General features: G+C 65.1%; 50 protein-coding genes (2 of these 50 running past the window's edge). 31 read left to right on the top strand and 19 right to left on the bottom strand.

The features are described from left to right. Nucleotides 1-252, bottom strand: the 5' portion of a protein-coding gene (locus tag BGI01S_RS22500; protein WP_042328242.1) for a LysR family transcriptional regulator. Its footprint begins 660 nt before the window's first position; only the first 252 of its 912 coding nucleotides appear in the window; it begins with the start codon at nt 250-252; its stop codon lies off the left edge, out of view. A 104-nt stretch (nt 253-356) separates the two neighbouring features. On the opposite strand from BGI01S_RS22500, the gene BGI01S_RS22495 reads away from it, so the two are divergent. Continuing rightward, nucleotides 357-1232: an aldo/keto reductase family oxidoreductase gene (locus BGI01S_RS22495; protein WP_042328241.1), complete on the top strand. Its 876-nt coding sequence runs from the start codon at nt 357-359 to the stop codon at nt 1230-1232. A 74-nt stretch (nt 1233-1306) separates the two neighbouring features. Here BGI01S_RS22495 and BGI01S_RS22490 read toward each other — a convergent pair whose 3' ends face one another. After that, the gene (locus BGI01S_RS22490) at nt 1307-2215 is read right to left on the bottom strand and encodes a LysR family transcriptional regulator (RefSeq protein ID WP_042328239.1); all 909 of its coding nucleotides are present in this window, start codon (nt 2213-2215) and stop codon (nt 1307-1309) included. A gap of 74 nt (nt 2216-2289) precedes the next feature. On the opposite strand from BGI01S_RS22490, the gene BGI01S_RS22485 reads away from it, so the two are divergent. Together BGI01S_RS22485 and BGI01S_RS22480 are read left to right on the top strand one after the other, a co-directional pair. Further along, nucleotides 2290-3066 carry an NAD(P)H-dependent oxidoreductase gene (locus BGI01S_RS22485; protein WP_042328312.1) on the top strand — a complete coding sequence of 259 codons (777 nt, stop codon included), beginning with the start codon at nt 2290-2292 and terminating at the stop codon, nt 3064-3066. Between the two features lie 204 nt (nt 3067-3270). Next, nucleotides 3271-4140 (top strand): alpha/beta hydrolase, encoded by an 870-nt coding sequence (locus BGI01S_RS22480; protein ID WP_042328238.1) that lies wholly within the window; start codon nt 3271-3273, stop codon nt 4138-4140. Nucleotides 4141-4186: 46 nt separating this feature from the next. On the opposite strand, the gene BGI01S_RS22475 is transcribed toward BGI01S_RS22480, so the two are convergent. Further along, entirely contained in the window at nt 4187-5479 is a 1293-nt protein-coding gene (locus BGI01S_RS22475) for an aspartate carbamoyltransferase (RefSeq protein ID WP_042328237.1), read from the bottom strand. A 440-nt stretch (nt 5480-5919) separates the two neighbouring features. On the opposite strand from BGI01S_RS22475, the gene dapA reads away from it, so the two are divergent. From dapA to BGI01S_RS22450, 4 genes are all read left to right on the top strand, one after another. Beyond that, entirely contained in the window at nt 5920-6837 is a 918-nt protein-coding gene (gene dapA / locus BGI01S_RS22465) for a 4-hydroxy-tetrahydrodipicolinate synthase (RefSeq protein ID WP_042328234.1), read from the top strand. Nucleotides 6838-7127: 290 nt separating this feature from the next. Continuing rightward, a complete protein-coding gene (locus BGI01S_RS22460; RefSeq protein WP_042328233.1) occupies nt 7128-8096 on the top strand; it encodes a M23 family metallopeptidase in 969 nt (322 codons plus the stop codon). Next, the gene (locus BGI01S_RS22455; protein ID WP_042328232.1) at nt 8089-8484 is read left to right on the top strand and encodes a hypothetical protein; all 396 of its coding nucleotides are present in this window, start codon (nt 8089-8091) and stop codon (nt 8482-8484) included. Before BGI01S_RS22460 ends, BGI01S_RS22455 begins: the two co-directional genes overlap by 8 nt. Nucleotides 8485-8541: 57 nt before the next feature. Beyond that, nucleotides 8542-8994 (top strand): bactofilin family protein, encoded by a 453-nt coding sequence (locus BGI01S_RS22450; RefSeq protein WP_042328231.1) that lies wholly within the window; start codon nt 8542-8544, stop codon nt 8992-8994. 40 nt (nt 8995-9034) lie between these two features. On the opposite strand, the gene BGI01S_RS22445 is transcribed toward BGI01S_RS22450, so the two are convergent. The 5 genes from BGI01S_RS22445 to BGI01S_RS22425 all read right to left on the bottom strand — a co-directional run bounded on the left by BGI01S_RS22445 (nt 9035) and on the right by BGI01S_RS22425 (nt 15857). Beyond that, a complete protein-coding gene (locus BGI01S_RS22445; RefSeq protein ID WP_232624445.1) occupies nt 9035-9844 on the bottom strand; it encodes a hypothetical protein in 810 nt (269 codons plus the stop codon). 113 nt (nt 9845-9957) lie between these two features. Further along, entirely contained in the window at nt 9958-12027 is a 2070-nt protein-coding gene (locus BGI01S_RS22440) for a putative bifunctional diguanylate cyclase/phosphodiesterase (protein ID WP_042328230.1), read from the bottom strand. A gap of 146 nt (nt 12028-12173) precedes the next feature. Next, complete coding sequence (locus BGI01S_RS22435) at nt 12174-13181, bottom strand: lipase family protein (protein ID WP_232624446.1); 1008 nt, start codon at nt 13179-13181, stop codon at nt 12174-12176. Nucleotides 13182-13314: 133 nt separating this feature from the next. After that, nucleotides 13315-14568 carry an LssY C-terminal domain-containing protein gene (locus tag BGI01S_RS22430; RefSeq protein ID WP_042328229.1) on the bottom strand — a complete coding sequence of 418 codons (1254 nt, stop codon included), beginning with the start codon at nt 14566-14568 and terminating at the stop codon, nt 13315-13317. Then, entirely contained in the window at nt 14568-15857 is a 1290-nt protein-coding gene (locus tag BGI01S_RS22425) for an LssY C-terminal domain-containing protein (protein WP_042328228.1), read from the bottom strand. The genes BGI01S_RS22430 and BGI01S_RS22425 overlap by 1 nt, the downstream gene beginning before the upstream one ends. Nucleotides 15858-16388: 531 nt before the next feature. On the opposite strand from BGI01S_RS22425, the gene BGI01S_RS22420 reads away from it, so the two are divergent. Both BGI01S_RS22420 and BGI01S_RS22415 read left to right on the top strand, forming a co-directional pair. Continuing rightward, nucleotides 16389-16748 (top strand): hypothetical protein, encoded by a 360-nt coding sequence (locus BGI01S_RS22420; RefSeq protein WP_042328227.1) that lies wholly within the window; start codon nt 16389-16391, stop codon nt 16746-16748. Nucleotides 16749-17034: 286 nt separating this feature from the next. Next, nucleotides 17035-17445: a rhodanese-like domain-containing protein gene (locus tag BGI01S_RS22415; RefSeq protein WP_042328226.1), complete on the top strand. Its 411-nt coding sequence runs from the start codon at nt 17035-17037 to the stop codon at nt 17443-17445. A gap of 70 nt (nt 17446-17515) precedes the next feature. On the opposite strand, the gene BGI01S_RS22410 is transcribed toward BGI01S_RS22415, so the two are convergent. After that, complete coding sequence (locus BGI01S_RS22410; protein ID WP_042328308.1) at nt 17516-18250, bottom strand: ABC transporter substrate-binding protein; 735 nt, start codon at nt 18248-18250, stop codon at nt 17516-17518. 472 nt (nt 18251-18722) lie between these two features. Between BGI01S_RS22410 and BGI01S_RS22405 the strand changes: the two genes are divergently transcribed. From BGI01S_RS22405 to BGI01S_RS22380, 6 genes are all read left to right on the top strand, one after another. Next, a complete protein-coding gene (locus BGI01S_RS22405) occupies nt 18723-19829 on the top strand; it encodes an ABC transporter ATP-binding protein (RefSeq protein ID WP_042328225.1) in 1107 nt (368 codons plus the stop codon). Next, entirely contained in the window at nt 19816-20904 is a 1089-nt protein-coding gene (locus BGI01S_RS22400; protein WP_042328224.1) for an ABC transporter ATP-binding protein, read from the top strand. The genes BGI01S_RS22405 and BGI01S_RS22400 overlap by 14 nt, the downstream gene beginning before the upstream one ends. Next, nucleotides 20901-21797, top strand: coding sequence for a carbohydrate ABC transporter permease (locus BGI01S_RS22395; RefSeq protein ID WP_042328223.1), 897 nt, complete (start codon nt 20901-20903; stop codon nt 21795-21797). Before BGI01S_RS22400 ends, BGI01S_RS22395 begins: the two co-directional genes overlap by 4 nt. Then, nucleotides 21787-22596, top strand: a complete 810-nt coding sequence (locus BGI01S_RS22390; protein WP_042328222.1) for a carbohydrate ABC transporter permease — start codon at nt 21787-21789, stop codon at nt 22594-22596. The genes BGI01S_RS22395 and BGI01S_RS22390 overlap by 11 nt, the downstream gene beginning before the upstream one ends. Then, nucleotides 22596-22877, top strand: coding sequence for a DUF2160 domain-containing protein (locus tag BGI01S_RS22385; RefSeq protein WP_042328220.1), 282 nt, complete (start codon nt 22596-22598; stop codon nt 22875-22877). Before BGI01S_RS22390 ends, BGI01S_RS22385 begins: the two co-directional genes overlap by 1 nt. A 109-nt stretch (nt 22878-22986) precedes the next feature. Continuing rightward, on the top strand, nt 22987-24729 hold the full coding sequence (locus tag BGI01S_RS22380; protein WP_042328219.1) for an ABC transporter substrate-binding protein: 1743 nt from the start codon (nt 22987-22989) through the stop codon (nt 24727-24729). A gap of 79 nt (nt 24730-24808) precedes the next feature. Here BGI01S_RS22380 and BGI01S_RS22375 read toward each other — a convergent pair whose 3' ends face one another. Beyond that, nucleotides 24809-25804: a porin gene (locus BGI01S_RS22375; protein WP_042328306.1), complete on the bottom strand. Its 996-nt coding sequence runs from the start codon at nt 25802-25804 to the stop codon at nt 24809-24811. Nucleotides 25805-26091: 287 nt separating this feature from the next. Continuing rightward, nucleotides 26092-28512 (bottom strand): membrane-bound PQQ-dependent dehydrogenase, glucose/quinate/shikimate family, encoded by a 2421-nt coding sequence (locus tag BGI01S_RS22370; RefSeq protein WP_042328218.1) that lies wholly within the window; start codon nt 28510-28512, stop codon nt 26092-26094. Between the two features lie 649 nt (nt 28513-29161). Between BGI01S_RS22370 and ftrA the strand changes: the two genes are divergently transcribed. The 9 genes from ftrA to BGI01S_RS22325 all read left to right on the top strand — a co-directional run bounded on the left by ftrA (nt 29162) and on the right by BGI01S_RS22325 (nt 39702). Beyond that, nucleotides 29162-30127, top strand: coding sequence for a transcriptional regulator FtrA (ftrA, locus tag BGI01S_RS22365; RefSeq protein ID WP_042328217.1), 966 nt, complete (start codon nt 29162-29164; stop codon nt 30125-30127). 240 nt (nt 30128-30367) lie between these two features. After that, a complete protein-coding gene (locus BGI01S_RS22360) occupies nt 30368-31300 on the top strand; it encodes a tetratricopeptide repeat protein (protein ID WP_042328216.1) in 933 nt (310 codons plus the stop codon). A gap of 86 nt (nt 31301-31386) precedes the next feature. After that, a complete protein-coding gene (locus BGI01S_RS22355; protein WP_042328215.1) occupies nt 31387-32607 on the top strand; it encodes a DUF2252 domain-containing protein in 1221 nt (406 codons plus the stop codon). Between the two features lie 220 nt (nt 32608-32827). After that, a complete protein-coding gene (locus tag BGI01S_RS22350; RefSeq protein ID WP_042328214.1) occupies nt 32828-34231 on the top strand; it encodes a GH1 family beta-glucosidase in 1404 nt (467 codons plus the stop codon). An 89-nt stretch (nt 34232-34320) separates the two neighbouring features. After that, nucleotides 34321-35559: an ABC transporter substrate-binding protein gene (locus tag BGI01S_RS22345; RefSeq protein ID WP_042328213.1), complete on the top strand. Its 1239-nt coding sequence runs from the start codon at nt 34321-34323 to the stop codon at nt 35557-35559. 9 nt (nt 35560-35568) lie between these two features. Further along, on the top strand, nt 35569-36504 hold the full coding sequence (locus BGI01S_RS22340) for a carbohydrate ABC transporter permease (protein WP_042328212.1): 936 nt from the start codon (nt 35569-35571) through the stop codon (nt 36502-36504). Then, the gene (locus tag BGI01S_RS22335) at nt 36504-37418 is read left to right on the top strand and encodes a carbohydrate ABC transporter permease (RefSeq protein WP_042328211.1); all 915 of its coding nucleotides are present in this window, start codon (nt 36504-36506) and stop codon (nt 37416-37418) included. Before BGI01S_RS22340 ends, BGI01S_RS22335 begins: the two co-directional genes overlap by 1 nt. Before the next feature lie 9 nt (nt 37419-37427). Continuing rightward, nucleotides 37428-38600, top strand: a complete 1173-nt coding sequence (locus BGI01S_RS22330) for an ABC transporter ATP-binding protein (RefSeq protein ID WP_255219765.1) — start codon at nt 37428-37430, stop codon at nt 38598-38600. Between the two features lie 58 nt (nt 38601-38658). Next, a complete protein-coding gene (locus BGI01S_RS22325) occupies nt 38659-39702 on the top strand; it encodes a LacI family DNA-binding transcriptional regulator (protein ID WP_084585465.1) in 1044 nt (347 codons plus the stop codon). A gap of 60 nt (nt 39703-39762) precedes the next feature. Here BGI01S_RS22325 and BGI01S_RS22320 read toward each other — a convergent pair whose 3' ends face one another. Beyond that, on the bottom strand, nt 39763-40620 hold the full coding sequence (locus BGI01S_RS22320; RefSeq protein WP_042328210.1) for a PA4780 family RIO1-like protein kinase: 858 nt from the start codon (nt 40618-40620) through the stop codon (nt 39763-39765). Between the two features lie 793 nt (nt 40621-41413). Between BGI01S_RS22320 and BGI01S_RS22315 the strand changes: the two genes are divergently transcribed. Continuing rightward, the gene (locus tag BGI01S_RS22315; protein WP_042328208.1) at nt 41414-43126 is read left to right on the top strand and encodes a SulP family inorganic anion transporter; all 1713 of its coding nucleotides are present in this window, start codon (nt 41414-41416) and stop codon (nt 43124-43126) included. 15 nt (nt 43127-43141) lie between these two features. Here BGI01S_RS22315 and BGI01S_RS22310 read toward each other — a convergent pair whose 3' ends face one another. The 3 genes from BGI01S_RS22310 to BGI01S_RS22300 form a co-directional block, all read right to left on the bottom strand. Continuing rightward, a complete protein-coding gene (locus BGI01S_RS22310; RefSeq protein ID WP_042328207.1) occupies nt 43142-43489 on the bottom strand; it encodes a hypothetical protein in 348 nt (115 codons plus the stop codon). Nucleotides 43490-43558: 69 nt separating this feature from the next. Next, complete coding sequence (locus BGI01S_RS22305) at nt 43559-44197, bottom strand: LysE family translocator (protein WP_042328206.1); 639 nt, start codon at nt 44195-44197, stop codon at nt 43559-43561. Nucleotides 44198-44375: 178 nt separating this feature from the next. Further along, nucleotides 44376-45254, bottom strand: coding sequence for a LysR family transcriptional regulator (locus tag BGI01S_RS22300; RefSeq protein ID WP_042328205.1), 879 nt, complete (start codon nt 45252-45254; stop codon nt 44376-44378). Between the two features lie 170 nt (nt 45255-45424). Between BGI01S_RS22300 and BGI01S_RS22295 the strand changes: the two genes are divergently transcribed. The 6 genes from BGI01S_RS22295 to BGI01S_RS22270 all read left to right on the top strand — a co-directional run bounded on the left by BGI01S_RS22295 (nt 45425) and on the right by BGI01S_RS22270 (nt 54494). Continuing rightward, complete coding sequence (locus tag BGI01S_RS22295; protein ID WP_042328204.1) at nt 45425-45859, top strand: VOC family protein; 435 nt, start codon at nt 45425-45427, stop codon at nt 45857-45859. Nucleotides 45860-46229: 370 nt separating this feature from the next. After that, nucleotides 46230-49475, top strand: coding sequence for an efflux RND transporter permease subunit (locus tag BGI01S_RS22290; RefSeq protein ID WP_042328202.1), 3246 nt, complete (start codon nt 46230-46232; stop codon nt 49473-49475). Between the two features lie 35 nt (nt 49476-49510). Continuing rightward, on the top strand, nt 49511-50734 hold the full coding sequence (locus BGI01S_RS22285; protein ID WP_042328201.1) for an efflux RND transporter periplasmic adaptor subunit: 1224 nt from the start codon (nt 49511-49513) through the stop codon (nt 50732-50734). Further along, nucleotides 50731-52257, top strand: a complete 1527-nt coding sequence (locus BGI01S_RS22280) for an efflux transporter outer membrane subunit (RefSeq protein WP_042328200.1) — start codon at nt 50731-50733, stop codon at nt 52255-52257. The genes BGI01S_RS22285 and BGI01S_RS22280 overlap by 4 nt, the downstream gene beginning before the upstream one ends. Nucleotides 52258-52344: 87 nt before the next feature. Then, nucleotides 52345-53031, top strand: a complete 687-nt coding sequence (locus BGI01S_RS22275; RefSeq protein WP_042328199.1) for a heavy metal response regulator transcription factor — start codon at nt 52345-52347, stop codon at nt 53029-53031. After that, nucleotides 53028-54494 (top strand): heavy metal sensor histidine kinase, encoded by a 1467-nt coding sequence (locus BGI01S_RS22270; protein ID WP_042328198.1) that lies wholly within the window; start codon nt 53028-53030, stop codon nt 54492-54494. Before BGI01S_RS22275 ends, BGI01S_RS22270 begins: the two co-directional genes overlap by 4 nt. On the opposite strand, the gene dinB is transcribed toward BGI01S_RS22270, so the two are convergent. The 4 genes from dinB to BGI01S_RS22250 all read right to left on the bottom strand — a co-directional run. After that, a complete protein-coding gene (dinB, locus tag BGI01S_RS22265; protein WP_042328302.1) occupies nt 54461-55627 on the bottom strand; it encodes a DNA polymerase IV in 1167 nt (388 codons plus the stop codon). The genes BGI01S_RS22270 and dinB overlap by 34 nt on opposite strands. Before the next feature lie 553 nt (nt 55628-56180). Continuing rightward, a complete protein-coding gene (locus tag BGI01S_RS22260; protein WP_042328197.1) occupies nt 56181-56759 on the bottom strand; it encodes a YceI family protein in 579 nt (192 codons plus the stop codon). Nucleotides 56760-56808: 49 nt separating this feature from the next. Further along, nucleotides 56809-57375, bottom strand: coding sequence for a YceI family protein (locus BGI01S_RS22255; protein WP_042328196.1), 567 nt, complete (start codon nt 57373-57375; stop codon nt 56809-56811). 177 nt (nt 57376-57552) lie between these two features. Beyond that, nucleotides 57553-57671, bottom strand: partial view of a cytochrome b gene (locus BGI01S_RS22250; RefSeq protein ID WP_042328195.1) — the 3' portion only. Its footprint extends 436 nt past the window's final position; 119 of the gene's 555 nt are visible here — the last part of the coding sequence; its start codon lies beyond the right edge, outside the window — the gene reads right to left on this strand; the stop codon is at nt 57553-57555.

The raw sequence follows: 57671 nt of genomic DNA, 5'->3' as shown, positions 1-57671 counted from the left end.
GCCGTTGAGCACGTCGAGCGCCGCTTCCATTTCGCCGAATAGCGGCGTCAGCTTTTCGATCAGGCGCTGCCCGGCCTCGGTCGGCGCGACGCTGCGCGTGGTGCGGTTCAGAAGACGCAAACCGAGTCTGGTTTCCAGCCGTCGCACGGCGATGCTCAGGCTCGAGGCGGACACGCCGCCGCTGCGCGCCGCGTCGCGAAAGCCGCCGGCGCGGGCGACGGAAACGAAGGCGGCCAGGTCGTTCAATTCCATGGCGACTGTTCACATTTTTAAACAACCCGTACACGTTAGACCCGTTTATTCAACAACGCAATCCCGGCGATACTGCCGCTTATCCACTCATCAAGGAGCGCGTCATGTCGAAGGTCACTGTTACCGGCACCTTTTCGCTTGCCGGCCGCCCGGTTCGGCGCATGGGCTACGGGGCGATGCAGCTTGCCGGGCCCGGCGTGTTCGGGCCGCCGAAGGACCGCGCCGCGGCGCTCGCGGTGCTGCGCGAGGCGGTAGCCTCGGGCGTCAATCACATCGATACGAGCGACTTTTACGGGCCGCACGTCACCAACCAGTTGATCCGCGAGGCGCTGCATCCGTATCCGGACGATCTCGTGATCGTCACGAAAGTCGGCGCGACGCGCGGCAGCGACGGCGCATGGCTGCCGGCGCTCGAACCCGCGGATATCGAACGCGGCGTGCACGACAACCTGCGCAATCTCGGCCTCGACGCGCTGGACGTCGTCAACATGCGGTTCATGGGCAGCATTCATGAGCCCGCCGAAGGCTCGGTCGAAAAGCAGGTGACGGCGCTCGCGGAACTTCAGCAGCGCGGACTCGTGCGCCACATCGGCCTGAGCAACGCGACCGCCGCGCAGATCGACGAGGCGCGCGGCATCGCGGAGGTGGTCTGCGTGCAGAATCACTACAACCTCGTGCATCGTGACGACGACGCGTTGCTCGACGACCTCGCGAGCAAGGGTATTGCCTACGTGCCGTTCTTTCCGCTCGGCGGATTCACGCCGATCCAATCGTCGGCGCTGTCGGACATTGCGCGGACGCTCGGCGCGACGCCGATGCAGGTGGCGCTCGCGTGGCTATTACATCGGTCACCTAACATTTTGCTGATTCCGGGGACGTCGTCGACGGTGCATCTGCACGAAAACCTGCAGGCGGCGCAATTGAATTTGACCGCCGACGTGCTCGATGAACTGGACGCGATCGGCAAGGCCCAAGGCTAAGCACGATGGCGCGGGTCGACTGACGTGTGGAAGTGCGGCGGCGCGCGCGTAGTCCGCAACGCGCCCCGATCGCATCACACCGCGCCCGCGATCTGCTCCCGCAACCACTGGTGCGCCGGATCGCGATGCGAGCGCTCGTGCCACAGCATCGCCATCTCGTAGCCCGGCACCTCGACGGGCGGCTCGACCATTCGCACCGCGCCGACGCCGCGCACCAACCGTTCGGGCAGCATGCCGACGAGGTCGGTGCTGGCGAGCACCGACAGCATGAAGAGGAAATGCGGCACCGACAGCGCCACCTTGCGCGTGAGTCCCCTTTGCGCGAGCACCTCGTCGGTGACGCCGACAAAACCGCCGCCCACCGGCGACACGATCACGTGTTCGAGCTTGCAGAATTGCGCGAGCGTGGGCCGGCGCCTGAGTCGCGGATGATTCGTGCGACCCGCCAGAACATAGCGCTCCGCGAATAGCACGCGGCGGCGCAAACCTTCGGGCGAGCCTTCGCTGGTGTGGAACGCGAGATCGATCTCGCCGCGTTCCGCTTGCCTCGCAATGCGCGGCGGCGCCGCTTCGACGAGGGCGAGCCGCGTGCCCGGCGCCGTCGCGCGCAGGCCGGCCAGCGCGGGCAGGATGATGGTCGACTCAGCGTAATCGCTCGCGGCGACCCGCCACGTGTGAGTCGCCATGGCCGGATCGAACGGGCTCGACGGGGCCACCGCGCGTTCGAGCGCGGCGAGCGCGTCGCGCAACGGTTCGCGCAACGCCTCGGCGCGCGCGGTGGGCCGCATGCCGCGCGGCCCGGGCAGCAACAGCGGGTCGCCGAACACGTCGCGCAGTTTGGCGAGATGCACGCTGACCGACGGCTGCGAGAAGTTCAGCCGTTCGGCAGCGCGCGTCACGTTGTGCTCGGAGAGCACCACGTCGAGCGTGACCAGCAGGTTGAGGTCGAGCGTCCTGAGATTAACCATCGCAATACCTGACATATCGGGAATTCATTTCCAATATACCGGAGCGGCGCCTATCGTGATGTCATCCAATGACGAAGAAAGGCATGGTCATGAATGTTCTGATTGTTTATGCGCACCCCGAACCGAAATCGCTGAACGGCTCGCTCAAGGACTTCGCGCTCAAGCGTCTCCAGGACGCGGGACACGCCGTGCAGGTTTCCGACCTGTACGCGATGCAATGGAAGGCGTCGCTCGATGCGAACGACAGCATCGAGCGTCAGGCCAACGAGCGTTTTTTTCCGTCGCGCGAGTCGAAGCATGCGTTCGAGAACGGCTTGCAGAGCGCGGATATCGCCCGTGAGCAGGGGAAGCTCATGTGGGCCGACGCGGTGATTTTGCAGTTCCCGCTCTGGTGGTTCTCGATGCCGGCGATTCTGAAGGGCTGGGTGGAGCGCGTTTATGCGTATGGTCTCGCGTATGGCGTCGGCGAGCATTCGGACGCGCGTTGGGGCGAGCGCTACGGAGAGGGCAAGTTCGCCGGCAAGCGCGCGATGCTGATGGTGACGACCGGCGGCTGGGAGTCGCACTACAGTCCGCGAGGCATCAATGGCCCGATGGACGACGTGTTGTTTCCGATCCAGCACGGCATTCTGTATTACCCCGGCTTCGACGTGTTGCCGCCGTTCGTGGTGTACCGGACGAGCAGGATCGATGAAGAAAATTACGGCGCGGTGCGCGACGCCCTCGGGCAACGGCTCGACGACCTGTGGACGACAAAGCCGATACCGTTCCGGCAGCAGAACGGCGGCGCGTATGCGATTCCGGCGCTGACGTTGCGGGACGATCTCGTGCCGGACCGGGTCGGCTTCGCTGCGCATGTCGAATAGGCGATTGCTGGGGCGTGGCGCTTGAATCCGAGGCCACGCGCAGCGCGCGGATAGACGCGCGACCGTTCGCACGTCTATCCGCCTGACCAGATCGTATGTTTCGCTGAAATTTGGTTGTAAGTCGCCATTGCTAGAGTCATCGACGGAAGTTGGCCGCCGCATGACGGAAGTGTTCTTTGGACACCTACAGGAGAGCGACACACCATGAATTCAGTTCGTGCGTTCTGGCTCATTCTGACGTTGCTCGTCGCGGCGCCCGCGTGGGCGTTCCAGTCGCGCGTCGTCACCATTCCCAGCGCGGCGATGCACGAATCGTTCGACGCGACCGTCGTGCTGCCCGACCAATATGCGCAAGGCAATAGCGCCGAGCGCTTTCCCGTCATCTATCTGCTGCATGGCTCCGGTGGTGACTACACCGACTGGACCGCGAATTCGCACATCGGCAAACTGGCCGACCGCTATCACGTGATTCTCGTGATGCCGGACGGTGGTCACGAAAGCTGGTACATCGACAGTCCGGTCAATCCGCGCAGCCGCTACGAGACCTACGTGGGCACGGAAGTGGTGGCCTACGTCGACGCGCATTTCCGCACGCTCGCGACCAAAGAGGCACGCGCGATTACCGGCCTGAGCATGGGCGGATTCGGCGCGCTGCATATCGCGCTCGACCGGCCGGACGAATTCGGCGCGGCGGGCAGCATCAGCGGCGCGGTGGATCCGCGCGGCAGCGAGGACGAGCCCGGCATCGAGCAGGTGTTCGGCGATCCGGGCCGCGATGCCGGCTTCTGGAACAGCGAGGCGATCGTCGAGAACGCGCGCGGCTTTGGCAACGCGCATATCGCGCTGACGATCGATTGCGGCGTGAACGACTCGCTGGTCGAATCGAACCGCACACTGCACGAACGGCTCGTCGAACTCGGCGTGCCGCATGCCTACACCGAGCGGCCAGGCGGCCACACGTGGAAGTACTGGGCCAACGCGGTGCAGTATCAGGTGCTGTTCTTTGCCGGCGCGTTCAGGCGCGCGCACGTGGCGAGCCACCTGGCAGACAACCCCACCAGCGCCGCGAGCTGAACGCCGCGCGCCAGTTGCCGCGTGTTGAAACCGCGCTCCGCGCCGTTCAGTCGATGCCGTGAAACACCGCGTCGTCCGGGCCGAGATAGGCGGGCGGGCGCCACGCGGCATCGCGCATCGAATGCTGAACCAGTTTTTCGACACCCAGCAGTACCGCGAAAATCGCCATCCGCACCGGAATGCCGTTGTCGGTCTGACGGAAAATCGCGAGCCGCGCATCGTGGTTCAGGTCCACGCTCAGGTCGTTCGCGCCCGGCCGGCTGTCACGCGGCAGCGGGTGCATGATCAGCGTGTCGGCGCCGCACACGCTGTCCACTAGCGCCTGATTGATCTGGAAATCGGGCGTGTAGCCCTCGAACGATTCGTCCGTGAAGCGCTCTTTCTGGATGCGCGTCGCGTACACCACGTCGGCGCCGCGCAAGCCGTTGGGCAGATCGTGCGTCTGCTCGATCACGTGGCCGTTGCGCGAAATCTGCTCGATGATGTAGCCGGGCATTTCGAGCATCGGCGGCGAGATCAGCGTGAATTTGATGCCGCGATACAGCGCCAGCAGCTTCACGAGCGAATGCACGGTGCGCCCGTACTTCAGGTCGCCGACCAAGGCGATGTGCGCGCCGTCGACGATCTTGCCGAGCCGCGAGAACTCGCGCTGGATCGTGTACAGGTCGAGCAGCGCCTGGCTCGGATGCTCGCCGGGGCCGTCGCCGCCGTTGATCACCGGCACGTTGGTGGCGCGCGCGAATTCGGCCACCGAGCCTTGCTCCGGATGGCGGATCACCAGCGCGTCGACGTAGCCGCTCATCACGCGGCTGGTGTCGTAGATCGACTCGCCCTTGGCCATCGACGAAAACGTGAAGCCGGTGGTGTCGCACACCGAGCCGCCCAGCCGGCAGAACGCCGCGCCGAAACTCACGCGGGTGCGCGTGCTGGCCTCGAAGAACAGATTGCCGAGGACCGCGCCTTCGAGCACGCGGGAGATTTTCCGGCGCCGGGCGATCGGCTGCATGATGTCCGCCACCCGGAACAGCGCCTCCACCGAGTCGCGCGAAAACTGATCGACCGACAGCAACTGCGGCCGGCCTTCGAACAGCACCTGGCTCGCGAGCGATTGTGAATCTACGCTCTGCGTATATTTTTCGGCGGGGTCGCCGTTCACGACAATCTCCGACACGAACCGCTCGACGATTTCCGGCATGGCCCGCGATTCCTGCGAGTCGTCCGGCAGCAGCCACGTGTCGAGCGCCCGGCGCGACACGCCGATGCGGCTCGCGAACGTATCGCGCGTCATGTTCATGCGACGCATCGCATCGCGTAGGAAGGCTTGTTGCGGAACGCTCATGGCGGCACCTGTCGGGAAGGGGTGGGCGGTTAATGTACGCGGTGCGTATATTAGTTCGCTGGCGGGAGAAGTCAAGCGCTTTTCGGGACGCGCTTTGCCAGACGGCGTCGCAGCCGGTTACACTGCGGCTCATGCACTCCGGCCCCACGTTCCGACTCCGCCCGTCGACCCTCGCCGATGACGCTTCGTCAAGCGTCGCGGTGGCGCGCGCGGACGAGTCGCGCGTTCGCAGCAGCACGAACGACAGTTCGAGCCACCGCTCGAACCGCCCGAACGTCGGCGCCAAAGCCAAAAAACAGCCGCTCATCTGACCGGAGCACGCTGTTCCGTCGTCAGATGTGCGACGGAATAGCCGGTCAACCGCCCGCCTGCGGCCTGTCCTGAGTTTTCCCTCGTACCGCTGAACGGAATCGATACGGTCGCGTCATCGAGGTAGAAACATGTCTGATTTTTCGGGTATCTGGATTCCGCTCATTACGCCGTTCGCCGACGGCGCGGTCGATCACGCCGCGCTGCGCTCGCTGGTGCGCCGTTATGCCGATGCGGGCGCCGCCGGGCTGGTCGCGCTGGGAACGACCGGCGAGCCCGCTGCGCTCGATGCCGCCGAACAGGATGCGGTGCTGGCGACGATCCTCGACGCTGCTCGCGGCGAACCGGGGGCAACCGGCGCGCGGCCGCTGCCCGTGCTCGTCGGCGTATCGGGCAATCACACCGCGAGCATGCTGGAGCGCATCGAGCAATTGAACGCGCTGCCGATCGCCGGCGTGCTGATCGCCGCGCCGTACTACATCCGGCCCTCGCAAGCAGGCATCATCGGCCACTTCACCGCACTGGCCGATGCCAGCGACAAGCCGGTCGTGCTCTACGACATCCCGTACCGAACCGGCGTGCGACTCGAACTGGACACGCTGCTCACGCTCGCCGCGCATCCGCGAATCCAGGCCGTGAAGGATTGCGCGGGGTCGCTCGATACCACGCTCGCGCTGATCCGCGACGGGCGCTTGCAAGTGCTCGCCGGCGAGGACGTGGCGATCTTCACCACCTTGTGTCTGGGCGGCAGTGGGGCGATCGCGGCGTCCGCGCATCTGCGGCCCGAGCGCTTCGTTGCGCTGTATCGCGCGTTGACCCATGGCCGGCTCGACGACGGGCGGCGTCTTTTTCATGCGCTCGCGCCGCTGATCCAGGCGGCGTTCGCCGAACCGAACCCCGCGCCGGTGAAGGCGCTGCTCGCCGCGCAAGGGCTGATCCGCAACGAACTGCGCATGCCGATGACGCGCGCCAGCGACGCGCTCGTGGCGAGGCTCAAGGCGCTGGATGAGCCCAATGAAATCGCGAAGGATGCCGAAATGTCGGCCTGATCGTGACGTGACGCGGTGCATGCAAAACACGGCCGACGGCCTGTGTTTTGCATGTCTAAGCATCGTCCAGTATTTGAGATGAGGCTTAGCGCAGCCGGGCGATAATCGACGCCCCCTGGTTCCGATCGACGCCGGTCCGTCTCCGGCCGATGCCCTATGCAGTCAGTCCTGTCCCGTTTCTCCACGCGTCGCATGCCGGGCGCGTCGAACGCTCCGATGTTCGTCGACCTGTGCCGCAGCGCGTACCCCCGGCTTCGAGGAGCGGGTCGAGCGCGCGCGAGGAGTCGCTGATGGCTTCCGTGTTTAGCGTCGGCAGCCGGATTTCCAGCGGCTCGGTCAGTTTCGTCACGCGCCGCACCGCGCTGTCGATCGCGCTGGGCGCGGCATGCGGTGCGGCCGTATTGGCGCTCGCCGGGGGCGTTGCGATCGGCAGGCACTGGCCCGCGCACGACGCGGGCGGCGCGCAAACCGCGAACCGCGTCGAGCACGATTACGCGATCGATCAACTGGGCAAGCTGAGCGCGTCGGTCGCGCAGATCGAGCCGCGCATCGCGCGGCTAACAGCGCAGGTCGGCGCGCTGCGCGATTTCGAAGCGCGTCTGAATACGCCACGGCCGGCGCCGCGCGCGGCGGCCGCGCCGGCCATGCCGGCGGCGTCGACTGCCGAGCTGTCCGCCACCGACGGCGCGGGCGGTCCCGCGCTGCCGCCCCGGCATTGCAGCGAGCTCGTGCCGCAAGCGCGCGGCCAGGCCGATACCGAACGCACACGCCGGCAACTCGATTGCCTCGCCGCGACGCTGTCGGCGCTCGAACAGCAAACCGCCGATCACGCGCTCGCCTATGCCGCCTTTCCCGGCCGCATGCCCGCCGACGGCGCGCGCTTCGGCTCGCCGTTCGGCAACCGCACCGATCCGTTCACGCATCGCTTGAGCTTCCACCCGGGCATCGACCTGGTCGCGAGAACCGGCACGCCGATTCTGGCGGCGGCGGGCGGCCGCGTGGTGTTCGCCGGCGAAAAAGGGGGCTATGGCAACGCGGTCGAAATCGATCATGGCAACGGGCTGATGACCCGTTACGGGCACGCGTCGCGGATCGTCGCCCACGTCGGCGATCTGGTGCTGCCGCGCCAGTATCTGGCCGACGTCGGCTCGACCGGCCGGTCCACCGGTCCGCATCTGCATTTCGAAGTGCTGGTCAACGGCGCGCCGGTCAATCCGGTCGACTATCTCGCGCTATTCGCGCCCGCGCCTCATGGCTAACCGATGGCTCGGCCGGCGGATCACCCGCGCCGGGGACGCGCTGAGCCGGCGCGCCTACACGCTGCAGCCCGCGCGGCCGCTGGCCGTGCGCGCACTCATGTGGGCCGGGGCGTGCGTGCTCGGCGCGCTGGTCGGCGCGGCGTCGCTGGCCGCGTGGCATGCACAGCGCGGCGGCGCGGCGGCGGGGCAGTGCGCGTCTGAACCCGTCGACGAAAGCCAGCAGCAGACCGAACTCGCCCGCACGCGGCTCGCGCTGGAGCAGGAGTCGGCCGCGCGCGCCGCCGTGCAGAAGACGGCCGACAGCGCGGCCGCCGATGTCGCCCGGCTCGACGCCGAGGTGCGGTTTCTGCGCGGGCAGAGCAAGGCGCAACCGGCGTCGCGCCGTTGAGCCGAAGCCCAACCATCACGCGACGACTCTTTCATTTTCGAGGATAGATAAACCGTTATGTTCAGCAAGAGAAAACGCGCGGGCATCGAACAGACCAAGCTCGCCACCCTGATCGCCCACGACGTGCGGATCACCGGCGACCTTCAGTTCAGCGAAGGTCTGCGCATGGACGGCCACGTGCAGGGCAACGTCAGCGGCGCGCCCGGCACCCAGACACTGCTGGTGCTGAGCGAGCGCGGCTCGATCGAAGGCAACGTGCACGGTTACGACGTGGTGGTCAACGGCAGGATCGTCGGCGATCTGATCGCCGATCACTTCGTCGAGTTGCAGGCCAACGCGCATGTGACCGGCAACATCTACTACCAGCAACTGAGGATGGATTGCGGCGCGTCTGTCGACGGCAAGCTCACGAGGCGCGAAGCGGCGCAGGCCATGCAGGCCGCGCCGCCGTTGCTGGTCGCGGTGGATGAGTCGTCGCGCGACGAGCGCAAGGAACGCAAGGCCGGCTAGGCGGCCGCGTGGTGCGTCGAACGGTGCTTCGCGTTGTGCGTCAGACGGCGTGCGGCAGCGAGGTGGCGTGCGGCGCGATGTCCTGGTGGCCGCCCAGGTCGCCCCATGTCGTGCGCGCGGTATGCCGCGTGCGGATTGCGCGGCTCGTCGCGAGGTGCACGGATGTGCGGCGATCGAGCGTCGCGAGCATGTCGCGCTCGACAGTCACCAGTTTGAACGCCAGCACGATCAATCCGCTCGCCAGCAGCAGGTCGCCCGCGAACACCACCGCGTAAAGCGCCGAGGTGGTCTGCGGATTGCCGAGCAGCAGCGACAGATTGGTGCGGTCGAGCAGCACGAGACTCAGCGGCACGATCGCGTTGAGCGACGTGATCGTCCCGCCGATCACCACCATCACGCGCGCCGCGCCGAGATGCGGACGGCGCCGGCGGCACACTTCATAGAGCGTGGCGACCCGGACCGGCAGGAAGAACAGCGCGAGCAGCGACGCGCGCAGCGCGACCGGCGCCTTGAGCATCAGCGCGGCGCCGTACAGCACGCAGAACACCACGGTCACGCCGAGCCCGGCGCGCCATGGCGCACTCGCGCCGAACAGTTCGCGCGTGCCGGCCCACAGCAGAATGCGACTTTGCAGCGCGAGCGTCGCGGTGACGAGCAACAGCAGATCGAAGCGCCACGTGCGGTGCAGTGCGAAACACACCGACGACGTCGCGAGCAGAAAGAAGCCGGCTGCCCAGAAGCGCAGCGCGGCGGTCTGCTTGAACATCCGCGACAACGCGGCCGTGATCAGCGCGCAGCATACGAATGTAATCAGGCACAACGAGGTGAACGTCGCTACGTCGAATTGCATGAATTCTCCACCACCGGATGTGTTTGTTCTGGATTGTTCGTCGTCAACGGGGTCGTGCGGTGGGTCGCTACTCGGCTGACCACGGCGCTGCGTGGTTCACAGGACAGGCATGCTCACGCAGCCATCATTCTTCCCCTGAGCAGTTCGCCGAAGTCGTCGGCGCTGACGGGTTTGCCGAGCAGGAAGCCTTGCATCTCGTCGCACATCATCGACCTGAGCTTGTCGAGTTGCGATTCGGTTTCGACGCCTTCGGCCACCACGTCCATTTCCAGCGAGTGCGCGAGCGCGATGATCGCCGAGACGATCGCGCTGCCTTCCGCGCCGTGCTCGTCGAGTCCGTTGGTGAAGAAGCGGTCGATCTTCAACTGCTTCACGCGAAAACGCTGCAGATAGGCGAGGCTCGAATAGCCGGTGCCGAAATCGTCGATCGCGATCTCGAAGCCGCTCGCCTGGAACGCGCGGATCATTTCGATGGTGCGCGGAGCGTCCTGCATCGCCACGGTCTCGGTGATCTCGAACATGATCTGCTCGCACGCGACGCCTTCGGCCTTGACGATATCGAGCATGGTCGCGACGAGATTCGGCTGCAGCAACTGGCGCGGCGACAGGTTGACCGCGATTTTCATCGGCGGCAGACCCTGGTCGATCCAGCCGCGAATTTGGCGGCAGGTCTCGCGCACGACCCAGTAGCCGATCTGCACGATCTGCCCCGAGCGCTCGGCGACCGGAATGAATTCGAGCGGCGTCAATGCGCCGAGCTGCGGGTCATGCAAACGGATCAACGCCTCGGCGCCCGCCAGCGAGTCGCCGCCGCCGTGAAACTTGGGCTGGAAATGCAGCGAGAAATGGCCGGCGACGAGTCCGTCGTGCAGCGCGTTCTGAATCTGCAGCGTGCGCGTGGCCGCCTCGTTCATGCTGCGCTCGAAGAAGCGATAGGTGCTGCGGCCCGCGCGCTTGGCTTCGTACATCGCCGCGTCCGCGTGTTTCAGCAGCGTTTCGACCGAATCGCCGTCGTGCGGATAGAGCGCGATGCCGATGCTCGGCATCACCTGCAGCGGCTGCGAGTCGGTCCACGTGCCGCGGCGCATCCGTTCGAGCACGCCTTCGGCCAGCGCGCCCGCGTCCTCGCGCGAGCCGAGGTGTTCGGCCAGCACGACGAACTCGTCGCCGCCCAGTCGCGCGACGGTGTCGTGCGCGCGCACGCATTGCTGCAGGCGTTGCGCGAACGCGGTCAGCACGGCGTCGCCCGCCGAGTGGCCGAGCGAATCGTTGATGGTCTTGAAGCCGTCCAGATCCATGAAGAGGATCGCGAACGTCGAGCGCTGCCGGCGCGCGCCGCTCAGCGCGCGTTCGATGCGTTCGGTCAGCGTGCTGCGGTTCGGCAGGCCGGTGAGGGTATCGAATCTGGCGAGCCGTACGATCTGTCCGTTCAGCCTCGCGATCGCGCTCGCAAGGAACGTGGCGCGCGCGCCGAAACGCGACAGCATCAGCGTGACGATCAGGATGGCGAACGTCAGCAGGATCACCGAGGTAGCGAGCCACGAGGCGTCCACGCCTTTGGCCGCGCCGCACACGGCGCCGGGCGCAAAGCCGGCGGCGGCCATGCCCGTGTAGTGCATGCCGCTGATCGCGACGCCCATCACCAGCGCCGCACCGAAACGTTTGCGGACGACGTGGCGCTGCGCGTCGTTACTCAGTGCGCGCGCCATATACAGCGCGGCGCTCGACGCGCCGATCGCGATCGCCAGCGATCCCGCGAACCAGCCCGGCTGATAGCGGATGCCCGGCGCCATCTGCAACGCTGCCATGCCGGTGTAGTGCATGCCGGCGATGCCCAGTCCCATCAGCACGCCGCCGGCCAGCAGGCGGCGCGGCGTGAGGCGCGAGCGTGTCGTCGCGAACAGCGCGAGATACGACGCGCCGATCGCCAGCCCGAGCGAACAGGCGGTGGTCGCGGCATCGTAGCCGAGCGGGATCGGCAGCGAAAACGCGAGCATCGCGATGAAGTGCATCGACCAGATGCCGACCCCGAGCGCCGCCGCGCCGCCCAGCCGCCACGCGTGCCGCTGCCGCGCCGACGCCAGCAGGAAGATGCGGCCGGTCAGATCGAGCGCCGTGTACGACGCCAGTGTCGCAACGACGAACGAAATGGCCACGAGCCAAAGGTTATAAGAACTCTGCATGTTAGGTCCAACCGCTGGGAGGGAAGCGGCTGGACATGTTATCGACAGTTCGCGGCTTTTATTTAGCTCATTTCCAGTCGGCCGAGGGGCGCCCGCACCGCTGCCCGGCGATGAGGTTCGATATGCGGCGTGAGACACGCCGGGCTTCACTTTCCGGATGCCGGCAGATCTTCCTCCAGAAAATGCAGAATCGCCTCCGTCAGCGCCTCACGGGGGTAAGCGTTCTGCGTGACGAACAGCGCGCCGATAGTCGCGTGAGAGCGGGCGATCGGCACCGCCAGGGCCCAATGGTCCGCGTTGACGTAGCCGAGCAACGAACTTCCGGGCACGACCTGATCGTAGAAGATCACCTGGCTGTCGTTACGCGTATCGATGCGCGAGAGCTTGTCGTAACTCGACTCGAGTATCGACGATATACGCTGCGGCTCAGGGAACGTCACGAGCGAGTAGTAACGCAGCTCGCCCGGCAGCGGATGCTGCGCGAGCCACGCCTTGCGGGTGGCGGGGCGCAGGCTCTGCACCGCGCCGCCGTCTCCCGAGGTGCAGGTCGCCCCAGGAAAGTGCCGCAGCCAATCGGCCTGATACTGCTCCGCGTCGTTCGCTAGCGGCGAGCCGCCGACGGCACCGGCCGCACTGACGACGGCCGCCACGCGGCTACGGATCTCCGGATAGGCGACGACAGCCTCGAGGATGTCGGGCGCCCCCTTCGAGTAACCGATCAGCACGATTCGCGCGGGTCCGTCCGGCAGCGGCATCGCCATGACGGCATCGCGTATCTGGCGGGCATTGTGGGCGGAACTCGACAAGCCGTCGACGTCGAGCATGAACCCGTCGTAGCCCGCTTGCCGTAACTGGGTCGTGACGGTGCCCGGTGCGTTGAGCCACGGTTTGAAGCAGTCGTATCCGATGCCGGCAACCACCGCCGCCACGAGGTGCCGTGTGGATTGTCCCAGCACGACCGGCGCGCCGGTGCCGGGCGGTTCGGTGCCGACGCGTGTGAGTGCGCTTTCGCAAGGCCGGTAATCGGGGAGCGCCGCGCCGTGCGCTTCGAGTACCGCGCAGTAGATTTCACGGAATCGCGCCCGCTTGTCCTGGACGCCGGCCTGGGATGCGGGAACGAGTATCAGCGGCGGTGTGTCCGTTGCGTAGGGCACGAGCGGCTTCGCGGCGCACGCTGCGAGCGCTACGCAGACGGCCAGGACGGCGAGAGCCGCTCGGCCCTCGCTCCATGCATGCGCCTGCGTGAGCGTTCGCAGCGCAACGCGGCCACGCCGCGCGCAGACCGGGTTATTTGCCGGCATCGCCGCTCTCCTCGTGCGTGGTGGGCTCGCGCTGTTCCAGATACGGGACCCAGTCGAGAATGGTCACGTTCGTGAAACTTAGGGGGCGCGTTGCGAAGAACATCACGGCGCGCAGCCCGTCGGTGTGATAACGCGCGCCGTTCAGCGTCGTGCGCGAGTGTTCCTGGGGTGATGGGCCGACGCCGTACACGAAGCCGAGCTTATCCAGACCGCCCGAATACATCATGTCCTGAATCAGATAATTTCTTGCCTCGTCGACGTCTTCATGGAGCGCGCCGCCGTCCGCGTCGCGGTGTGCGAAGCGGCCGCCGACAGGCCGTCCGACCTGCACCAGATACACCGGCGTGCCGTTGAAGCGCATGGGCGTGAGCCACGCGCGCAATGACGTGGAGGGCGCGCCCGTTTGCGCTTCCTTGCGCAGGACGATGTCGGGCGGGCGACCGAACACCCGTTGCGCGAGGTCGTTTTTCCGCATGTCGCGACGGTAGCTGCGACGCACCAAAGCCGCCCCCATGTCGCTTAGCGTACCGATGGCAACCGCGTTCAACGGATCGGCCGCCGTTGCCGCGTGCTCGTCGGTCGCGCAGCACGGCAGCCGTTCTAGCGCGGCGCGCAATGAAGCCAGGTCGTGATAGTCGGTGACGTCGGCGTCGGGGTACAGGAACGGCGTTAGAACGAGATGCGCGTCGGCGACATCGTCGGGCACGGGCAGGAACAGCGAGAAGGGGATCAGCGTCCTGTTGCCGAGCAGATCGATATTGACGAGTTTGATCTGCCGGTCCGGGTTGGTGAACAGAATCCCCGTGCGGGTTTCGCCGGCGGGAACAGGATTTCTGAAGCCGAGCCTGTTCAGATGACTGTCGATGTCCGCATTCGTCGCGCCGCCCAGCAGCGTGTGCATGGACCACGCGACTTCGAGCGGCGAGAAGTAGTTGGGATCGGTGCCGGAATGCAGCAACCATAAGGTCTGCGAAGTATGGTTCTCCACTTCGATCCACAGCGGCTGGACGTTGTGTCTGTTGAGATCGGCGCCGAAGATGCGCTTGCTGTCATCCGATCCCAACACCGCGACGCTCACGCGCGTGTTCTGCTTCGACTCGCTCACCGCGCGCTCGCGCAGCGGCGCATCGTCGATAGCGGCCGGCGCGGTCCACGTCGTGCAGCCCGCGAGAACGAGCACGAGGACAACGCTGCCCGCCGCCTGCTTCCATATCCGACGCGGCGATCGCGAGTCACTCATCATTTTGCTCCCGCGGGCAGCGTGTTGAGTTTCGCGGCCGCCTCCCACGGCAGGAATTCGATCCCCGAGAGCGAGGTCGGTTGACGGTCGAATACGAGCACCTGGCGATAGCCGTCGGTGAAATACGGATCGGTAGTGAGGTTCTCGCCCGGAGCGCTTTGCGACGCGACGCCCACGCCCTTGACGAAGCCGATCTTCTGAAGGTTCTGCGAATAGGCCATGTCTTCCGTCAGCGCGGTGCGCGCTTCGTCGACGTCAGGGTCGATCTTGTGCGTGGTGAACGTCGGCGAATGAAACGTGAGACGCACGCCGATATCCCGGCTGATCTGGCCGACCCAGACGGGCTTGTCGTGGTAGCGCATCGGGCTTAGCCAGAGTCGCAGGTGATTGCGCTGGTGAATGGTGTCGCGCGCTTTCTGCAAGGCCAGGTCCTGGGCGCGGCCGAACAGGTAGAGATCGCTGACAGGCGCATTGACGTAGCGGTCGCCGGAGAGCGCGGACGTGACCGTCTTCATGATCGCGCCGGACCATTTCTGTTCGGTTGGACTCCAGCCGCGACGGACCAACGCAGGAAACGCATCGTCCAGCCCGCCCACGATGACGAGATTGATAGGATCGCCGTTCTTCGAACCGCTTTGGTTAGTTGTGCAACAGGGGAGCGCTTCGAGTGCGGCGCGAAAAGCGTCGTCGTCCGTGTAGTTGACGATTTTGTCCGGCGGATAGATATCGCGCCGAAACACCTCGCTGACGTGGTAGTCGGCGTAGAAGCCGGGCACGACTATCAGGAACGAAAAGGTGCGCGCCTGTTCGCTTGCCACCAGGTCCAGTTGCACGAGCTTCGCGCCCTCGCTGAGGTTGGTCAGCACATAGCCCGATACGGTTTGCCCCGGCCGGACCGGGTTGCGAAAGGCGAGCGCGCGAAAGCGCTGCTCGAGTTCGGCGCCGCCGCCACGCAGGGTGCTGTCGCCGAATGCCTCGGCGGCCTCGGAAGCGGGAAAGAAATCTGGATCGAGACCCGGCGACATCAGGAAGTAGCTGGCGGTGTCGTCGTCCTGCACTTCGACCCATACGGGCTGAATGCCTTTTTCGGCGAGCGGCACGCCATACACGGCGGCGCTTTCCCGCGCGGAAAGGACTGCCGCGGAAACGCGGACGCCGCCTTCGAAACGACTCACGGCGCGGCTCTTATAGCCGCTTTCATCCGCGCTTTGCAGCGTGGCGGCCGTGCAACCGCACAATGCGAAGGCGATGACCCATGCAGCCAGCCGTCGATTCACGATGCAGTCCATCGCGTAACCTTTTGCCCCGAGCCAGGACGGCATTCCTGTCGATGGGGCCGATATCAAGCGAGCTTGACGGCAAATGCAGGCCGTTCCCTGTCGTACCTTCCACGCCATGCGAGTGGAATTATAGTGTGCGGCTTCGAGCGTGCCATCGTCAAAAATCGACAAGATCGAGGCCTCGCACAGTGTCGAACGGCCGACGTTTGCCGCGTAGGACCAAAGGCCGATTTTCACATCGGCCGATAACCGTCATTGTGATGAGATCGGCAGGCCGAGCATCCGGTTGGAGACGGGCTCAGCGGCGCACGTTGCTTTCATCGACGGCATGCTCGAACAGCGACAGCCGTCCACCTTGCCGCGGGTCTCGCTCCGTGCGGCTCGTTCAGGTTCGATCACCGCCAGTCGTTACCGAAAAGTGCTTTAAGCAACGCATGTCATGAAAGGTTCGAGTGATGCGAATCGTTCGAGGCCGGAGCACATGCTCCCCGGACGTAGCATCCACCGATAGAAACGAGGATCCAAGTGAGGGATGAAAAAATGAAATCGTTACCACTTCTCGTCGTGACTGCCGCTACCTTGACCGCCTGTGCGAACGCACCGATGCCGCCGAACGCGCAAACGGTCGGCGAAAGTCAGCAGCCGGTCTCCGCGGTCTGGCAATGTATCGCCCAGAGATGGGCGGACCGCTCGCAACAGCAAGTCATATCGCAGGTAATCGTGGCGAACAATCAGGCGATGGACGTCTATGTTCCGGGGCAGCAGCCTCCGAATGGCGCGGCCGCGCTCGTGCGGCCTTCGTGGTCGGGCAACAGCAAGACGTGGGTTGGCTTTCGTCCAGGGGCCGGCGGCGGTGGCGATGCCAGCGCGGGCGCGGCTGACATTAACGCCTGCCTGTAAGGCGGCCACCCTCAGCGTTTCTGACCACGCGGGCTTTCGTTCGCAGCGAAGCCGGCGGGCCATCGGCATGTCCGCGCGCGGCGGCGATGGCGAAACGAATGCCGCCGTCGCGAGAAACGCACCGGCATTTCGGTTCCAGGGAGGCCATTTGAGGCGCGGACGCGAATCGCCCGGGCTGCGCTGCGCTATGGCGTGATGTTGCCGGAAACTGTCGATTGCGCCAGTGGTCGATCTCGCATGAGAACGGGACAATCCTTCGCGACACCCCACGCACAAGGAGCTTCATATGTCCCCGGTCTCAGCCGTTCCGGCCGCCGATAGCGCTGCCGCGCTCGAGCATTTCAGTACGCTACTGTCCTTTGAAACAGATTGCGCCGACGTCCACGCGGCACTGGCGAGCGACGATCCGCTGTCGGTCGATTTCGTCCTGCTCGACGTGCGTGGCCCGGCGCTTTTCGGCGGCGGCCATGTGCCCGGCGCCGTGAACCTTCCGCACGGCAAGATCGTGGCGTCGAAGCTCGCCGACTACCCGCCCGATACGCTGTTCGTCACCTATTGCGCGGGCCCTCACTGCAACGGCGCAACGCGTGCCGCGATAAGACTCGCTCGACTCGGCCGCCCGGTCAAGATCATGACCGGCGGTGTGACAGGCTGGCTCGATGAGGGTTTTCCGCTAACCACGGCCTTTGGCGAGTGAGCGACGGCGCGAGTCTCGACCCCGTCCATGAAGCATTGCGGTCGCAGTCGTCCCGCCGAATCGCTCCGCGCTACGCCCCCGGTGCGACCGACGCGCCAACGATCCCATGCCGGGTCAGCGCGTCGGCCACGAATCCCGACGCCTTCATCGCTTCGACAAACTGGCTCAGCACATTCGCCGCAGCGGCCCCGCGACTCTTTGGGGTGCCCATCGCCTGCTGGATCACCATGAATCGCTCGTCGAGCAACCGCAGCCCGGTGGTTTGTCGCGCATCGGCTTCGAGCTGTTGCTTGACGCCCGCAGCCACTTCCAGCGTCTGGTCGAGGAACGTTTGCACGACAGCCGGCGACGTCGGTGCGCGGACGATTTGCGCCGCCTTCAGCTCGCGCGTGAGGAACAGGTCGTAAGCGCTGCCCTTGCCGACGGCGACGCGGTTATGCGCCTGATCGACATGCTGGTTCGCTCTGACGGGCGAATCGTCGCGTACGAGATAGAAGCCTTCGATCAACACGTACGGCGCCGTGAAAGCGATGGCCTCCGCGCGCAACGGATCGACGGCGAAGAAGCCGATATCGGCGCGCTCCTCGCTCACAGCCTGGACCGATTTGCCTGCCGCATCGAAGACCACCAGCTCCAGGTCGACGCCGAGCTTCGCGGCGAACGCCCGCGCCAGGTCGACCGACACGCCGAACGGCTCGCCGGAGTCGGGACGCCGGTTGGCCAGGATCGGATTGCCGAGATTGATCGACGCGCGCAGCCTGCCGCTCGGCGTGAAGGCGGCGACAACGGACGCTGGGATGTTCATGACTGCTCCGGTCGCGACCGCCATTCTCGATGCGGTCTGAGGGTTCAGGAAGCTCGCTAATGCGGGACAGCATAACGGCTCCGCCGCCCACGGTGGCGGGCCGCGCTCGTCTCGTCGGCCCACTCCCTTTCTGTTACGCTGACGCGATTCTTACGAAAGCAATGAAATGCCGGCTCCAGTGAAAGAAGTCAGGTGGCATAAAGTAAGGAGTCAGGAACACCATCGTTTCCAGATTGTATGGTTAACACCAATTTATCCGTAAACGAACAAAAAGGAACATCGATTCTGTTGTTTTGATTTCCTTTCAGAAAAAACCGGCCGCGCTCGCTGCGCGCCCGAACGCCAGGGAATCACGCAGGACCAGGCAACGAAACCACGGCGCCAGGAACCCGCAACACGATCACGCACCACGCCTGTTTGCCGCGACAGGCATCCGCAGCACCGGAGACGCACTTAGAACAAGGAGAGCGATTTGGTCTTGGAACTGGAGCGGGTGACAGTCGTTTCGGGCGCCCAGACGCATCTGTACGGCGTCGATCTGCGGCTCGTCCCCGGCGCGATCAACGTGCTGCTCGGGCCGACGCAAGCCGGCAAGACCACCCTGATGCGCGTGATGGCCGGACTCGACCGCCCGGCGTCGGGACGCGTGCTGGCCGACGGCCACGACGTGACCGGCGTCAGCGTGAGGCAGCGCAACCTCGCGATGGTCTATCAGCAGTTCATCAACTATCCGGCGATGACGGTGTTCGACAACATCGCGTCCCCGCTGCAACTGCAAAAGCTGCCCGCCGACGAAGTCAAACGGCGCGTGCACGAAGTCGCCGCCAAACTCCATATCGATCACCTGCTGCAACGGCGCCCAAGCGAACTGTCCGGCGGCCAGCAGCAGCGTTGCGCGCTGGCGCGGGCGCTGGTCAAGCGCTCGTCGCTGGTGCTGCTCGATGAGCCGCTCGTCAATCTCGACTACAAGCTGCGCGAGGAACTGCGCGTCGAACTGGCGACGCTGTTCGCGGACGGCAAGACCACCGTGGTCTACGCGACCACCGAGCCGCTCGAAGCGCTACTGCTCGGCGGCTATACGGCGATCGTCGACAAGGGCCGCGTGTTGCAGCACGGCCCGACGCTCGACGTGTACAACGCGCCCGCCAACGTCGACGTCGCGGCAGTGTTTAACGATCCGCCGATGAACATGCTGGTGAGCGACCTCACCGGCGACGGCACCGCGCGCCTGCCGATCGGCATCGACGTGCCGCTCGAACGGGCCAGCATGCACGCGGTGCGCGGCGACGACACGTTCCGCATCGGCATCCGGCCCGGCCATCTGCGGCTCGCGCCGCGCACCGAGCGCTCGGTGGCGGTGCCGTGCCGGCTCGAACTGGCCGAACTGAGCGGCTCCGAAACTTACCTGCATCTGCACACGCAACAGGGCGGCGTCGATCTGGTCGCGCAACTGCAAGGCGTGCATCAGATCGATCTCGGCACGCAACTGAACGTGTACATCGACCCCGACGAGCTGTTCGTGTTCGGCGCGGACACGAAGCTGCTGTCCGGCCCGGAGGCAGCTCATGGCGCGCATTGAGTTCCAGAATCTCGCGCACGCGTACGCCCCCCACCCCGCGACGCTCGACGACTACGCATTGCAGCCGATGAGCATGGTCTGGGAAGACGGCGGCGCGTATGCGCTGCTCGGGCCGTCCGGTTGCGGCAAGTCCACGCTGTTGAACATCGTGTCGGGCCTCGTCAAGCCGTCGGAGGGCAAGGTGCTGTTCGACGGACGCGACATCACCGCGCTGAGTCCGCGGGAGCGCAACATCGCCCAGGTGTTCCAGTTCCCGGTGATCTACGACACGATGAGCGTGTTCGACAACCTCGCGTTTCCGCTGCGCAACCGCAAGATGGCGGCGCGCGACGTCGAGCGGCGCGTGCATGAAGTGGCGGAGATTCTCGACATGACGCGCGAATTGCCGCGCAAGGCGAACAATCTGTCGGCGGACGCGAAGCAGAAGATCTCGCTCGGGCGCGGCCTCGTGCGCAAGGACGTCGCCGCGATCCTGTTCGACGAACCGTTGACGGTGATCGATCCGCACATGAAGTGGATTTTGCGTCGTCAGTTGAAGAAGATCCATCAGCAACTGAAGCTCACGCTGATCTACGTGACGCACGATCAGGTCGAGGCGCTGACCTTCGCCGATGAAGTCGTCGTGATGACGAACGGCCGCGTCGTGCAGAAGGGCGGGCCGGACGCGCTGTTCCTGCGGCCCGACCATACCTTCGTCGGCTATTTCATCGGCAGTCCGGGGATGAACCTCTGTCCGGTCGATCTCGACGCGGACGGCATCCGGGTCGGCGCGCAGCATCTGCGGCTCGATCCGCACACGCTCGATACGCTGAAGCACGCGAACGGCACGCTGACGCTCGGGATTCGCCCGGAGTTCGTGCGCGTGGTCAGCGACGGCGAGCCGGGCGCGGTGAAGGCGCAGGTGCTGCGCGTGCAGCAGCTCGGCAATTACCAACTGGTCACCGCGCAATGCGACGGCCACACGTTCAGGGCCAAGCTCGAACCGCATTTGCGCGTGGATGAAGCCGCGGTCTGGTTGAAGCTGGCCGCGCCGGAAACGGTCTTCTTCAGCAACGACGAAAGGATCGTGCGATGAACAAGCCCGTCAACCAGAAGGCCTGGCTGCTGGTGGTGCCGGTGTTCATCTGCGTCGCGTTCTCCGCGATCCTGCCGCTGATGACGGTGGTCAATTATTCGGTGCAGGACATCATCAGTCCGACGCAGCATGTGTTCGTCGGCACCGAGTGGTTTCGCGCGATCATCAACGACGCCGATCTGCGTGGCGCGCTCGGGCGGCAGATTATTTTTTCCGCGTGCGTGCTGCTGTTCGAGATTCCGCTCGGCGTGGGTCTCGCGCTGGCGATGCCGGCGTCCGGCTGGCGCGCATCGGCGTCGCTGGTCGTGCTGGCCATGCCGCTGCTGATTCCCTGGAACGTGGTCGGCACGATCTGGCAGATTTTCGGGCGTCCGGATATCGGTCTGCTCGGTTATGCGTTGAATCGCGCGGGCATCGAATACAACTACACGGCCAGTCCCGCCGCCGCGTGGATCACGGTGCTCGTGATGGACATCTGGCACTGGACGCCGCTCGTCGCGCTGCTCTGCTATGCGGGTTTGCGCGCGATTCCCGATGCGTTCTACCAGGCCGCCGAAATCGACGGCGCCAGCCGCTTCGCGGTGTTCCGCTACATCGAATTGCCGAAGATGCGCGGCGTGCTGATGATCGCGGTGCTGCTGCGCTTCATGGACAGCTTCATGATCTATACCGAACCGTTCGTGCTGACAGGCGGCGGACCGGGCGACTCGACCACGTTTCTCTCGCAGTACCTGACCCAAAAGGCGGTCGGCCAGTTCGACCTCGGTCCGGCGGCCGCGTTCTCGCTGATCTACTTTTTGATCATCCTGTTGCTGTGCTTCATTCTCTACAACTGGATGGAGCGTGTGGGCAAGGGCGGACCGGCCACGACTGGAGACGACCATGCGCAATAACCGCTGGATGCGCGTCGTCGTGCTTTCGGTGTACATCCTGTTCGCGCTGATCCCACTCTACTGGATGCTGTCCATCTCGCTGCGCACGAACGAAGAGACGATGTCGGCATTCGCGATCTGGCCGCATCACGTGACCTTCGACAACTACAAGGTCATCTTCACCGACCCGTCGTGGTACTGGGGCTATATCAACTCGATCATCTACGTGCTGATGAACACGGTGATGTCGGTGCTGGTCGCGCTGCCGGCAGCGTACGCGTTTTCGCGCTATCGCTTTCTCGGCGACAAGCACATGTTCTTCTGGCTGCTCACCAACCGGATGACACCGCCCGCCGTGTTCCTGCTGCCGTTCTTTCAGCTCTATTCGAGCGTCGGGCTGATGGACACGTATATCGCGGTGGCGCTCGCGCACATGCTGTTCAACGTGCCGCTCGCGGTGTGGATTCTCGAAGGCTTCATGTCGGGGGTGCCGCGCGAAATCGACGAAACCGCATACATCGACGGTTATACGTTCCCCGCGTTCTTCGTGAAGATCTTCCTGCCGCTGATCAAGTCGGGCGTCGGCGTCACCGCGTTCTTCTGCTTCATGTTCAGCTGGGTCGAGCTGCTGCTCGCGCGCACGCTCACGACCGTCAACGCGAAGCCGATTGCCGCCGTGATGACGCGCACGGTGTCGGCGGCGGGGATGGACTGGGGCGTGCTGTCGGCGGCGGGCGTGCTGACCATCGTGCCGGGCGCGCTCGTCATCTACTTCGTGCGCAATTACATCGCGAAGGGCTTTGCGATGGGGAGAGTCTGATGCTCACGTGGATGTACTGGACGCCCGAGGTCGCGATATTTTTCGGCTGCATCGTGCTGATGCTGGCGGGTATGACCGTTTGGGAACTCCGCTCGCCGACCATCGAAAGGAAAGGATTCCTGCCGATAGCCACCACGCGCGGCGACCGGCTGTTCATCGGGCTGCTGATCGCCGCTTACATCAATCTTGCGTGGATCGGCGTCAGCGCGGAAAACGCGAGCGCGTGGCCGGGCTTCGCGGTATCGATGCTCGTGCTGCTGATCGTCATGTGGAAGGGTTGAGCGGCGTTGGGTTCCGAAGACTTGCGTATCTGGACAGACCGGTTCCGTTGATGCCCCGGGCGGACGCCGGCAGTTGATGCAAGGGGTGCTCAGAGAACTGGAGACAGCCATGCAACAGAGGAGACGGATCGTCACGCTCGCCGTGGCAGGCGTCGTCGCGACAGGCTTCACGAGCCACGCCGCGATTGCCGGCACGACCGAAGCGCAGAAGTGGGTGGATAGCGAGTTCCAGCCGAGCACGCTGTCGAAGCAGCAGCAGATGGACGAGATGAAGTGGTTCATCGACACCGGCGCGAAGCTGAAAGCAGCGGGCGTGAAGGAAGTGCACGTGGTGTCCGAAACGCTCGACACGCACATGTACGAATCGAAGACGCTCGCGAAGGCGTTCACCGAGATCACCGGCATTCCAGTCAAGCACGACATCATTCAGGAAGGCGACGTCGTCGAGAAATTGCAGACGTCGATGCAGTCCGGCCAGAGCATTTACGACGGCTGGATTTCGGACTCCGATCTGATCGGCACGCACTACCGCTACGGCGTGATCATGCCGCTGTCCGACTATATGGCGGGCGAAGGCAAGCAGTACACGAATCCGGGGCTCGATGTGAAGGATTTCATCGGCACGAGTTTCACGACCGCGCCGGACAAGAAGCTCTATCAGTTGCCCGACCAGCAGTTCGCGAATCTCTACTGGTTCCGCGCCGACTGGTTCGCGCGCAAGGACCTGCAGGACAAGTTCAAGGCGAAGTACGGCTACGATCTCGGCGTGCCGGTGAACTGGTCCGCGTATGAGGACATTGCCGAGTTCTTCACGAACGACGTGAAGAATATCGACGGCGAGAAGGTCTACGGCCATATGGACTACGGCAAGAAAGACCCGTCGCTCGGATGGCGCTTTACCGATGCGTGGCTGTCGATGGCGGGCGAGGCCGACAAGGGCATCCCTAACGGCATGCCGGTCGACGAATGGGGCATTCGCGTGACGCCCGACGGCTGCCATGCGGTGGGCGCGTCGGTCAGCCGTGGCGGCGGCACCAACAGTCCGGCCGCGGTCTTCGCGACCACCAAGTACATCGACTGGCTGAAGAAGTACGCGCCGCCCGAAGCGTCGGGGATGACCTTCAACGAAGCGGGGCCGGTGCCCGCGCAAGGCCGGATCGCGCAGCAGATCTTCTGGTACAGCGCGTTCACTGCGTCAATGCTCAAGCCCGGCAACGTCACCAACGCGGACGGCACGCCGAAGTGGCGGATGGCGCCGTCGCCGCACGGCCCGTACTGGAAGGACGGCATGCAGAACGGCTATCAGGACGTCGGCTCGTGGACGTTCTTCAAGTCGACGCCGCCGAACCAGCGCGCCGCCGCGTGGTTGTACGCGCAGTTCGTCACGTCGAAGACGGTGTCGCTGAAGAAGTCGATTGTCGGGCTCACGTTCATTCGCGACTCGGACATTCATAGCGACTTCTTCACGAAGAACGCAGACAAGTACGGCGGCCTGATCGAGTTTTATCGCAGCCCGGCGCGCGTCGCGTGGACGCCAACCGGCAACAACGTGCCTGACTATCCGAAGATGGCGCAACTCTGGTGGAAGAACGTCGCGACGGCGGTGGCCGGCGAAAAGACCCCGCAGGCCGCGATGGACAATCTGGCGAAGGAAATGGACCAGGTGCTCGGCCGCTTGCAGCGCGCGGGGATGAAGGTCTGCGCGCCGGAGTTGAATGCGGAAAGCGATGCGGCGAAGTGGCTGTCGGATCAGCACGCACCGTGGAAGAAGCTGGGCAACGAAAAGCCGAAGGGCGAGACGGTCAAGTACGACCAGTTGCTGACGGCGTGGAAGCAGGGGAAGGTGCGGTAATCGACGCGGTAACGCAAGAGGGTTTGAAGCGGGCGGCCTGTGCAGGCCGCCCGTTTTTTATTCGGTCACGCGCGTCGATCTAGAAGCGGTTGATCATGCCGAACTGCACGCCGCGCACACTCGCGCCCGGCCACGACGGCGTGAGGCCCGTGACGTTCACGCCTTTGAGCGTGAATTCGGCGTCGCCGTGATTTCGCAACCAGCCCGCGCTTGCGTACAGCAGCACGCGTTTGGACAGGTCGTATTCGCAGGCCGCGCTGAACTGATCGGCATTGTCGTCACCGCCCGAGCGGTCGCGCAAATAGGTGTAACCGAGCGACGCGCGCAGGCGTCCACTGACCGCGTAGCGCGCCGACACCGATACACCGTCGTTGTGATAGCGCGGCGTGCCGCCGTCGCCATTGAAGAACGACAGGAAGCCGGTGACCGGTCCGTACACGTACGACACGCCGCCGAGGTTGGCGCGCAACGCGCCGTCGCCGTGCGTCTGCTGATGCGCGTAGGAAATGCGGAACGGCCCGTTGCGCCACGCGACGGTTTCGATGTGGCCGGCAAGGCCGTTGCCGTCGCCGTCGGCCGCGTCGCGCAGCGAGGCCATTAACGTCGTCGAGAAGCCGTGGAATTCGGGCGACAGATACGTGATCGCGTTGCTCTCGTACGGCGTAATCTTCGAGAGATTGTCGAGCCCCGAGGCGATCGTACCCGCGCCGAACGCGTCGAGCTGGCCCTTGAACGGGATGTAGATCGGTGAGTATTGACGGCCGACGCGCACAGTGCCGTAGGGCGTCGACGCGCCGATCCACGCCTGGCGATTGAAGATCGTATCGGCGACGGCGAGCGTGCCGTTGCCCGAGCTGAAACCGTTCTCCAGGTCGAACAGGATCTTGACGCCGTTGCCGATGTCTTCCGCGCCACGCAAGCCGAAGCGCGAGCCGCGATAGGCGCCGGAGTCCATGCGCGCCACGTAGCCCGCACCGGGGTTGGTGATTTCGATGCTGGTGTCGAGCGCGCCGTACAGTGTGACCGAGCTCTGCGCGTGGGCCGTCACGGCGTGCGCCGCGAACACGGCCAGCATCGCCGACGTGCGCCGCGCGAGCCGGCCCAATGAGTTCGGCGCGTTGCGTGAGGATTCGCGTTCGCGAGAGCCGCGCGATGCGCCGTAGCGTACCGGGAGCGCCAGTGGTGAATGTTTCATATGGGCAGAGAGAATACCGCATGCGATGCGACGCTGGGATCGCACGAGAAGCTCGCATGAAAAACGGCATGCCCGACTTGTAGCTTGGTCGGCGGCATGCCGTTGACAGGGTTGCACGCGCTGAAGCGCCAGAGAATGTACCGCGCTTCAGGCTCTCGCGCCGCGCGTTATCGCGGCAGCGCGTAGGCGATCACGTAATCGCCGCGATCCGGCGACTGACGCGCGCCGCCCGCCGAGATCACGATGTACTGCCGGCCATTGAGCTCGTAGCTCATCGGCGTGCCCTGGCTACCCACCGGCAGGCGGGCCTTCCAGACTTCCTTGCCGGTCGAACTGTCGAACGCGCGCAGGTAGTAATCCTGGGTCGCGGCGAAGAACACGAGACCGCCGCCGGTGCTCAGCGAGCCGCCGATCGTCGGCATCCCGATCGGGGTCGGCATGTGCATCTGCACGCCGGCGAGGCGCGTGTCGCGCACCGTGCCGAGCGGCACTTGCCACGCGATGCTGCGCGTCTTCAGGTCGATGGCCGTCAGGCTGCCGAACGGCGGCTTCTGGCAAGGGATGCCGAGCGGCGAGAAGAAGCGGTCCTTGGTCACCGAGTACGGCGTGCCGCCGAGCGGCACCGCGCCCATGCCCGCGTTCACCGCTTCGTTGCCGTCCGACTTGCCGCCGCGATTCTCTTCCTTGACGAGGTGCACCCACAGACCGAGTCGCATGTCGTTCACGAAGATCATGCCCGCGTCCGGATCGTACGACAGGCCGCCCCAGTTCATCCCGCCGAGCGAGCCGGGGAAGCTCAGCGACGTGTCGGTATCGGGCGCGGTGAACAGTCCGTCATAACGCATGCCGTGGAAAGCGATCCGGCACATCATCTGGTCGACCGGCGTCATCCCCCACATGTCGGCGCCCTTCAGCACTTCCGCGCCGATCTGCGGCATGCCGACCGACACCGGCTGGGTCTTCGCATACGGCTCGCCCGGGATCGTCGCGGTCTTCACCGGCTGTTCGATCACCTTCGTCAGCGGCTTGCCGGTCAGACGGTCGAGCACGAACAACTGGCCCATCTTCGTGCCGACGACGAGCGCCGGCACCGTCTTGCCGTCGACCGGGAAGTCGATCAGCGTCGGTTGCATCGGCACGTCGTAGTCCCACAGATCGTGGTGGACGGTCTGGTAATGCCACTTCTCGGCGCCCGTCGTCGCGTCGAGCGCGAGAATCGACGCGCCGTACGACTCGTCGAGCGCGGTGCGCTTCGCGCCCCACAGATCGATCGCCGCATTGCCGACCGGCATGTACACCGTGTTCGACGCCGCGTCATAGGACATCGGCGCCCACACGTTGGGCGTCGAGCGCACGAACGTCTTGCCCGCTGACGGAGCCTGCTTGTCCTGCGGATTGCCCGGATCGAACGCCCACTTCATCGCGCCCGTGATCACGTCGAAGCCGCGGATCACGCCGCCCGGCATGTCGAGCGACACGTTGTCGGCGACGCGGCCGCCCACGACGATGGTCGTGCCCGCGACGGTCGGCGGCGAGGTCAGCTCATAGAGCGGATCCGCTGCGTTGCCCAGGCCGGCCTTCAGGTCGATCACGCCGTTCTCGCCGAAGTCCGCGCACAGCTTGCCCGTGTCCGCGTCGAGCGCGACGAGCTTCGCGTCGATCGTGTTCATGAAGATGCGGCGACGGCACGCGGCCTGATCGGCCGGCAGCGCAACCGGCGTGACCGGTGTCGAACCGCTGACGCCCGGCTGCTGCACCGGCTTCGTCGTATCGAAGTACGCGAGGCCGCGGCAACGCACCCACACGGTCGTCTTGCTCGGGAATTCATGACGCCACTTCTCGTGACCGCTCGCGGCGTCGAGCGCGATCACCGTGTTGTGCGGCGAGCACACGAACAGCGTGTCGCCGATCTGCAACGGCGTTTCCTGGTCTTCCGCGCCGCCGCCGGCCGGGCTGAGCGGCACGTCGCCGGTGTGGAAGGTCCACGCGACCTGCAGGTCCTTCACGTTGTCGCGATTGATTTGCGGCAGACCCACGAAACGGTCGCCGCCGGCCGAGTGTCCGTATGCGGACCAGTCGCCGGCGCCGGCGTGGTTCCTCGCGAGCGGGGTGTTCGACTCGGTGCCGAACGTCCCGTGCGGAATGAACATGCCGTACACGAACAGCGCGTTGCAGGCCAGCAGCACAAGGCCGACCGTCCACGCCGCGGCCTTCGCGGGGCTCTTGCCCTCGAAGCGGCGCAGTGCCGGATAGACGGGCGCGAGCAGCATGGCGATCATCGTGAACATGAAGATGCGCGTCTGCAGCGGCCAGAAGTCGATACCGCTTTCCCACACGGCCCACAGCGCGGTTGCGATGACCGCGATCATGAGGATCACGTAGGCGTTCGAGCGGCGTCGCGCAAACTGGATGCCGGTCACGCAGAGAGCGAGGCCTATCAGCAGGTAATACCAGGAGCCGCCGCGGGCGATGAGCACGCCGCCGCCAATTGCGAAATACAGGCCGAGCAGGAGGCCCAGCGCACCCACGACGGACAGACCGACGCGGGCCGCCGTCGATGGTGGCTTAGTTTGAGTTTGCTTGGACATTGCTTGTCTTCATAAATACGCAAAAATGAGCGCATGCAAACGGCCGCCTGAAGTGGGCGGCGTGCATGGGCCTGGTCGTGAAGCCGGGGCGCTGGGCTCCGGCGGTGATGAATCGGCTCGTGCAGGAAACCGGTCAGGGCTTCCGGAGTGGTCTAGCTAGTTCATCGCGCGCGGCAACGAATACCTTGGGCTAGGAGAGCGCCCGTCCGCGCCGTGGCACCGGATCGAGGCGAGCCACCGCCTGTGATTTCGTGGATGCCTGGGCGCGCATTGCTTTGCGTCGCACGCCGGATCGGACACGTGGGTTGCTCGCGGAGAACAACCGAAGCCGGGTGTGGGCGCGGTCTCCGCAACCAGTGACACGTTGACGCGAGTCAATCACCCCGGCGGCGTTTTGTGCTAGCAACTAACTAGTTCGTACATTTTAATACAAACGGAGAATTGACGTCTGCCAACGCGGCCGGACCGTTTGTTGAGGGACGTGAAGCCTATTCTCGGCGTTATCTGTCTGAAATTTTTATCTGAAATTGCAAGCATCGATTCCATATTTTTAACGATCTGGTTAGCCTGGCACTCCGCGTGTCATGGTCCAGTCGATCAACTCCCGCCACCTTCCGGCGCGATTTCCGATCTCCGGTAACATCGCGCCATGCACAATCACCTTGTCGTCGCGCTGGCTTACGACCGGCTCTGCACCTTCGAATTCGGCTGCGTGACCGAACTGTTCGCGCTCGAACGTCCCGAACTCGGCATCGACTGGTATCGCTTCGCGGTCTGTGCGGGCGAAGCCGGTCCGATCCGCGCGGCGGGCGGTATCACGATCGCCGCGCCGTACACGCTCGAACTGCTGGAACAGGCCGACACCATCGTCGTCCCCGGCTGGCGCGACGCGGACGAAGTGCCGCCCGAACCGCTGCTAGAAAAGATTCGCGCCGCCTACGAGCGCGGCGCGCGTTTGTGTTCGATCTGTTCCGGCGTGTTCGTGCTCGCGGCCGCGGGCGTGCTCGACGGCAAGACCGTCACGACCCACTGGCGCTACGCTGAAAAATTGCAGCAGCGCTATCCGCAGTTGAGCGTGCGGCCGGATGCGCTCTATGTCGACGCAGGGCGGATCATCACGTCGGCGGGATCGGCGGCGGGGCTCGATATGCTGCTGCATCTGGTGCGCCGCGATCATGGCGGCGCGGTGGCGAATCGGGTCGCGCAGCGCCTCGTGGTGCCGCCGCATCGCGAGGGCGGGCAGGCGCAGTTCGTGCCGCGTCCGATGCCGCAGGACGACAGCGGCCGTCTCGCGAAGCTGATGGACTGGGTGCGCGGTCATCCGGCTGCGCCGCACACGCTGCGCTCGCTCGCCGAGCGCGCGGCGATGAGTCCACGCACATTGCAGCGCCAGTTTCGCGACGCCACCGGCATGGCGCCGTATGAATGGGTCGTGCGCGAACGGGTGGCGATCGCGCGCGAACTGCTCGAAGCGCCGACGCCGTTGCCGATGGCGCGCGTCGCGGAGCTGGCCGGCTTCGGTTCCGAGGAATCGTTGCGGCGGCATTTCCGGCGGATCGCGCTGACGAGCCCCGGCGCGTATCGCAGGAAGTTCGGCACGCAGGACGCGGCCTGACGGTGGGCTCGCGGGGTGTGCGAGTTCACGCCGAAGCGCGTCGCGTCGCGGCTTCCCGGCCATTTGTTTGCTTCTGCGACGGTGGGTGGCGTTCGGCCTGGTTCGCGCAAGCGCCGCTTTTCTGTCAGCATCACGGCCAGCGTCCGCGCCGGCGCGCGTCGAGCGTGTCGCGCATCCGACCGTACAACGCTATATTCGAAGCGGCCCGTCGACACGCATGACCCATCGTATGCTTTGCCCATGAACGTCAGAACCGTGTTCGCCTTCGCCGTGGTTGCCGTACTGGGCGCGAGTGCCGCGCTGCTGCCGGCGTTCGCCGCGGCGCAGACGCAGCCTGCGGAATCGCGCGCCGAGCTGTATCGACGCAACCTGCTCGCGGGCAAGGACGTCGCGTGCCGCACTAACGCGTCGTGCGCGGCGCTCGGCGTGGCCGCGCTCGAAGCGGGCCGCGTGAAGGACGCGCAGTCGCTGGTCGCGATGGAAGCCGCGCTCGCCGAAGCCACGGCGATGCGGGCCGCCGAGGAGAACTCGCCGAAAGCGACCAGCTCCGCGCGGGCGCGCGTGGCGATGGCACTCGTTCATCAGGGCGACGTGCAGCAGAAGCTGGGCGCCTACTCCGACGCGCGCGCCTACTACCGGAGCGCGGTGAGCCGTGGCGACGACTATCCGAACGACGCGTTGCTCGGCCGCGCGGTGGCCGCCGCGCGTCAGCGTCTGGAGGCGATCGCGCACAAGGCCGAGGTGACGGGTATCCCGCCGGGCGGCGCACGCTTTAGCCGCTACATGTTCTTCGGCGCGTGGAACAGCATCGACGTGAAGCCGGTGAAAGGGCGGCGCGGCGTCTACCGGATCGACGGCGATTTCGTTTATCCGACCGTCAGCCCGGACGGCTTGCCGAGTGCGAACATGGGCAGCATGTCGGCGCATGTGCGTTTCTTCGACGGCGTGGCGCGCGTGCCGATGACCGATGCCGGCGGCGACGCGCCGATCGATGCCACCGCGAAGATCGCTAGCCTCGCGCCGTACGAGCAGCGCAACGACAAATGCCTGATCGAGTTCCGGCTCGCCGCGCCGGAAACGCTCGATGTGCTCACGCGGGGCTCGCCGACGGCGTGCGGTTTCGGCTTCAACGTGAGCGCCGACGGACGTTACTATCTGATGACGGGGCGGTAGCCGATGGCGGACGCTTCGCGTGCGTCGCCGTGCCGAACCGCAGCGAACCGCACCGACCCGCATCGCGCACATTGAACGGAACGCCCATGTCCGACATCGACCAGATCATCGCCAGTTTCAACGCCGGTCGCGATCCCGAACGGCTCGCGATGAAATACAAAGCCATGCGTACTTCGCCGTTCGTGTTTTTGCGCGGCACCTGTCATCTGTTCTATCAACGTTTGCCGCGCGCGCAGGTGCTCGACGACTCGCCGCCGGTGTGGATTTGCGGCGACATGCACCTCGAAAATTTCGGCAGCTACAAGGCCGACAATCGCCTGATCTACTTCGACAACAACGACTTCGACGAAGCGTGTCTCGCGCCCGCCCTGTGCGAACTGGTGCGGCTGCTCACGAGCGTGCTGGTCGGCGCGGCCGATCTCAAGCTGAGCCGCGCGCAGGCGCTGGCGCTGTGCCACACGGCGGTGGATGCGTATGGCGCGGCGCTCGCGTTCGGCAAGTCGCGCTGGATCGAAACAGAGACCGCGCTCGGCATGGTGCGCGATCTGTTCGACGCGCTCGCGAGCCGCACCCGCGCGGCGCACCTGGACCGGCGCACGGTGCTCAAGGGCAAGTCGCGCGCACTGAAAGTGGACGGCAAGAAAGCGCTGCCCGTGAACGACGAACAGCGCGCGGCCGTCACGCAGTTCATGCAGCGCTTCGCGGCGGGCGAGCCGAACCCCGACTTCTATCGCATCCTCGACGTCGCGCGGCGAATCGCGGGCACGGGCAGTCTCGGCGTGGACCGCTATGTGATTCTCGTCGAAGGCAAGGGCTCGCCGGACGGCAATTATCTGATCGACCTGAAAGAGGCGCTGCCTTCGTCGGTCGCGCCGCATCTGCGTACGCCGCAGCCGCAATGGCAGAGCGAGGCGCAGCGCGTCGTCGAAGTTCAGCGGCGCAATCAGGCGGTCTCGCAGGCGTTTTTGCATGCGGTCGATTTCAATCAGCGCTCGTACGTGCTGCGCAGTTTGCAGCCCTCCGAAGACCGCGTCGCGTTGAGCGACTGGAACGGCAAACTGCCGCGGCTCGAAGCGGTGATCAACAGCATGGCCGAGTTGAGCGCGTGGGCGCACCTGCGCAGCGGCGGCCGGCAGAGGTCGTCGATCGCCGACGAGCTGATCGCCTTCGGCAATCGCACGGACTGGCAGATGCCGCTGATCGAACTCGCGACGCAATCCGCGACGCAGGTCGCGGCGGACTGGAAAGCGTATTGCGAGGCTTACGATCGCGGTGCGTTCGACTTGCCGTTGGCGCAGAAACGCTAAGCGGCGGCGACCACGCCGACCGCGTCCAATCCCACATCCATGCGCCTCGCATCACCGCGCCGCGCATGCCAGCCGCGCTCCAGACAAACCCTGATTGCTGCGGTGAATCAGCCGCTGCTATCGTTCGCTGGTCCGTGTGGAAGCGCTTCCACTCAAGCGTTTAAGAAGCTGAAGCGACGCTTTCCGACACCGGTTCAACGAACTCAGCGCAGGAGAATCCGTGGCAAACGACGCATCCGCAGTACTCGATCCCATTTCCGCCGACTCGCTCGCCGATCCCTTCACGCCGCCGGCGGATTCGTCGCTGTGGCGCAAGAACTTTCTGCTCGGCGCGGCCACCGCCGCCTATCAGATCGAAGGCGCGGTGCAGGAAGACGGCCGCCTGCCGTCCATCTGGGACACCTTCTCCGCGATGCCCGGCAAGGTGCTGGCCGGTGACACGGGCGCCGTTGCCTGCGACCACTACCATCGCTGGGAAGCGGACGTCGATCTGCTCGCGGGGCTCGGCCTCGAAGGCTACCGGCTGTCGATCGCATGGCCGCGCGTGATGGACGCGGCGGGCGTGCCGAACCGCAAAGGCATCGACTTCTACAAGCGTCTGCTCGCGCGTCTGAAAGAGAAGGGCATCACGACGTTCGTCACGCTGTATCACTGGGATTTGCCGCAGCACCTGGAAGACCGCGGCGGCTGGCTCAACCGCGACACCGCCTACCGTTTCGCCGACTACGCCGACCTGATGAGCCGCGAACTGGCCGGCTCGGTCGACGCATGGGCGACGCTGAACGAGCCGTGGTGCTCCGCGTATCTCGGCTACGGCAACGGCCACCACGCGCCGGGCCTCGCGAACGGCCGCTTCGCGACCCAGGCGATGCACCATCTGCTGCTCGCGCACGGTCTCGCGGTGCCGGCGTTGCGCGCCAACGACCCGCGCTCGCAAAAGGGCATCGTCGCGAACATCGGGCGCGGCACGGCCAACAGCGACAGCGCCGCCGATCAACGCGCCGCGCATCTGTTCGAGGTGCAGCACAACGCGTGGATTCTCGATCCGCTGCTCAAGGGCGAGTACCCGCGCGAGCTGTTCGAACTGTGGCCGGGCACCGAGCCGCTTGTGCTCGACGGCGATCTGAAGACGATTTCCGCGCCGCTCGACTTCCTCGGCATCAACTATTATTTCCGCACCAACGTCGCGAGCGACGGCGCGCATGGCTTCACGGAAGTGCCGCTCGAAGGCGTCGAGCGCACGCAGATGGGCTGGGAGGTGTACCCCGAAGGCTTGCGCGATCTGCTGACCGGTTTCAAGGAGACCTACGCAAATCTGCCGCCGGTCTACATCACCGAGAACGGCATGGCCTCGGACGATCAGGTCACCGATGGCCGTGTCGACGACAGCCAGCGCATCTCGTTCCTCAAACGTCATCTCGCGGCGGTCGACGAGGCGATCAAGGCGGGCGTCGAGATTCGCGGCTATTTCCTGTGGTCGCTGATGGACAACTTCGAGTGGGCGTTCGGCTACGAGCGGCGCTTCGGCATCGTGCATGTCGATTACGCGACGCAGAAGCGCACGATCAAACGCAGCGCGGAACTGGTCGCGAAGTTTTTGAAGGAGCGTAAGGCAAGGGCGTAGCGATAAGGAAATAGCGGATTGACGGGACAGCGGATAAAGCTGGTTGGCATTCGACTTGAAACACGGGCGCACAGCCTGGAGGAGACGGAATGAACAGCAGCAAAATGGTCTTGCGAGGCGTGGTTGCGGCACTGGCGCTATACGGCGTCGTCGCGCAGGCGGAGCCCCTGAAGGCCAACGTGATTCACTGGTGGACCTCGGGCGGCGAATCGGCCGCGATTCGCCAGTTTGCCGATGCGTACAACAAGGCCGGCGGCCAATGGGTCGACAATGCGGTCGCGGGCGCCGACCAGGCGCGCTCCACGGCGATCAACCGGATCGTCGGCGGCGATCCACCCACGGCCGCGCAATTCAATACGTCCAAGCAGTTTCACGACCTGATCGATCAGGGTCTGCTGAACAACATCGACGACGTCGCCACGAAAGAGAACTGGAGCGCCATCCTCCCGCCGTCGATCGTCGACAGCATCAGGGTGAAGGGCCATTACTACGCGGCGCCGGTCGACATCCACATGCTGGCCTGGTTCTTCTATTCGAAGCCGGTGTTCCAGAAGGCCGGCATCACCGCCGAGCCGAAGACCTACGACGAGTTCATCGCCGATCTCGGCAAGCTGAAGGCCGCCGGCGTGATTCCGCTCGCGCTCGGCGGCCAGCCGTGGCAGGAGAAGATCACGTTCGACGCGGTGCTCGCCGAAGTGGGCGGCACCGATCTGTACATGAAGGTGTACCGCGACCGCGACATGAAGGCGGTGAATTCGGACGCGTTCAAGAAGGTGCTCGTGTCGTTCAAGCGTCTGCACGATTTCGTCGATCCGGGTTCGCCGGGGCGCAACTGGAACGACGCAACCGCGCTGGTGATTTCCGGCAAAGCGGGCGTGCAGATCATGGGCGACTGGGCCAAGGGCGAATTCTCGGCGGCCAATCAGAGCCCGGGCAAGGACTTCGGCTGCTTCCCCGGCTTCGGTCCGCATTCGCCGTATCTGGTGACGGGCGACGTGTTCGTGTTCCCGAAGACCGACAACCCGTCGGCGATCAAGGCGCAGAATCTGCTCGCCACGGTGATGACCTCACCGTCCGCGCAGGTCGCGTTCAGCGCGAAGAAAGGCTCGATTCCGATTCGTCCCGACGTGGACGCCAGCAGTCTCGACATCTGTGCGAAGGAGGGCATCGCGATCATGAAGGATAAGTCGCGCCAGCTGCCGAATGCGGAAATGCTGATCTCGCCCGACACGCAAGGCGCGCTGATCGACGTCGTGACGAACTTCTGGAACAAGAACCAGTCGGTCGACGACGCGCAGAAGGCGTTTGCCAGCGCGTTGAAGAGCTAGGGGCCGGCGATGCACGCGCTCAAGCTGCCGGCCGCCGGCTCCGGCGAGAAGCCACGCCGCAAGCCGCTCAGGAAGCGGTTTTCCGTCGCGGCGTGGCTCGCGCTGCTGCCGATGATCCTGACCGTCGTGTTCGCGTATCTCGGCACGATGGTCTGGACCGCGCGTGTGTCGCTCAGCAATTCGCGCACGTTTCCTTCCGACACCTTCGTGGGCTTCGCGCAGTACGTGCGGCTCTTTCATAACGACCGCTGGCTGCTGTCGCTGCAGAACATCGTGATCTACGGCGCGTGCTTTATCGTCGCGTGCATGGTGATCGGTCTGCTGCTGGCGATTTTCATCGATCAGCGCGTAGTCGCGGAAGGCGCGCTGCGCACGGTGTTTCTCTATCCGTATGCGATGTCATTCGTCGCGACGGGGCTCGTGTGGCAATGGATCCTGAATCCGGAACTCGGCGCGCAGGCCGTGCTGCACAAGCTCGGCTTCGCGCACGCGCGCTTCGACTGGATCGTCGATCAGGACTGGGTGATCTACACGGTCGTCATCGCGACGGTGTGGCAGGCCTCGGGTCTGGTGATGGCGCTGCTGCTCGCGGGCTTGCGCGGCATCGACGACGAACTGTGGAAGGCCGCGCGCATCGACGGTATTCCGCGTTGGCGCGTGTATGCGAGCATCGTCGTGCCGATGCTCGGGCCGTCGATCTCCACCGCGTTCGTGCTGCTGTTCGTGATGGTCGTGAAGCTCTACGACGCGGTCGTCGCGATGACGCAAGGCGGCCCCGGCACCGCGAGCGAAGTGCCGGCCAAGTTCATCATGGATTATCTGTTCGGACGCGCCAACATCGGCCTTGCGTCAGCGGCGTCGATCGTCCTGCTGGCGACCGTGCTCGCGATTCTCGCGCCGTTCTTCTATGCCCGCAGCCGCGCGGCGCTGCGCAAGGAGGTGTGATGAACACGCTCAGTACTCCGCTCAAAAGCGGCACGCCGAGCCGCGCACACAAGCGGCGGCGTAGCGCATTCACGCCCGCGCGCATCGGCGTCTACGCGTTCCTGCTGACGGCGGCGCTGTTTTTCCTGCTGCCGCTCTACGTGATGCTGGTGACGTCGGTCAAGCCGATGAGCGAGATCCGGCTCGGCAATCTGCTGGCGTTCCCCGCGCATTTCACGCTCGACGCCTGGAGCGCCGCGTGGCAATCCGCGTGTACGGGGCTCGATTGCACCGGCATCCGCGTCGGCTTCTGGAATTCGGTGCGCATCGTCGTGCCGAGCACGGTTCTGTCGATCGCAATCGGCGCGCTGAACGGCTACGCGCTGTCGTTCTGGCGGCCGCGCGGCGCGGGCCTGCTGTTCGGCGTGCTGCTGATGGGCGCGTTCATTCCGGTGCAGGTGATGGTCTATCCGCTCGTGCGGGTGCTGGCGAGCGTGCATCTGTTCAGCTCGCTGCCGGGCATCGTCGTGATTCACACAATCTTCGGCATGCCGGTGATGACGCTGCTGTTCCGCAACTACTACGTGTCGATTCCGCAGGAGCTGTTCAAGGCGGCGCGCATCGACGGCGGCGGCTTCTGGCGCATCTTCGTGCAACTGATGCTGCCGATGTCCACGCCGATCATCGTGGTCGCGGTCATCATGCAGGTGACCGGCATCTGGAACGACTTCATTCTCGGCCTCGTGTTCGCGGGCACCAAAAATCTGCCGATGACGGTGCAGCTGAACAACATCATCAACACGACGACCGGCGAGCGCCTCTATAACGTCAATATGGCGGCGACCATTCTGACGTCGATGGTGCCGCTCGCGGTCTACTTTCTTTCGGGTCGCTGGTTCGTGCGCGGCATTGCGTCCGGCGCGGTCAAGGGATAGGGCAACAGCATGACAAACGTGGCTGATATGGGAAATGCGATGGGCGACGCGCTGGGCGATCCTTCGGTGGATGCGCGCGCCGCGGCCGACGCGGCGGGGCTCACGAATCCGGCCAACGTGGCGGTGCGCAATCTGACCATCCGGCTCGGCGCGAACACCGTGATCGAGAATCTCGACCTCGACGTGCGGGCCGGCGAGTTCGTCGTGCTGCTCGGCCCGTCGGGTTGCGGCAAGTCCACGTTGCTGCACAGCATCGCCGGCTTGATCGACGTGAGCGACGGCAGCATCGAGATCGCGGGCGAAGACATGACCTGGGCCGACCCGAAAGACCGCCGCATCGCGCTGGTGTTCCAGTCGTATGCGCTATATCCGACGATGAGCGTCGAGCGCAATCTGTCGTTCGCGTTGCGCATCAACGGCACGCCGAAGGCGGAGATCGCGCGGCGCGTCGCGCGCGCCTCCGAGATGCTGCAACTCGGGCCGCTGCTCAAGCGCAAACCGGCGCAACTGTCGGGCGGGCAACGGCAGCGCGTCGCGATCGGCCGCGCGATCGTGCGCGAAGCCGACGTGTTCCTGTTCGACGAACCGCTGTCGAATCTCGATGCCAAACTGCGCACCGAACTGCGCCGCGAACTCAAGCAGCTGCATCAGCGCCTCGGCGCAACGATGATCTACGTGACGCACGACCAGGTCGAAGCGATGACGCTCGCGACCCGCATGGCGGTGATGCGCGGCGGCGTGATCCAGCAGTTCGGCACGCCCGCCGAAGTCTACGCACGCCCCGACAATCTGTTCGTCGCGACTTTCCTCGGCACGCCCGCGATGAATCTGCTCAAAGGCACGCTGGAAACGCGCGACGGCTCGGTCGAGTTTTGCACCGCGCACTGGCGGCTCGACGTCTCGGCGTATCCGTTCAAAAGCGCGCCCGCGCAAGGGTTGCCGTGCGTGCTCGGGGTGCGCGCCGAAGACGTGCGGGTCGGCGAGGGGCTCGCACAGCAGGCAAAAGTTTCGCTGGTGGAGCCGATGGGCAACCACCGCGTCGTCTGGCTCGACTATCATGGCGAGCAGGTCGCGTCGATCGACCAGAGCAAGACGCCGGTCGGGGTTGGCGACAGCGTGGCGTTCTCGTTCGACGCCGCGCATGCCTCGCTGTTCGACGACGCGGGAGGCGCGCGTCTGTAGCGTTGGCCGGGAGAGCTGACGGCGTCGTTGGAATCAACATGGTTTGACGGAGAACCGCGTGGCTACTCTCAAGGATGTCGCGGCATTGGCCGGCGTGGGCATGTCGACTGCGTCGCGGGCCATTTCCGGTAAAGGGCCGATCTCGGCCGACGCCGCCGCCCGCGTGCAGGCGGCGATCGAGGCGTTGAACTTCCGGCCGTCGTCGATCGGCCGCGCGATGGCGACGCAGTCGCTCGGCATGATCGGCATTTTCGTGCCGACCTTCTTCGGTTCCTACTACGGCACGATTCTCAAGCAGACCGACACGGAACTGCGCGCGGTGCGCCGTCACGTGGTGGTTGCGACCGGCTGCGGAGAAGTGTCGCCGCGCGAGCAGGCCATTGAGGCGGTGCGCTTTCTGATCGGCCGCGATTGCGACGGCGTGGTGGTGATCAGTCACGATCTGCACGACGACGACCTGATCATGCTGCATCGCATGCACCCGAAGATGGTGTTTCTCAACCGGGCGTTCGAGCAGTTGCCGGAAGCGTCGTTCTGCGCCGATCATCGGCGCGGCGGCGAACTCGCGGCGCGCACGCTGCTCGATCACGGGCATCGCGATATCGCGGTGATTTCGGGGCCGTTCACCGCGTCGGACAACCAGTTGCGTCTCGAAGGTTTTTTCGCCGAGCTCGCGCGTGCAGGGATTGCGCGCGACGACGTCACGCTGGTCGAATCGGACTTCTCGCCGGAGGGCGGCTATACCGCCGCGCAGAAGGTGCTCGACTCGAAGCGGCGCGTGACGGGCCTCTTCTGCGCGAACGACACGATGGCGGTCAGCGCGCTCGCGCGTTTGCACCAGGCGGGCGTCGCGGTGCCGGACGACATGTCGGTGATCGGCTACGACGACGACTACTCGGCCGCTTATACGGCGCCGGGGTTGACGTCGGTGCGGATTCCGACGGCGGACCTGACGCAGAACGCGGTGCGCTGGCTCGTCAACCAGTGCTACCGGACCACGTGGGAGATCTTCCGCGAGTTTCCGGTGAGCGTGACGATGCGGGAGTCGGTGGGGCCGGCGCCGGGAACGGTGAAGGCGGCGCGAGGCGGGCGCGCTTCGTAGCCGGGGCGTAGCTGGCGTGTTCGTGTTTGCCGCTTGGGGTTGCCGGAGCAACCCTCGCGCTCACGCGCCGCTGCGCAGCGACTCCTCATGACGCAGCCGCGCTTCCTGATCGAGCCGCGTATCTTCGAGTTCCTGCAGCACGGCGTCCAGGTCGACCGGCGTGGTGTCCTGTTCGACATGGCCCGTCAGTTTCGCATCGACGTGCAGCGCGCCCGCTTCGTACAGCGCCCAGATTTCCTTGCCATAACCGGTATCGAGCAGCGCCGGCGCGAAGCGGCCGAAATAGGTGGCGAGGTTGTCGACGTCGCGCTCGAGCATCGCGGGCGCTTCGAGATTGCCGGCCGCATTCACCGCTTGCGGCAGATCGATGATCACCGGGCCGTCGGCGGCCAGCAGGATGTTGTACTCGGACAGGTCGCCGTGAATCATCCCGGCGCACAGCATCCGCACCACTTCCTTGAGCAGTTGCGCGTGCAGTTCGAGCGCGCGTGCCTCGCTCATATCGACGTCGTTCAGACGCGGCGCAACGTTGCCGTCGGCGTCCGTCACCAGCTCCATCAGCAACACGCCGTCGGTGCAGATGAAGGGCTGCGGTACGCGCACGCCCGCGTTCGCGAGCTGGAACAGCGCGTCGACTTCGGCGTTCTGCCACGCCTGCTCCTGGACTTCGCGGCCGTAGCGGCTGCCTTTTTCCATCGCGCGTTGCTCGCGGCTGTTCTTGACCTTGCGGCCTTCGCGATAGGACGCGGCCTGGCGGAAACTGCGCTGCTTCGCGTCCTTATAGACCTTCGCGCAACGCGTTGAATCGCCGCTGCGCACCACGTAGACGGTGGCTTCCTTGCCGCTCATCAACTGCGAGATGACTTCGTCGATCAGGCCTTCCTCGACCAGCGGGAGTAGACGTTTCGGGGTTTTCATGCGGCCGCCGGCGAGCGATGGGCGGTGTGGCGGCGCTGGGCGGCCGTGTGCGAGGGAATTCGGATCATGCCGGATTATAAGGGAGACCGACGACCCAGCCGGCCGACGTGCGTGCGACGTTCGCGAGCCGTTGTCCGGCGACGTGGGTTTGATGGCGGCATGTCCGACCGGGTTTGATCGCCTCGTGCTTCTCGACACTGACGTCAGTCAGGCGAGTGGAACGGGAAGCGACACCTGTGTGACTCGGACGAATCGCTAGAAGCGCCAATCTAATTGCCCTCGATGACCGCTCTGAGGGACGCTGCGAAGGCGACCCAGTCATTGTCCGCACCCACGCGCTCGCCGTACAAAAAACACGGCTTTTTCCGATGTTTTTGCGCGCGTATCCCCAAATCCCATGCGTCACGCTTCGCGCTTTTGTCAAAAATTGTTGTAATTCTTGGCAACGGAGCTTTGCGGTTTTCCCCCATTCAATCCGTATGCAAATCGCTTACACTCGCCGGTAACAATATGTTACGGGGTGCGTGATGTTGGCCGTCTTCCTGGTCGCCTGTCCAATTTGCATCGTCGCGTTGTTCGGTTTCGCGCGGCACGTGGATCCGCAGACAGGTCAGTTCAAGCGTTAATTTTTGAGTTGCCTAAGCGGGGCCCTGGCCGCGAGCGTTGCCGGATGCGTCCCGCTTCCGGCTGTCTGACTCCGGTTGTTCGTCGATCCGCCTGCCGTTGGCGCTTGCCTTCGCATGCCGAGTCACGGCACGATGCGCGATAACCTGCGTTTGGAACGGCATCACGTATGCGAGATTTTCTGGCGAGTATCACGGCGCGCGCCGGCGTGCTGAAGGGGGTCCTTCCGTTGAGCCGCGCCGCGGCGGCGCGCGATGCGCTGGCCGGCGTGCAACTCGCGTCGATGGATATTCCGCAAGTGCTCGGCTATGCGCGCATTGCCGGCATGCCCGCCGTTACGGGGCTTTACACCGTCTTTCTTCCGCTTGTCGCGTTCGCGTTGTTCGGCGCGTCGCGGCACCTGGTCGTGGCCGCCGATTCCGCCACCGCGACGATCTTCGCGAGCCGCCTCTCGACGATGGCGCCGGCGTCGAGCGCCGAGTATGCGGCGCTTGCCGCGATGGTCGCGCTGCTCACTGCGGCTTTGCTGCTGATCGCGCGGATTTTCAAACTCGGTTTTCTCGCCGATTTTCTGTCGCGCACCGTGCTGGTCGGCTTTCTCGCCGGGGTCGGCGTGCAGGTGGGCATCGCGATGCTGGGCGACATGTCCGGCGTGCCGGGTCACGCGGCGCGCAGCATCGATCAACTGATGCTCGTCGCGCGCGAATCGGCGTTGATTCATGCGCCGACGCTCGCCATTTCGCTGCTGGTGGTCGGCGCGATTCTGGCGTGCAAGCGCTTCTTGCCGCGCGCGCCGGTGCCGTTGATCGCGGTCGTCGCGGGCATCGCGGCGAGCGACGTCTACGGTTTCGCGGCCCACGGCATCGCCGTGCTCGGACCCGTCGCGGGCGGACTGCCGCCGCTGCGCCTGCCCTCGGTGACGTGGCAACAGGTGCTCGATCTGCTGCCGGTCGCGGCCTCGTGCTTCGTGATGATCGTCGCGCAAAGCGCCGCCGCGAGCCGCGTGTTCGCCGAGCGTTATCACGAATCCGTCGACGCCAACGCCGACCTGCTCGGGATTGCCGCAGCCAACGCGGCGGCCGCGGTGTCGGGTGCGTTCGTCGTCAACGGCAGTCCGACGCAGACCGCGATGGCCGATCTCGCCGGCACGCGCAGCCAGTTTGCACAGCTTGCGTTCGCGCTGGTGGTGGTCGTGGTGCTGCTGTTTTTCAGCCGCTATCTGCAGTATCTGCCGCACTGCATTCTTGCCAGTATCGTGTTCACGATCGCGATCGGTCTGATCGATGTGAAGACCCTGTTCGCGATCCGCCGCGAAAGTCCCGGCGAATTCGCACTGGCCTTGTTCACGGCGGCGGCGGTGGTGCTGATCGGCGTCGAGCACGGCATTCTGGTGGCGGTGGCGTTATCGTTGCTGCGTCACGTGCGCCACAGCTACCGCCCGCACACGATGGTTCTCGCTCCCGGCGACGACGGCATGTGGGTGCCGGTGCCGGCCGTGCCCGGCATGCAGACCGCGCCGGGGCTGATCGTCTATCGCTTCGGCGCCGACCTGTTTTACGCGAACGATCATTTTTTCGTCGACGATACGCGCCGTCTGATCGACCGGGCGCCGAGCGCGGTGCGCTGGTTCGTGATCGACGCGAGTGCGATCACCGACCTCGACTATTCGGCGGCGCGCTCGGTGGGCGAGTTGTGCGTGGCGCTCAAGCGCGGCGGCATCGAGGTGATCTTCGCGCGCGTGAACCGTTATCTGCGCGCGGACATGGACCGGCATGGCATCACGCCGCTCGTCGAGGAGCGCTGCATCTTCGGCACGTTGCATGAGGCGCTGCGCTCGGCTGGGGTCGAGAAGCCGCACGAGCAGGTGAAGGGCGCGCCGTAGCGCGAAGCGCGGCGGTCAGTCGTCGGCGAAAAAATGGCCGATGAAAAAGCATGCGCCGGCCGCCGCGAGGCCCAGCACCGCCACCGTACCCGCGAGCGCGGTGCCGTGCCACAGGCCGTCGAACCATTGATGAAGCTGCGCCATCAGCACCGCCGCATTGCCGCCGATACGCTGCAATTCGATCTGATAGCGCGGATCGACGGCGCTGTAGCGGGAGACGGCGTCGTCGGGCGGGGCGGCGGTTGCGTAGATCAGCGCGGCGGCAATCAGCGCGGCGATCAGTATGGCCGCGCCGCTCAGGTACAGGCGCTTCTGCCACGGCGTATGCCTGGCGGCCGGGTTGACTTCGTTGCTGCCGTTCATCGGTTGGGCTGGTTCGCTGGAGTCGTCACGGCGACAGTATCGCAGAGCGGCCGCGCGTCTCCACGCGAGCTAGCCTTTCGACGTCAGCAGCTTGAGGCCGGCAATCCCGAACATGATCGCGAGCGAGCCGTCGAGCCAGCGCCGGATCGACGCGTAGATGCGCCGCGCGGACGCGGTCGAAAACAGCACCGCGTAGCTGCTGAACACCGTGACGCCGATCGCCATGCAGCCGAGCACCACCGGCAGCGTGTGCGATGGACCGCCGGTCGGCGACATGGCGAGCGAGACGATCGACAGCCACACCAGCACCGCTTTCGGATTGGTGAGATGCAGCAGCAAGCCGCGCAGATAGAGGCGCTTGAGCGGCTCGTCGGGCCGCGCGGCAGCGGCGGGCAACTTGCCGGCGCCGAACGCGGAGCGCGCGGACTTGAAACCGAGCCACAGCAGATAAAGTCCGCCGGCGATCCTGATCGCCGTCAGACATTCCGAGCAGGTGGCGAGCACCGCCGACAAACCGAGCGACGCCAGCAGCGCCCACGAGAACGAGCCTGATACGACGCCGAGCGCGAAGGTCAGCGCAGAGCGGCGGCCCGAGCTCATTGCCAGCGACATGATCGCGAGATTGCTGGGCCCCGGGCTCGCGGTGCCGACGAAGTAGGCGCTATAGGCGATCAGGACATCGGCGCTGAGCAGGGGGCTGGCGATCATGGTCGGACACTCGGAGGCGGGCGGTTGAGCGCGCGGGACGATACGCGATTCGATTCGTGAGTCACGGCTCGATTCGCTCCTTCAGCGCGCGCGAGTGATGATTCTGCGCGCCGTCGTGCGAGTCTCACAGATACAGTTGGCGGTTCGTGGGGCAGGACAATCCCCGACACCGCACCACTCAATTCCCCGCGGCCGCCGCCTCCACACACTCCGCCAACGCATCCGCCACCGCCTGCCGGCTATGCCGCGGCCGCTGCACAAGTCCGATCTCGCGATGAAACGTCGCGTCGCCGAGTTCGAGCGCGGCGACGTTCGCCGGCCACTTGCCGAGGCCCGCCGTATTCGGGATCAGCGCCACGCCGATTCCGCGTGCGACCAGTTGCACGATCGCCTGCAATTCGTCGAGCTCGATCGCGTCGTGCACGTTCAGCCGCGAGCGCCGCAAAAACCGGTCGACCAGCCGGCCGCCGAACGATGTGCGGTCGTAGCGGATGAACGGCTCGCTCTTCAGCAGTTCACGCCACGAGCGCGCCGCGCGCGCGAGCTTCTTCGGCACGAGCAGCACGAACGGCTCGCTGACGAGCGTGCGCCATTCGAGCTCGGATGGCAGCGCGAACGGCGGCTTGATGATGACGGCCAGATCGAGTTCGCCGGAATCCACCTGGCCGAGCAGCCCCAGCGACACGCCCGGCACCACGCGAATTCGCCAGCCGGGCCGGTCGTCGCGAAAGCGCGCGAGCGCGTCGGCGAGAAACGACACCTGCGCGGACGCGATCGCGCCGACCCGCAGCATGCCGCTTTCCGCCGCGACCGCGCCGCGTTCGGAGAGCCGCGCGTACAGCGTCATCATTTCCTCGGCGAGCGCGAGCGTTTCGCGGCCGGCATCGTTGAGCGTCGCGGAGCGGCCGGTGCGGTCGAACAGCGCGAAGCCGAGTTCCTCTTCGAGTCGCTGCATCTGCGCGCTGACCGCCGATTGCGTCAGTCCGATGCGCGCGCCCGCGCCGGAAAACGTGCCGTGCTGACTCACGGCGATGAAGGTCTTGAGCTCGCTGAGCATAGGCTGGCTAATCGAAATTGGTGATGGTGAGGTCAAATATATATCGTTTTCCACCATTTTTAGTCATGGTTAAAATGGGTCCCACGCTTCGCCACAGGCGTGCGGCCCGAGCGCTGCCCACGCCGAACACATCGATCATTCACTCCACTTCAAATCAGCGAGTCCCCATCATGAGCGTTGCCGAAAACGTTTTGCCGCCGTTCCATCTGGCGTTTCCTGTTCATAGCCTCGCCGCCGCCCGCGAGTTCTACGGCGAACTGCTGGGCTGTCCGGAAGGGCGCAGCTCGGACGCGTGGGTCGATTTCAACTTCTACGGCCATCAGATCGTCGCGCACCTCGCGCCCGACGAGATCGGCCACCGTCAGACCAGCAAGGTCGACGGCGATGCAGTGCCGGTGCGCCACTTCGGCGCGGTGCTGTCGATGGAGCAATGGCAGGCCGCCGCCGATAAGCTGAAGCAGGCGGGCATCGACTTCATCATCGAGCCGCATGTGCGCTTCAAGGGCGAGGTCGGCGAGCAGGCGACGATGTTCTTCCTCGATCCGTCGGGCAATGCGCTGGAGTTCAAGGCGTTTGCGGATATGTCGTCGTTGTTCGCGAAGTAAGTACATGCCGCGAAGCCGCCACGCGGCGCTTCGATACGCAAAGACAGCCGACCTTCGAGGTCGGCTTTTTTATTCAATGCCCGGTCGAACAGATTTGCTTTGCACAAATCAATCTGAAAGCATGTTTCCTAATATTTCTGGACGTACTCACGCATCGCGCGAAGCAACCTACCCGCAACGGCGCGTATCTTTTCTCAACAAACGTTTGCTCGCCGCCAAACGCTGCCGCGCGTGAATCGACGCATCGGCTTACGGTTTTCTTCCTGACATTTCCGCCATTTTCGCGCCATGCAGGCGTTGGGGCTACCGATCTAGCATAAGCGCTGATTCACCCATCCCCTTTTACCTGCATTCTCTCGGGCGCGTTTCAATGTGGATCGTCAACGTAGCGCTTAAGCGGCCATACACGTTTATCGTGATGGCCATTCTGATCTTGCTGGCGACGCCATTCGTGCTGTTCACCACGCCGGTCGACGTGCTGCCGGAAATCAACATTCCGGTGGTCAGCATCATCTGGACGTACACGGGTTTGTCGGCCGAGGACATGGCCAACCGCATTACGTCGGTCAACGAGCGCAGTCTGACCACCACGGTCAACGACATCGAGCACATCGAATCGCAATCGCTGGCGGGCATCACGATCCTGAAGGTGTTCCTGCAACCGAATGCGAACATCCAGACCGCGATCGCGCAGACCGTGGCCGTCGAACAGGCGCAGCTCAAGCAGATGCCGCCGGGTGCAACGCCGCCGCTTGTTATCAGCTATTCGGCCTCCAGCATTCCGGTGATCCAGCTCGGCCTGTCGAGCCCGAAGCTCTCCGAGCAATCGCTGAACGACACCGCGCTGAACTTCCTGCGCCCGCAACTCGTGACGATTCCCGGCGCGGCCGTGCCGTACCCATACGGCGGCAAATCGCGGCTGATCTCGGTCGACCTCGACACGCGCGCGCTGCTCGCCAAAGGCCTGACGCCGTCGGACGTGGTCAGCGCGTTCAACGCGCAAAACCTGATTCTGCCGACCGGCACGGCCAAGATCGGACCGAAGGAATACACGATCAACATGAACGGCTCGCCCGCCACGGTGGAAGGGCTCAACGACATTCCGGTGCGCACGCTCAACGGTGCGACGACGTATCTGCGCGAAGTCGCTCACGTGCGCGACGGCTTCTCGCCGCAGACCAACATCGTGCGGGAGAACGGCCATCGCGGCGTGCTGATGTCGGTGCTGAAGAACGGCAGCGCGTCGACGCTGTCGATCGTCGATACGCTGAAGGGGCTGTTGCCCGCCGCGCGTGCCGCGTTGCCGCCGGACCTGAACATCACCCCGCTGTTCGATCAGTCGGTGTTCGTCAAGGCGGCGGTGCAGGGCGTGGTGCGCGAGGCGCTGATCGCCGCCGCGCTGACCGCCGCGATGATCCTGCTGTTTCTCGGCAACTGGCGCAGCACCTGCATCATCGCGATTTCGATTCCGCTGTCGATCCTCTCGTCGCTGATCGTGCTGCACGCACTCGGCCAGACCATCAACATCATGACGCTCGGCGGCCTCGCGCTCGCGGTCGGGATTCTGGTCGACGACGCGACGGTGACGATCGAGAACATCGAGCGGCATCTGCATATGGGCACCAATCTGCACGATGCAATTCTCGACGGCGCGGGCGAGATCGCGATTCCCGCGCTCGTGTCGACGCTGTGCATCTGTATCGTGTTCGTGCCGATGTTCTTCCTGACCGGCGTCGCGCGCTATCTGTTCGTGCCGCTCGCCGAAGCGGTGGTGTTCGCGATGCTCGCGTCGTACATCCTGTCGCGCACGCTGGTGCCGACGCTCGCGATGCTGCTGATGGGCCACGCGCACAAGCCGAAGGAAGGCGCGAAGCCGAATCTGTTCATGCGCGCCTACCATCGTTTCGATCGCGGCTTCGAGCGGATGCGGGCTGGCTACATCATGATTCTGAGCAGCCTGCTGGTGCGCCGCGGCCTGTTCGGCAGCGTGTTTCTCGGCTTCTGTATCGTGTCGATGGGCCTTGTTTTCGTGCTCGGCGAAGACTTTTTCCCGAGCGTCGACGCGGGCGACATCCGCTTGCACATGCGTGCGCCGACCGGCACGCGTATCGAGGAAACCGCGCGTCTCGCCGACGAAGTCGAGAAGGTGATTCGCGAGGTCGTGCCCGCGAAGGAACTGGGCACGATCCTCGACAACCTCGGTTTGCCGTATAGCGGCATCAACCTCTCGTACAGCAACTCCGGCACGATCGGCACGCTCGACGGCGAGATCCAGGTCGCGCTGAACGAAGACCACAAGCCGACGCAGATCTACATGGACAAGTTGCGCACGATCCTGCCGCAACGCTTCCCGGGCGTCGAATTCTTCTTTCAGCCCGCCGACATCGTCACGCAGATTCTCAACTTCGGTTTGCCCGCCGCCGTCGACGTGCAGATTTCCGGCGCGAATCAGGAGGGCAACTTCGACGTCGCGCGCAAGCTGCTCAAGCAGGTGCGGCTGATTCCCGGCACCGTCGATACGCACATCCAGCAGAAGCTCGATGAACCCGCGATCAATCTGCAGATGGACCGCACGCGTTTGCAGCAACTCAATCTGAGCGCGAGCAACGTCGCGCAGAACGTGCTCATTTCGCTGTCCGGCAGCTCGCAGACTTCGCCGGGATTCTGGTTCAACAAGAACAACGGTGTCGAATACAACGTCGCGGTACAGACGCCGCAGTACCAGGTGTCGTCGATCGACGAGTTGCTGCGCACGCCGGTGTCGGGCTCGGCCAACGGCCCGACCCAATTGCTCGGCAACCTGGTGCGGGTGTCGCCGCAAACCCAGTTCGCCGAAGTGAATCACTACAACATCCGGCCGGTGATCGACCTGTACGTGAGCGTCGAGAAGCGCGACCTCGGCAGCGTCGCGAACCAGGTCGACAAGCTCGTGAACAACGTGCGCGCGTCGCTGCCGCGCGGCAGTCAGATCACCGTGCGCGGCCAGGTGCAGACCATGCGCAGTTCGTTCTTCGGGCTCGGGCTCGGCGTCGCGATGGCGATCGTGCTGGTCTATCTGCTGATCGTGGTGAACTTCCAGTCGTGGGTCGATCCGCTGATCATCGTCAGCGCCTTGCCGGCGGCGCTCGCGGGCATCGTGTGGATGCTGTTTCTGACCGGCACGCATCTGAGCGTGCCGGCGCTGACCGGCGCGATCATGACGATGGGCGTCGCCACCGCCAACAGTATTCTGATGGTCGCGTTCGCGCGCCAGCGCCTGCTCGCCGGAGCGCCGCCCCTCACCGCCGCGCTCGAAGCCGGCGCGAGCCGGATTCGTCCGGTGCTGATGACCGCGTTCGCGATGATCATCGGCATGATCCCGATGGCGCTCGGGCTCGGCGAAGGCGCCGAGCAGAATGCGCCGCTCGGCCGCGCGGTGATCGGCGGCCTGCTGTTCGCGACGGTGTCCACGCTGTTCTTCGTGCCGATCGTGTTCGCGGGCATTCATAGCCGCCTCGCGCGCCGTCATCGCGATGACGGCTCCGGCAAAGGCGGCGACGACAACCACGGCGGCAGCGGCAACGACCACCCCGACGGACCCGCGCCGGACCACGGCGGCGCTGCGACGCCCGCATAAAGTTAAATGACGGCTGACTGAGATGGCTGACTGAGATGACCGAAAAAACACATGCATCGCTGGCGATCCCCTCGCGAGAGACTGAAGGGGGGCACGTGCTGCCGCCGCGCCACCGCGAATGGAAGCGCGCGAAGATCGCCGTCTGGATCGTGCTGGCGCTGCTCGCACTGGGCGCGTTGCGCACCGTGATCGCGAACGTGCTGCAAAGCCGTTCGGTCGAAGCGACCACGCAGCACAACGCCACCCAGTACGTGAACGTGGTGAGCCCGACGCAGACCGAAGGCGGCGGCAACACGCTGCTGCCGGGCACTTTGCGCGGCTACGTCGAATCGCCGATCTACGCGCGCTCGACCGGTTATCTGCTGCACTGGTACGCCGACATCGGCGCACGCGTGAAGCAGGGCCAGCTGCTCGCCGAACTCGACACGCCCGAAATCGATCAGGAACTAGCGCAGGCCCTGGCGCAGCGCCAGCAAACGAGTTCGAGTTTGGGCCTCGCGAAAAGCTCGCTGGAACGCTGGCAGCAATTGCGTCAGCGCGATGCGGTCTCGCAGCAGGAACTCGACGAACGGCAAAGCACCTACACACAGGACGTCGCCAACCTCGCCGCCGCCGATGCCAACGTCAAGCGCCTGCAACAACTCGAATCGTTCAAGCGGATCGTCGCGCCGTTCGCGGGCGTGGTCACGCAGCGCAATGTCGACGTCGGTGATCTGATCGACGCGGGCAGCGGCACGAGCCGCGCGCTGTTCGCGCTCGCGCAGTCGGACCCGTTGCGTGTCTACGTGCAATTGCCGCAGGCGTATGCGCAGAACGTGTCGGTGGGACAGAAGGTGGTGGTCACGCAGGCGGAATTGCCGGGCCAGCAGTTTCACGGGACCGTCACGCATATTTCCGGCGCGATCGACGTGCCGACCCGCTCGCTGCAGATCGAAGTGACGCTGCCCAATCCCGACGACAAGCTGCGCCCCGGCGCGTACGTGCAGGTCGCGGTCCCGGCGGTCGCGCACGCACAACTGATGGTGCCGGGCAATGCGCTGCTGTTTCGCGCGGAAGGTCCGCGCGTCGCGGTGGTCGATGCGAAGGGCAACGTGGCGCTGCGCAAGATCGTGATTGCGCGCGACCTCGGGCAGTCGCTCGAAATCGAAAGCGGGATCGAGCTGAACGACCGGATCATCATCAACCCGAGCGATTCGATCGCGGACGGCGATCGCGTGCAGGTCACGCAGCCGCAGAAAAGCGGCAAGGGGGCGTCGTGAAGCGCGTGGGTTCATGCCGGGCGCTCACCGCTATCGCCGGCGCGGCAAGTTACGCGAGCGTCACGTTGCTGGCCGCATGCACGGTCGGCCCCGACTACCAACGCCCGCAGGCCGACGTGCCGCCCGCCTGGCACACCGATTCGTTCTGGCGCGTCGCCGCGCCGTCGCACGCGCCGATCTCGCCGGACTGGTGGAGCGCATTCGGCGACCCGACGCTCGCCACGCTCGAAACCCAGGCGCTCGCGCAGAATCAGACGCTGGTCGCGGCGAGCGCGCATTACGAGCAGGCCCGCGCGACGCTCGCGAACACCAGCGCGCAGCGCGTGCCGGAAGTCGATCTGGGCGCAACGGCTTCGCGCTTCCGGATTTCGCAGGACCGGCCGCTGACGAACTACGCGACGCCGACCGAATCGACGGTGCAGAACAATATCCAGCTCGGACCGACGATCAGCTACGACACCGATCTATTCGGCCGGATACGTCGCGAAGTGGAAGGCGCGACGGCTTCAGCCGAGCAATCGGCGGACGATCTCGCGAACGCGCGGCTCGTCCTCACCACCGATCTCGCCACCGACTACTTCTCGCTGCGCGAACTCGACGCCGAGATCGACGTGCTGAACCAGTCGGTGAAACTGCAGCAGAAGGCGCTCGATTACGTCACGACCGAGCACGACCTCGGCTCGGTGTCGGGCCTCGACGTATTGCAGCAGAAGTCGCTGCTCGACTCGACGCGCGTGCAGGCGCAACTGCTGCTGAATCAGCGCGCGCAATTCGAACATGCGATCGCCGCGCTGGTCGGCGTGCCGGCCCCGCAGTTCGCGATCGACGCGAAGGTACTTGACGCGAAGGCGCCCGCGATTCCGCTCGGCGTGCCGAGCGACGTGCTGCAACGGCGCCCTGACATCGCGTCGGCCGAACGCGCGATGGCGGCGGCCAACGCGCAGATCGGCGTGGCCAAGGCGGCGTTCTTTCCGAGCCTGACGCTCACGCCGGGCATTGGTTGGGAGAGCACGCAGTTCGCCAGTTTGCTGAGCGCGCCCACGCTGATGTGGACGCTCGGCGCGACGGTCGGCCAGGTGCTGTTCGACGGCGGTCGGCGCGCGGCCAACGTCAAGTACGCGAGCGCGGGCTATCAGGCCACCGAGGCGACCTATCGGCAGACCGTGCTCAACGCGTTCCAGCAGGTGCAGGACGGCATCACGGGGCTATCGGTGCTGGACGGCGCGGCGAAGCAGTCGCACGAGGCGGTGGGCGATGCGCAGCGTTTGCTGTCGCTCGCGAGCGACCGTTATTCGGGCGGCCTCGTCGCGTATCTCGACGTGATCACCGCGCAGCAATCGCTGCTCAACAGCGAGCGCCAGGACGTGCAGATTCACGGCCAGCAGATGACCTTGTCGGTTGCATTGGTGAAGGCGCTCGGTGGCGGCTGGGACGCGAGTGCCGACCTCGCGAATGCGCGTCACGACGCACAGCCGGGCGCACAACAGGACGCCACGCAGGAGGCGCAGGCTCCCGCCCGGTGAGCCGCGCGCTCATGATGCAGCCACACGCACAGGAGGGCAGCAGGGATTCGAAGGCGTTTCGTATAATGCACACTCAAGGGGACGCGCATGAAATTGCTGATTGTTGAAGACGAGCACAAGGTGGTGGATTACCTGCGCTCCGGTTTGACAGAGCAGGGCTGGGTCGTCGACGTGGCGCTCGACGGTGAGGAAGGCATGCACCTCGCCACCGAATTCGATTACGACGTAATCGTCCTCGACGTGATGCTGCCCAAACGCGACGGCTTCAGCGTGCTGAAAGCGCTGCGCATGCGCAAGTCGACGCCGGTCATCATGCTGACCGCGCGCGACCACGTGAACGACCGCGTGCGGGGCTTGCGCGAAGGCGCGGACGACTATCTCACCAAACCGTTCTCTTTCCTCGAACTGGTGGAGCGCCTGCATGCGCTGGCGCGCCGCACGCGTTCGCAGGAGTCGACGCTGATTTCGGTCGGCGATCTGTTCGTCGATCTGATCGGGCGGCGCGCGACGCGCGACGGCGTGCGCCTCGACCTCACCGCGAAGGAATTCCAGCTGCTCAGCGTGCTCGCGCGGCGGCAAGGCGACATCCTGTCGAAGACGGCAATCACCGAACTCGTCTGGGACGTCAATTTCGACAGTCACACCAACGTGGTCGAGACCGCGATCAAACGATTGCGCGCGAAGCTCGACGGCCCGTTCCCGTCGAAGCTGCTGCATACCGTGCGCGGCATGGGCTACGTGCTGGAAGTGCGCGAAGAGGCGGAGTCGTCATGAACCGGTCCATTGCCCGCCGCCTCGCGCTGATGTTCGCGCTGGTCGCGCTGTTCGTGTTCACGCTGATCGGCACCGGGCTCTTTTTGGTGCTGCGCACGCAGCTCGAACATCACCTGCGCGAGTCGCTCGACGATCGCACGCAGATCGCGCGCATCATCGTCTATCACGCGGTGACGCCGGAAAAATGGCGGATGGCCCGCGAAAAGCTCACCGACATGACGCCGCACGACGGCAGCACCGTGTACTCCGTGTCGAGCATGGAGCCGGCGTTCAACTACGGCAAACCGGTCGACGGCCCGGTCGTGAAGGACTGGCCCGGCGGCTACGCGCGCGTGAGCCCGCCCGGCGGCGGCCAGGACATGCTCACGGTGACGCAGACCATTCCCGCGTACGGCACGCGTCCGCCGGTGCAATTGCAGGTGGCGTCCAGCTATTCGCCGAACGTGCGCACGATGCGCGTGTTCGGCTCGGCGCTCGCCGCGCTGTCCGCGCTGGGCAGTCTCGCCGTGCTGCTGCTCAGCTATTCGGTGACGCGCCTCGGCCTTCAGCCGCTCACGCGTCTCACGCGCGACGCGTCCGCCGTGAGCCCGAACAATCGCTCGCAACGTTTGAACACCGCGTCGCTGCCGCTCGAACTGAACGATCTCGCGAACTCGTTCAATGGCGCGCTCGAACGCCTGGACGGCGCGTACGGCCGCCTCGAATCGTTCAACGCCGACGTCGCGCACGAGCTGCGCACGCCGGTGACGATCCTGATCGGCCAGACCGAGGTGGCATTGACCCGTAACCGTTCGGTCGACGATCTGCGCCATACGCTGCAATCGAATCTCGAAGAGTTCGAGCGCATGCGCGCGATCATCAACGACATGCTGTTCCTCGCCCGCGCCGATCAGGGCGAACGCGCGACGGGCCTGATCGAGCTGTCGCTCGCCGCGGAAGTCGCGCATACGCTGGAGTTTCTGGAGATTCCGCTCGAAGAAGCGCGCGTGGAAGCGACCTTGCACGGCGACGCGCAGGCGCGCGTGAACCGCTCGCTGTTCGGCCGCGCGTGCGCGAATCTGTTGATGAACGCGATCCAGCATTGCGAGCCGGGCGCGACGATCAGCGTGACGATCGCGCGCGACGACGAGCAGGTGCGCGTCGCGGTGGCCAACCCTGGCGAGCCGATCGCGCCGGACGTGCTCGAACATCTGTTCGACCGCTTCTATCGCGCGGAAGTCTCGCGCACCAATAGCCGTGAAAACCACGGGCTGGGTCTCGCCATCGTGAAGGCGATTGCGGAGATGCATCGCGGCACCGTGTCGGCGCAGAGTGAGCGGGGGATCAACACGTTTGCGTTTTCGGTCGCCGTGGCGCAGACCGGCAACGGTGCGCAGAGGGAGATGACGCGCGTGAATGCGGGCACGACGGCTGCCGGTGGCGACGCCGCTTACTCGTCGCTCGCGAAGGGCAAGTCAGCCTGAACCGGCAGACGCGGCTTGAGCGCCTGCGCGTTGGCCGGCGTCAATGCGCTTACACGCACGCCGAGCAGTCGCAGCTTGCGGTTCAATTCCACGCGCCGCAGACACTCGGTCGCCGCGCGGCGGATTTCGACGGCGTCCGCAGTCGGCTCGTCGAGCGTCAGGTCGCGTGTGACCGTGCGGAAATCGTCGTAGCGCAGTTTGATGCCCACCGTCTTGCCCACATAGCCCTTGCGCACCAGATCTTCGGCGACCCGCACGCACAAGCCGGTAAACGAACTCGACAACGCGGGGCGGTCGTGGCGTGGATGCAGATCGCGCTCGAAGGTGGTCTCGCGGCTCATCGACTTCGGTTCCGATTCGACCACCACCGGCCGTTCGTCGTGACCTTGCGCGACCTCCATCAACCAGGCCGAATAACTGCGCCCGAAGTTGTCCTGCAACAGACCCGCGTCCGCCGCCGCCAGATCGCCGACCGTCGCGAGCCCGAGCGCGGTCAGCTTTTCGGCGGCCTTCGGGCCGATGCCGTTGACCTTGCGCACCGGCAGCGGCCAGACGCGCAACGGCACGTCGGCCGGCGTGAGGATCGTGAGGCCGTCGGGTTTGTCGAGCTCGGAACCGATCTTCGCGAGCAGCTTGTTCGGGGCGACGCAAATCGAGCACGTCAGGCCGGTCGCTTGATGCACCGCCTGCTTGATGCGCGCGCCGATCTCGTGCGGCTCGCCTGGCAACTCGGTCAGATCGATATAGATTTCGTCGATGCCGCGATCTTCGATGCGGTCCGTGAACGTCGCGACCGCCGCCTTGAACAGGCGCGAGTAGTGGCGGTACGAATCGAAGTCGGTCGGCAGCAGCACCGCGTCGGGCGCGAGCGCGGCCGCCTTCATCATGCCCATCGCCGAGAACACGCCGAGCGCGCGGGCTTCGTAAGTGGACGTGGTGACGACGCCGCGGCCCGCATAGTCGCGCAGCTTCGCGAAGCGCAGGGTGCCGTCTTCGAGCGTTTGCGGCACAGCGTTGCGGCCGCCGCCGATCACCACCGCGTGGCCGCGCAATTGCGGATAGCGCAGCAGTTCGACGGACGCGTAGAACGCGTCCATGTCGAGGTGCGCGATGCGGCGGACGGGAGAACTCATGAGCGGTAAGAACGGATGACGGCCACGGCAGCGGACGGTCGATTCGATGCGCGTGCCGTGCTGCCGTGCGGTATGGCCTGCTGCGTCGGGCAGCGGCGCGCACGGATAAAGATTCGCCGCGTGCTGTGCTGCCAAACCGTCATAGTACCTTGCTCCGTCGCCGCCGGCGTGGCCCGGAAGCGGCAACTCAGACCGATCTGCACCGCCGGATCTAGCCGGAAGCGCGAGACCTTGTCGCTCTCCCGACAACCCTCGACGCCGTGCTGAAGACTTTACGCTCGGGCGGCGTGATTCAAAAGGGAGAAAAGCGGGCGCTCGACGTGGCTCCTCGCGCTCAGGTTCCGGCGCGCGGCACAAGCGGGATTGATGAGCGGCAAGTCCTGCCGAAGAGCCGCTTCAGTTTCGCGTTCGAATCGGATTGCCCCGTGTTTGAAGGGCTATTCTGTCTGGAAGAAGATCCGGCGCCAGTCGCGCATGGTGGGTGTGTCAAGCGTGCCGGCCGGCGTCGAAAAGCAGGCGCGCGAGACGCGCCTGCGTTGCGCGAGTCGTGCGCTTACTGCTTGATGCCTTCAGCCTGGATGTGCAGCGTGGTCTGCATCTTGAAGCCGTAGGCCTTACCGAAGTCGATGCCGAAATCGTCGCGATTGAACGTCGCGGTCGATTCCGTGCCGCACACTTCGCGCTTGAGCATCGGGTTCACGAAGCACTTGAACGATTCGATCTTCAGGTTGACCGGCTTCGTGATGCCGCGCATCGTCAGCGTGCCGATCACTTCCACGGGCTTGTCGCCGTCGAAGCGGATCTGCGTGCCCTTGTAGGTCGCGGTCGGGAACTTCGCGGCGTCGAAGAACTTGTCGGTGACGAGTTCCGCGTCGAGCTTGTCGTTGCCGATGTCGACCGAGTTCATGTCGATCGTCACGTCGACCGTGCCGGTCTTTGCCGCGCGATCCAGCACGACGGTGCCGCTGCTCTTCTTGAACTTGCCGCGCCACGTCGAAATGCCGCCGAAGTGATCGGTCTCGAAGCTCGGGTACGTGTGGGTCGGATCCAGTTGATAGGTGTCGGCGGCCATCGCGTTGAACGAAAAGGCAGCGGCCAGCGCGCCCGTGGCGAGCAGAAATTGTTTCTTCAAGGTGTTTCTCCAGGTTCAGAAAAGTGCTGCGATGCTGCGGGGTTGTGCGTCACTTCTTTGCAGCAACGAGGTGAAATTTGATGACGACTTCGTCGGCGACCACCGACGTGTCTTTCCATTCGCCCGTGCCGACGTCGAACTGCGAGCGCTTGATCGGCAACGAGCCGTCGAAGGTTTGCGTGGCGCCCTGGCTCGCGATGACGACCGGCACCACAACGGTTTGCGACTTGCCCTTGATGGTCAGCTTGCCGGTGATCCTGTACTGGTTGCCGCCGGCCGGCGCGATAGCGCTCGATACGAAGGTCGCGGCGGGGAAGGCCGCGCTGTCGAACCATTCCTTGCCTTGCGCCTGCTTGTTGTAGTCGTCGGCGCCGAGGTCGTAGCTGCCGGTGTCGATCGACACGGTCGCGCTGCCGGCGGTCGGTTTGGCCGGATCGAACGTCAATTGCGCGGAGAACTTCCTGAACTTGCCGTCGACCGGCACGTTCATCTGCTTCGTCGTCGCGATGACGCTGCTCTTGCTCAGGTCCACGTCGGCATGCGCGAGGCCCGCGCTGAACAGCGACAGCGCGGCGAGGCCGGCGAGCGTAATGTGACGAACGGTTTGAAGACGCATGGTGTGGTGGATGGTTTGAAAAGCGGTTGATTTCATGGTGGTACGCATCCTATCGAACCCGCGTGCGTTGATTGCGCACCGCTGGGAATTTGATTACCAATGAGACATTGCCAATGAGTTGTCGCGCATCATGGGCACACGGGCGCGGCGCGTGCTCGACCCGGAGCGTCGTGTTCGTCACTTGAGGAACGGGATCATCCGGCCGAGCAGTCCGTCGCGGTCGACGAACTGATGCTTGAGCGCGGCCAGCACGTGCATCGCGACGAGCGCCAGCAACGTGTAGTTGAGCAGCACGT

Source organism: Paraburkholderia ginsengisoli NBRC 100965 (assembly GCF_000739735.1).
Taxonomy (GTDB): domain Bacteria; phylum Pseudomonadota; class Gammaproteobacteria; order Burkholderiales; family Burkholderiaceae; genus Paraburkholderia; species Paraburkholderia ginsengisoli.
This window is presented reverse-complemented; position numbering and strand designations above follow the sequence as displayed.

What these genes read in the sequence shown, in the direction of transcription:
- BGI01S_RS22285 (WP_042328201.1), top strand. Translation starts at nt 49,511, where the DNA reads ATGACCGAAAAAACACATGCATCGCTGGCGATCCCCTCGCGAGAGACT.
- dinB (WP_042328302.1), bottom strand. Translation starts at nt 55,627, where the DNA reads ATGAGTTCTCCCGTCCGCCGCATCGCGCACCTCGACATGGACGCGTTC.
- BGI01S_RS22495 (WP_042328241.1), top strand. Translation starts at nt 357, where the DNA reads ATGTCGAAGGTCACTGTTACCGGCACCTTTTCGCTTGCCGGCCGCCCG.
- BGI01S_RS22390 (WP_042328222.1), top strand. Translation starts at nt 21,787, where the DNA reads ATGCGCAATAACCGCTGGATGCGCGTCGTCGTGCTTTCGGTGTACATC.
- BGI01S_RS22415 (WP_042328226.1), top strand. Translation starts at nt 17,035, where the DNA reads ATGTCCCCGGTCTCAGCCGTTCCGGCCGCCGATAGCGCTGCCGCGCTC.
- BGI01S_RS22450 (WP_042328231.1), top strand. Translation starts at nt 8,542, where the DNA reads ATGTTCAGCAAGAGAAAACGCGCGGGCATCGAACAGACCAAGCTCGCC.
- BGI01S_RS22345 (WP_042328213.1), top strand. Translation starts at nt 34,321, where the DNA reads ATGAACAGCAGCAAAATGGTCTTGCGAGGCGTGGTTGCGGCACTGGCG.
- BGI01S_RS22395 (WP_042328223.1), top strand. Translation starts at nt 20,901, where the DNA reads ATGAACAAGCCCGTCAACCAGAAGGCCTGGCTGCTGGTGGTGCCGGTG.
- ftrA (WP_042328217.1), top strand. Translation starts at nt 29,162, where the DNA reads ATGCACAATCACCTTGTCGTCGCGCTGGCTTACGACCGGCTCTGCACC.
- BGI01S_RS22360 (WP_042328216.1), top strand. Translation starts at nt 30,368, where the DNA reads ATGAACGTCAGAACCGTGTTCGCCTTCGCCGTGGTTGCCGTACTGGGC.
- BGI01S_RS22255 (WP_042328196.1), bottom strand. Translation starts at nt 57,375, where the DNA reads ATGCGTCTTCAAACCGTTCGTCACATTACGCTCGCCGGCCTCGCCGCG.
- BGI01S_RS22410 (WP_042328308.1), bottom strand. Translation starts at nt 18,250, where the DNA reads ATGAACATCCCAGCGTCCGTTGTCGCCGCCTTCACGCCGAGCGGCAGG.
- BGI01S_RS22475 (WP_042328237.1), bottom strand. Translation starts at nt 5,479, where the DNA reads ATGAGCGTTCCGCAACAAGCCTTCCTACGCGATGCGATGCGTCGCATG.
- BGI01S_RS22400 (WP_042328224.1), top strand. Translation starts at nt 19,816, where the DNA reads ATGGCGCGCATTGAGTTCCAGAATCTCGCGCACGCGTACGCCCCCCAC.
- BGI01S_RS22330 (WP_255219765.1), top strand. Translation starts at nt 37,428, where the DNA reads ATGACAAACGTGGCTGATATGGGAAATGCGATGGGCGACGCGCTGGGC.
- dapA (WP_042328234.1), top strand. Translation starts at nt 5,920, where the DNA reads ATGTCTGATTTTTCGGGTATCTGGATTCCGCTCATTACGCCGTTCGCC.
- BGI01S_RS22460 (WP_042328233.1), top strand. Translation starts at nt 7,128, where the DNA reads ATGGCTTCCGTGTTTAGCGTCGGCAGCCGGATTTCCAGCGGCTCGGTC.
- BGI01S_RS22300 (WP_042328205.1), bottom strand. Translation starts at nt 45,254, where the DNA reads ATGCTCAGCGAGCTCAAGACCTTCATCGCCGTGAGTCAGCACGGCACG.
- BGI01S_RS22310 (WP_042328207.1), bottom strand. Translation starts at nt 43,489, where the DNA reads ATGAACGGCAGCAACGAAGTCAACCCGGCCGCCAGGCATACGCCGTGG.
- BGI01S_RS22420 (WP_042328227.1), top strand. Translation starts at nt 16,389, where the DNA reads ATGAAATCGTTACCACTTCTCGTCGTGACTGCCGCTACCTTGACCGCC.
- BGI01S_RS22455 (WP_042328232.1), top strand. Translation starts at nt 8,089, where the DNA reads ATGGCTAACCGATGGCTCGGCCGGCGGATCACCCGCGCCGGGGACGCG.
- BGI01S_RS22295 (WP_042328204.1), top strand. Translation starts at nt 45,425, where the DNA reads ATGAGCGTTGCCGAAAACGTTTTGCCGCCGTTCCATCTGGCGTTTCCT.
- BGI01S_RS22275 (WP_042328199.1), top strand. Translation starts at nt 52,345, where the DNA reads ATGAAATTGCTGATTGTTGAAGACGAGCACAAGGTGGTGGATTACCTG.
- BGI01S_RS22335 (WP_042328211.1), top strand. Translation starts at nt 36,504, where the DNA reads ATGAACACGCTCAGTACTCCGCTCAAAAGCGGCACGCCGAGCCGCGCA.
- BGI01S_RS22440 (WP_042328230.1), bottom strand. Translation starts at nt 12,027, where the DNA reads ATGCAGAGTTCTTATAACCTTTGGCTCGTGGCCATTTCGTTCGTCGTT.
- BGI01S_RS22485 (WP_042328312.1), top strand. Translation starts at nt 2,290, where the DNA reads ATGAATGTTCTGATTGTTTATGCGCACCCCGAACCGAAATCGCTGAAC.
- BGI01S_RS22430 (WP_042328229.1), bottom strand. Translation starts at nt 14,568, where the DNA reads ATGAGTGACTCGCGATCGCCGCGTCGGATATGGAAGCAGGCGGCGGGC.
- BGI01S_RS22305 (WP_042328206.1), bottom strand. Translation starts at nt 44,197, where the DNA reads ATGATCGCCAGCCCCCTGCTCAGCGCCGATGTCCTGATCGCCTATAGC.
- BGI01S_RS22425 (WP_042328228.1), bottom strand. Translation starts at nt 15,857, where the DNA reads ATGGACTGCATCGTGAATCGACGGCTGGCTGCATGGGTCATCGCCTTC.
- BGI01S_RS22370 (WP_042328218.1), bottom strand. Translation starts at nt 28,512, where the DNA reads ATGTCCAAGCAAACTCAAACTAAGCCACCATCGACGGCGGCCCGCGTC.
- BGI01S_RS22340 (WP_042328212.1), top strand. Translation starts at nt 35,569, where the DNA reads ATGCACGCGCTCAAGCTGCCGGCCGCCGGCTCCGGCGAGAAGCCACGC.
- BGI01S_RS22290 (WP_042328202.1), top strand. Translation starts at nt 46,230, where the DNA reads ATGTGGATCGTCAACGTAGCGCTTAAGCGGCCATACACGTTTATCGTG.
- BGI01S_RS22270 (WP_042328198.1), top strand. Translation starts at nt 53,028, where the DNA reads ATGAACCGGTCCATTGCCCGCCGCCTCGCGCTGATGTTCGCGCTGGTC.
- BGI01S_RS22320 (WP_042328210.1), bottom strand. Translation starts at nt 40,620, where the DNA reads ATGAAAACCCCGAAACGTCTACTCCCGCTGGTCGAGGAAGGCCTGATC.
- BGI01S_RS22480 (WP_042328238.1), top strand. Translation starts at nt 3,271, where the DNA reads ATGAATTCAGTTCGTGCGTTCTGGCTCATTCTGACGTTGCTCGTCGCG.
- BGI01S_RS22315 (WP_042328208.1), top strand. Translation starts at nt 41,414, where the DNA reads ATGCGAGATTTTCTGGCGAGTATCACGGCGCGCGCCGGCGTGCTGAAG.
- BGI01S_RS22380 (WP_042328219.1), top strand. Translation starts at nt 22,987, where the DNA reads ATGCAACAGAGGAGACGGATCGTCACGCTCGCCGTGGCAGGCGTCGTC.
- BGI01S_RS22355 (WP_042328215.1), top strand. Translation starts at nt 31,387, where the DNA reads ATGTCCGACATCGACCAGATCATCGCCAGTTTCAACGCCGGTCGCGAT.
- BGI01S_RS22490 (WP_042328239.1), bottom strand. Translation starts at nt 2,215, where the DNA reads ATGTCAGGTATTGCGATGGTTAATCTCAGGACGCTCGACCTCAACCTG.
- BGI01S_RS22385 (WP_042328220.1), top strand. Translation starts at nt 22,596, where the DNA reads ATGCTCACGTGGATGTACTGGACGCCCGAGGTCGCGATATTTTTCGGC.
- BGI01S_RS22445 (WP_232624445.1), bottom strand. Translation starts at nt 9,844, where the DNA reads ATGCAATTCGACGTAGCGACGTTCACCTCGTTGTGCCTGATTACATTC.
- BGI01S_RS22375 (WP_042328306.1), bottom strand. Translation starts at nt 25,804, where the DNA reads ATGCTGGCCGTGTTCGCGGCGCACGCCGTGACGGCCCACGCGCAGAGC.